At 71.3% G+C, this 50,994-nt stretch carries 64 protein-coding genes and 1 pseudogene (1 of these 65 cut by a window edge); 42 read left to right on the top strand and 23 right to left on the bottom strand.

Annotation, left to right across the window (positions count from 1 at the left end; all coding sequences use genetic code 11):
• From ACZ6AQ_RS07070 to ACZ6AQ_RS07035, 8 genes and pseudogenes are all read left to right on the top strand, one after another.
• A pseudogene (locus tag ACZ6AQ_RS07070) lies at positions 1-343 on the top strand (hypothetical protein); the annotation flags it as partial.
• Positions 340-531 carry a hypothetical protein gene (locus ACZ6AQ_RS07065; protein WP_468758112.1) on the top strand — a complete coding sequence of 64 codons (192 nt, stop codon included), beginning with the start codon at positions 340-342 and terminating at the stop codon, positions 529-531. The pseudogene ACZ6AQ_RS07070 and the gene ACZ6AQ_RS07065, both read left to right, overlap by 4 nt.
• Positions 532-617: 86 nt before the next feature.
• A complete protein-coding gene (locus ACZ6AQ_RS07060; RefSeq protein ID WP_468758110.1) occupies positions 618-854 on the top strand; it encodes a hypothetical protein in 237 nt (78 codons plus the stop codon).
• Positions 851-1,474, top strand: a complete 624-nt coding sequence (locus ACZ6AQ_RS07055; RefSeq protein WP_468758109.1) for a plasmid mobilization protein — start codon at positions 851-853, stop codon at positions 1,472-1,474. Before ACZ6AQ_RS07060 ends, ACZ6AQ_RS07055 begins: the two co-directional genes overlap by 4 nt.
• The gene (locus tag ACZ6AQ_RS07050) at positions 1,471-3,213 is read left to right on the top strand and encodes a relaxase/mobilization nuclease domain-containing protein (protein ID WP_468758107.1); all 1,743 of its coding nucleotides are present in this window, start codon (positions 1,471-1,473) and stop codon (positions 3,211-3,213) included. The genes ACZ6AQ_RS07055 and ACZ6AQ_RS07050 overlap by 4 nt, the downstream gene beginning before the upstream one ends.
• A 170-nt stretch (positions 3,214-3,383) precedes the next feature.
• Complete coding sequence (locus tag ACZ6AQ_RS07045; RefSeq protein WP_468758105.1) at positions 3,384-4,154, top strand: hypothetical protein; 771 nt, start codon at positions 3,384-3,386, stop codon at positions 4,152-4,154.
• Between the two features lie 299 nt (positions 4,155-4,453).
• On the top strand, positions 4,454-4,897 hold the full coding sequence (locus ACZ6AQ_RS07040) for a hypothetical protein (RefSeq protein WP_468758104.1): 444 nt from the start codon (positions 4,454-4,456) through the stop codon (positions 4,895-4,897).
• 79 nt (positions 4,898-4,976) lie between these two features.
• Complete coding sequence (locus ACZ6AQ_RS07035; RefSeq protein ID WP_468758103.1) at positions 4,977-5,675, top strand: hypothetical protein; 699 nt, start codon at positions 4,977-4,979, stop codon at positions 5,673-5,675.
• Between the two features lie 348 nt (positions 5,676-6,023).
• Here ACZ6AQ_RS07035 and ACZ6AQ_RS07030 read toward each other — a convergent pair whose 3' ends face one another.
• The 4 genes from ACZ6AQ_RS07030 to ACZ6AQ_RS07015 form a co-directional block, all read right to left on the bottom strand.
• Positions 6,024-7,403: an IS110 family RNA-guided transposase gene (locus tag ACZ6AQ_RS07030; RefSeq protein ID WP_468758101.1), complete on the bottom strand. Its 1,380-nt coding sequence runs from the start codon at positions 7,401-7,403 to the stop codon at positions 6,024-6,026.
• A gap of 45 nt (positions 7,404-7,448) precedes the next feature.
• On the bottom strand, positions 7,449-8,270 hold the full coding sequence (locus ACZ6AQ_RS07025) for an SPDY domain-containing protein (RefSeq protein WP_468758099.1): 822 nt from the start codon (positions 8,268-8,270) through the stop codon (positions 7,449-7,451).
• Between the two features lie 13 nt (positions 8,271-8,283).
• Positions 8,284-8,574, bottom strand: coding sequence for a hypothetical protein (locus tag ACZ6AQ_RS07020; RefSeq protein WP_468758098.1), 291 nt, complete (start codon positions 8,572-8,574; stop codon positions 8,284-8,286).
• Between the two features lie 86 nt (positions 8,575-8,660).
• On the bottom strand, positions 8,661-9,014 hold the full coding sequence (locus tag ACZ6AQ_RS07015; protein ID WP_468758097.1) for an SPDY domain-containing protein: 354 nt from the start codon (positions 9,012-9,014) through the stop codon (positions 8,661-8,663).
• Between the two features lie 475 nt (positions 9,015-9,489).
• Here ACZ6AQ_RS07015 and ACZ6AQ_RS07010 point away from each other — a divergent pair, with 475 nt between their 5' ends.
• Entirely contained in the window at positions 9,490-9,723 is a 234-nt protein-coding gene (locus tag ACZ6AQ_RS07010; RefSeq protein WP_468758096.1) for a hypothetical protein, read from the top strand.
• Here the strand turns inward: ACZ6AQ_RS07010 and ACZ6AQ_RS07005 are convergent.
• The 19 genes from ACZ6AQ_RS07005 to ACZ6AQ_RS06915 all read right to left on the bottom strand — a co-directional run bounded on the left by ACZ6AQ_RS07005 (position 9,696) and on the right by ACZ6AQ_RS06915 (position 23,468).
• Positions 9,696-9,956: a hypothetical protein gene (locus ACZ6AQ_RS07005; RefSeq protein WP_468758585.1), complete on the bottom strand. Its 261-nt coding sequence runs from the start codon at positions 9,954-9,956 to the stop codon at positions 9,696-9,698. The two genes, ACZ6AQ_RS07010 and ACZ6AQ_RS07005, sit on opposite strands and share 28 nt — an antisense overlap.
• A 352-nt stretch (positions 9,957-10,308) precedes the next feature.
• Entirely contained in the window at positions 10,309-11,340 is a 1,032-nt protein-coding gene (locus ACZ6AQ_RS07000) for an MSCRAMM family protein (RefSeq protein ID WP_468758094.1), read from the bottom strand.
• 53 nt (positions 11,341-11,393) lie between these two features.
• Positions 11,394-13,133: an MSCRAMM family protein gene (locus ACZ6AQ_RS06995; protein WP_468758092.1), complete on the bottom strand. Its 1,740-nt coding sequence runs from the start codon at positions 13,131-13,133 to the stop codon at positions 11,394-11,396.
• 102 nt (positions 13,134-13,235) lie between these two features.
• Complete coding sequence (locus ACZ6AQ_RS06990; protein WP_468758091.1) at positions 13,236-13,715, bottom strand: hypothetical protein; 480 nt, start codon at positions 13,713-13,715, stop codon at positions 13,236-13,238.
• 26 nt (positions 13,716-13,741) lie between these two features.
• The gene (locus ACZ6AQ_RS06985) at positions 13,742-14,572 is read right to left on the bottom strand and encodes an SPDY domain-containing protein (protein ID WP_468758089.1); all 831 of its coding nucleotides are present in this window, start codon (positions 14,570-14,572) and stop codon (positions 13,742-13,744) included.
• A 37-nt stretch (positions 14,573-14,609) separates the two neighbouring features.
• Positions 14,610-15,095: a hypothetical protein gene (locus ACZ6AQ_RS06980; RefSeq protein WP_468758088.1), complete on the bottom strand. Its 486-nt coding sequence runs from the start codon at positions 15,093-15,095 to the stop codon at positions 14,610-14,612.
• 43 nt (positions 15,096-15,138) lie between these two features.
• Positions 15,139-15,411, bottom strand: coding sequence for a hypothetical protein (locus tag ACZ6AQ_RS06975; RefSeq protein ID WP_468758086.1), 273 nt, complete (start codon positions 15,409-15,411; stop codon positions 15,139-15,141).
• A gap of 38 nt (positions 15,412-15,449) precedes the next feature.
• Positions 15,450-16,685, bottom strand: coding sequence for an MFS transporter (locus ACZ6AQ_RS06970; protein WP_468758085.1), 1,236 nt, complete (start codon positions 16,683-16,685; stop codon positions 15,450-15,452).
• Entirely contained in the window at positions 16,682-17,176 is a 495-nt protein-coding gene (locus ACZ6AQ_RS06965; protein ID WP_468758083.1) for a regulator, read from the bottom strand. The genes ACZ6AQ_RS06970 and ACZ6AQ_RS06965 overlap by 4 nt, the downstream gene beginning before the upstream one ends.
• Positions 17,173-18,018, bottom strand: coding sequence for a winged helix-turn-helix transcriptional regulator (locus ACZ6AQ_RS06960; protein WP_468758082.1), 846 nt, complete (start codon positions 18,016-18,018; stop codon positions 17,173-17,175). The genes ACZ6AQ_RS06965 and ACZ6AQ_RS06960 overlap by 4 nt, the downstream gene beginning before the upstream one ends.
• 36 nt (positions 18,019-18,054) lie before the next feature.
• Positions 18,055-18,468: a hypothetical protein gene (locus tag ACZ6AQ_RS06955; RefSeq protein WP_468758081.1), complete on the bottom strand. Its 414-nt coding sequence runs from the start codon at positions 18,466-18,468 to the stop codon at positions 18,055-18,057.
• Positions 18,469-18,478: 10 nt separating this feature from the next.
• Positions 18,479-18,895, bottom strand: coding sequence for a hypothetical protein (locus ACZ6AQ_RS06950; protein ID WP_468758563.1), 417 nt, complete (start codon positions 18,893-18,895; stop codon positions 18,479-18,481).
• A gap of 23 nt (positions 18,896-18,918) precedes the next feature.
• A complete protein-coding gene (locus tag ACZ6AQ_RS06945; RefSeq protein WP_468758080.1) occupies positions 18,919-19,401 on the bottom strand; it encodes a hypothetical protein in 483 nt (160 codons plus the stop codon).
• A gap of 103 nt (positions 19,402-19,504) precedes the next feature.
• Positions 19,505-19,852 carry an SH3 domain-containing protein gene (locus ACZ6AQ_RS06940; RefSeq protein WP_468758078.1) on the bottom strand — a complete coding sequence of 116 codons (348 nt, stop codon included), beginning with the start codon at positions 19,850-19,852 and terminating at the stop codon, positions 19,505-19,507.
• 148 nt (positions 19,853-20,000) lie between these two features.
• The gene (locus tag ACZ6AQ_RS06935) at positions 20,001-20,798 is read right to left on the bottom strand and encodes a hypothetical protein (RefSeq protein WP_468758077.1); all 798 of its coding nucleotides are present in this window, start codon (positions 20,796-20,798) and stop codon (positions 20,001-20,003) included.
• Complete coding sequence (locus tag ACZ6AQ_RS06930; protein WP_468758075.1) at positions 20,768-21,463, bottom strand: hypothetical protein; 696 nt, start codon at positions 21,461-21,463, stop codon at positions 20,768-20,770. The genes ACZ6AQ_RS06935 and ACZ6AQ_RS06930 overlap by 31 nt, the downstream gene beginning before the upstream one ends.
• An 18-nt stretch (positions 21,464-21,481) precedes the next feature.
• A complete protein-coding gene (locus ACZ6AQ_RS06925) occupies positions 21,482-21,967 on the bottom strand; it encodes a hypothetical protein (protein ID WP_468758562.1) in 486 nt (161 codons plus the stop codon).
• Positions 21,961-22,512 carry a DUF4913 domain-containing protein gene (locus ACZ6AQ_RS06920; protein ID WP_468758561.1) on the bottom strand — a complete coding sequence of 184 codons (552 nt, stop codon included), beginning with the start codon at positions 22,510-22,512 and terminating at the stop codon, positions 21,961-21,963. The genes ACZ6AQ_RS06925 and ACZ6AQ_RS06920 overlap by 7 nt, the downstream gene beginning before the upstream one ends.
• A 200-nt stretch (positions 22,513-22,712) precedes the next feature.
• Positions 22,713-23,468 carry a DNA-methyltransferase gene (locus tag ACZ6AQ_RS06915; protein ID WP_468758073.1) on the bottom strand — a complete coding sequence of 252 codons (756 nt, stop codon included), beginning with the start codon at positions 23,466-23,468 and terminating at the stop codon, positions 22,713-22,715.
• A 509-nt stretch (positions 23,469-23,977) separates the two neighbouring features.
• On the opposite strand from ACZ6AQ_RS06915, the gene ACZ6AQ_RS06910 reads away from it, so the two are divergent.
• The 33 genes from ACZ6AQ_RS06910 to ACZ6AQ_RS06750 all read left to right on the top strand — a co-directional run.
• Positions 23,978-25,105, top strand: a complete 1,128-nt coding sequence (locus ACZ6AQ_RS06910; protein ID WP_468758072.1) for a C40 family peptidase — start codon at positions 23,978-23,980, stop codon at positions 25,103-25,105.
• Positions 25,106-25,242: 137 nt separating this feature from the next.
• Positions 25,243-25,557 carry a DUF6112 family protein gene (locus ACZ6AQ_RS06905; protein ID WP_468758070.1) on the top strand — a complete coding sequence of 105 codons (315 nt, stop codon included), beginning with the start codon at positions 25,243-25,245 and terminating at the stop codon, positions 25,555-25,557.
• Positions 25,557-26,249 (top strand): hypothetical protein, encoded by a 693-nt coding sequence (locus tag ACZ6AQ_RS06900; protein ID WP_468758068.1) that lies wholly within the window; start codon positions 25,557-25,559, stop codon positions 26,247-26,249. Before ACZ6AQ_RS06905 ends, ACZ6AQ_RS06900 begins: the two co-directional genes overlap by 1 nt.
• 36 nt (positions 26,250-26,285) lie before the next feature.
• Positions 26,286-27,662, top strand: coding sequence for an SCO6881 family protein (locus ACZ6AQ_RS06895; protein WP_468758066.1), 1,377 nt, complete (start codon positions 26,286-26,288; stop codon positions 27,660-27,662).
• Positions 27,663-27,743: 81 nt separating this feature from the next.
• Positions 27,744-29,216: an SCO6880 family protein gene (locus ACZ6AQ_RS06890; RefSeq protein ID WP_468758065.1), complete on the top strand. Its 1,473-nt coding sequence runs from the start codon at positions 27,744-27,746 to the stop codon at positions 29,214-29,216.
• A gap of 97 nt (positions 29,217-29,313) precedes the next feature.
• Positions 29,314-29,775, top strand: coding sequence for a DUF6238 family protein (locus tag ACZ6AQ_RS06885; protein WP_468758063.1), 462 nt, complete (start codon positions 29,314-29,316; stop codon positions 29,773-29,775).
• A gap of 28 nt (positions 29,776-29,803) precedes the next feature.
• On the top strand, positions 29,804-31,318 hold the full coding sequence (locus ACZ6AQ_RS06880) for a VirB4 family type IV secretion system protein (protein WP_468758061.1): 1,515 nt from the start codon (positions 29,804-29,806) through the stop codon (positions 31,316-31,318).
• A gap of 75 nt (positions 31,319-31,393) precedes the next feature.
• The gene (locus tag ACZ6AQ_RS06875) at positions 31,394-31,762 is read left to right on the top strand and encodes a hypothetical protein (protein WP_468758059.1); all 369 of its coding nucleotides are present in this window, start codon (positions 31,394-31,396) and stop codon (positions 31,760-31,762) included.
• Positions 31,763-31,805: 43 nt separating this feature from the next.
• The gene (locus ACZ6AQ_RS06870; RefSeq protein WP_468758058.1) at positions 31,806-32,606 is read left to right on the top strand and encodes a hypothetical protein; all 801 of its coding nucleotides are present in this window, start codon (positions 31,806-31,808) and stop codon (positions 32,604-32,606) included.
• Positions 32,607-33,144: 538 nt separating this feature from the next.
• On the top strand, positions 33,145-33,651 hold the full coding sequence (locus tag ACZ6AQ_RS06865) for a hypothetical protein (RefSeq protein ID WP_468758056.1): 507 nt from the start codon (positions 33,145-33,147) through the stop codon (positions 33,649-33,651).
• A gap of 102 nt (positions 33,652-33,753) precedes the next feature.
• On the top strand, positions 33,754-34,230 hold the full coding sequence (locus ACZ6AQ_RS06860; RefSeq protein WP_468758054.1) for a hypothetical protein: 477 nt from the start codon (positions 33,754-33,756) through the stop codon (positions 34,228-34,230).
• Positions 34,231-34,280: 50 nt separating this feature from the next.
• Positions 34,281-35,018 (top strand): glycosyltransferase family 2 protein, encoded by a 738-nt coding sequence (locus ACZ6AQ_RS06855; protein ID WP_468758559.1) that lies wholly within the window; start codon positions 34,281-34,283, stop codon positions 35,016-35,018.
• A complete protein-coding gene (locus ACZ6AQ_RS06850) occupies positions 35,015-36,151 on the top strand; it encodes a hypothetical protein (RefSeq protein WP_468758052.1) in 1,137 nt (378 codons plus the stop codon). Before ACZ6AQ_RS06855 ends, ACZ6AQ_RS06850 begins: the two co-directional genes overlap by 4 nt.
• Before the next feature lie 33 nt (positions 36,152-36,184).
• Positions 36,185-36,631: a hypothetical protein gene (locus tag ACZ6AQ_RS06845; RefSeq protein WP_468758050.1), complete on the top strand. Its 447-nt coding sequence runs from the start codon at positions 36,185-36,187 to the stop codon at positions 36,629-36,631.
• The gene (locus ACZ6AQ_RS06840) at positions 36,628-36,963 is read left to right on the top strand and encodes a hypothetical protein (protein WP_468758049.1); all 336 of its coding nucleotides are present in this window, start codon (positions 36,628-36,630) and stop codon (positions 36,961-36,963) included. The genes ACZ6AQ_RS06845 and ACZ6AQ_RS06840 overlap by 4 nt, the downstream gene beginning before the upstream one ends.
• An 88-nt stretch (positions 36,964-37,051) precedes the next feature.
• Complete coding sequence (locus tag ACZ6AQ_RS06835) at positions 37,052-38,134, top strand: hypothetical protein (RefSeq protein WP_468758047.1); 1,083 nt, start codon at positions 37,052-37,054, stop codon at positions 38,132-38,134.
• Between the two features lie 155 nt (positions 38,135-38,289).
• Positions 38,290-39,147, top strand: a complete 858-nt coding sequence (locus ACZ6AQ_RS06830; protein ID WP_468758045.1) for a hypothetical protein — start codon at positions 38,290-38,292, stop codon at positions 39,145-39,147.
• A gap of 8 nt (positions 39,148-39,155) precedes the next feature.
• Positions 39,156-40,430, top strand: coding sequence for an MFS transporter (locus tag ACZ6AQ_RS06825; protein WP_468758044.1), 1,275 nt, complete (start codon positions 39,156-39,158; stop codon positions 40,428-40,430).
• Between the two features lie 45 nt (positions 40,431-40,475).
• The gene (locus tag ACZ6AQ_RS06820; RefSeq protein WP_468758043.1) at positions 40,476-40,973 is read left to right on the top strand and encodes a hypothetical protein; all 498 of its coding nucleotides are present in this window, start codon (positions 40,476-40,478) and stop codon (positions 40,971-40,973) included.
• Positions 40,974-41,071: 98 nt separating this feature from the next.
• On the top strand, positions 41,072-41,497 hold the full coding sequence (locus ACZ6AQ_RS06815) for a hypothetical protein (RefSeq protein ID WP_468758042.1): 426 nt from the start codon (positions 41,072-41,074) through the stop codon (positions 41,495-41,497).
• Positions 41,494-42,336, top strand: coding sequence for a relaxase/mobilization nuclease (locus tag ACZ6AQ_RS06810; protein ID WP_468758041.1), 843 nt, complete (start codon positions 41,494-41,496; stop codon positions 42,334-42,336). The genes ACZ6AQ_RS06815 and ACZ6AQ_RS06810 overlap by 4 nt, the downstream gene beginning before the upstream one ends.
• A 13-nt stretch (positions 42,337-42,349) precedes the next feature.
• Entirely contained in the window at positions 42,350-43,045 is a 696-nt protein-coding gene (locus ACZ6AQ_RS06805; protein ID WP_468758040.1) for a hypothetical protein, read from the top strand.
• A gap of 23 nt (positions 43,046-43,068) precedes the next feature.
• Positions 43,069-43,836, top strand: a complete 768-nt coding sequence (locus ACZ6AQ_RS06800) for a hypothetical protein (protein WP_468758039.1) — start codon at positions 43,069-43,071, stop codon at positions 43,834-43,836.
• Positions 43,833-44,474, top strand: a complete 642-nt coding sequence (locus ACZ6AQ_RS06795) for a hypothetical protein (RefSeq protein ID WP_468758037.1) — start codon at positions 43,833-43,835, stop codon at positions 44,472-44,474. The genes ACZ6AQ_RS06800 and ACZ6AQ_RS06795 overlap by 4 nt, the downstream gene beginning before the upstream one ends.
• A 16-nt stretch (positions 44,475-44,490) precedes the next feature.
• A complete protein-coding gene (locus tag ACZ6AQ_RS06790) occupies positions 44,491-44,898 on the top strand; it encodes a hypothetical protein (RefSeq protein ID WP_468758036.1) in 408 nt (135 codons plus the stop codon).
• Positions 44,899-45,175: 277 nt separating this feature from the next.
• The gene (locus tag ACZ6AQ_RS06785) at positions 45,176-45,559 is read left to right on the top strand and encodes a hypothetical protein (protein WP_468758034.1); all 384 of its coding nucleotides are present in this window, start codon (positions 45,176-45,178) and stop codon (positions 45,557-45,559) included.
• On the top strand, positions 45,556-46,356 hold the full coding sequence (locus ACZ6AQ_RS06780) for an SPDY domain-containing protein (RefSeq protein WP_468758032.1): 801 nt from the start codon (positions 45,556-45,558) through the stop codon (positions 46,354-46,356). The genes ACZ6AQ_RS06785 and ACZ6AQ_RS06780 overlap by 4 nt, the downstream gene beginning before the upstream one ends.
• A gap of 29 nt (positions 46,357-46,385) precedes the next feature.
• Complete coding sequence (locus ACZ6AQ_RS06775; RefSeq protein ID WP_468758031.1) at positions 46,386-46,742, top strand: hypothetical protein; 357 nt, start codon at positions 46,386-46,388, stop codon at positions 46,740-46,742.
• The gene (locus tag ACZ6AQ_RS06770) at positions 46,733-47,575 is read left to right on the top strand and encodes an SPDY domain-containing protein (protein ID WP_468758030.1); all 843 of its coding nucleotides are present in this window, start codon (positions 46,733-46,735) and stop codon (positions 47,573-47,575) included. Before ACZ6AQ_RS06775 ends, ACZ6AQ_RS06770 begins: the two co-directional genes overlap by 10 nt.
• 47 nt (positions 47,576-47,622) lie before the next feature.
• Positions 47,623-48,858 (top strand): ATP-grasp domain-containing protein, encoded by a 1,236-nt coding sequence (locus tag ACZ6AQ_RS06765; RefSeq protein WP_468758029.1) that lies wholly within the window; start codon positions 47,623-47,625, stop codon positions 48,856-48,858.
• A gap of 74 nt (positions 48,859-48,932) precedes the next feature.
• On the top strand, positions 48,933-49,637 hold the full coding sequence (locus tag ACZ6AQ_RS06760) for an SPDY domain-containing protein (protein ID WP_468758028.1): 705 nt from the start codon (positions 48,933-48,935) through the stop codon (positions 49,635-49,637).
• Positions 49,638-49,740: 103 nt separating this feature from the next.
• Complete coding sequence (locus ACZ6AQ_RS06755) at positions 49,741-50,268, top strand: hypothetical protein (RefSeq protein ID WP_468758026.1); 528 nt, start codon at positions 49,741-49,743, stop codon at positions 50,266-50,268.
• Positions 50,265-50,994, top strand: partial view of an SPDY domain-containing protein gene (locus tag ACZ6AQ_RS06750; protein ID WP_468758024.1) — the 5' portion only. The gene runs 26 nt beyond the window's last position; only the first 730 of its 756 coding nucleotides appear in the window; its start codon is at positions 50,265-50,267; its stop codon lies beyond the right edge, outside the window. The genes ACZ6AQ_RS06755 and ACZ6AQ_RS06750 overlap by 4 nt, the downstream gene beginning before the upstream one ends.

Below are 50,994 nucleotides of genomic sequence, written 5' to 3'. Positions count from 1 at the left end.
GACCGAACCCACCGGGGACCGGGGACACAAGGTCCCCCTCCGGCGGAAGACGACCACGAAGAACAGGTTCAAGAGCAAGGAGAAGTACAGCGGCCGAGCCCGCGCCTCGCAGACGCAGCGCCCGCCGCGCGAGCCGGAACAGTCGGTGGACCAGCTCGTCCAGCAGGTCCGGCCCCATGTCCCCGCCTTGCTCGAACGGGACGGCAACGAAGCGATCACCCGGGTCCAGCTACGGGAGATCCTCCGCCGCGAGGGACTGAAAGGCGGCCGGAACGACCGGCTGAGCCTCGTCCTCCAGGAGCTGCGGAACATCAACACCACGACGCCAAGGAGCACCAGGTGAAGACCTGCCACCAGTTCAACATCGTCCGTACGGAATACGAGCGGGAGATCGGCTTCATGATCGCCCACTCCAAGCGACACGAGGGCAGTCCGGCGGCGAAATCCAGCGCGAAGCAGGCCGCATCGACCAAGCAGCGGATGGCCCGTGCGCTCAACAGCCACGTCGGGCGCTGCCCCGAGTGCGGCTGAGCCGGAAAAACCCCAGTTCAACGCCCGTGTCCGCATGGGTGGCCCGGCTTCACGCCGGGCCACCGCCCCGTTTGAGGAGGTGCGCCGTGATTCCGCGTCCCCCACGCTCGTCCGCGCCCACGGCCGCCGAGGCCGGTGCCTGGGCGGACGTCCTGGTCCGCCGGCGGCTCCTGCACGCCGCCGTTCTCGCTCCGACCGGCCAGTGGCTCGTCCAGGGCTGCCCCGACGACCCTGTCCGTGTCCTGGCAGGACCAACCGATGTCGTCGAACTGGCCGCCGCCATCCAGCTCCGCATCCGTTCCACGAGGCCCGAATCCCGATGACGAACCCGACCCAGAACAGCATCGCCCCGGAACCTCACGCCGACATCAACTCGGTGTGCCGGGGAGCAAGTTGGGGCGGAAGTAGTACTTCCGCCAAGCCCGTCCCTGAAGGGGCGGGAGAGGACCTGCACCGGGGGGCGCAGGTCCGGGGGGCTTCGACCGAGGGCGGATCGAAGCCGGAGGAGGAACGCACGCCGAATCGTCGACCTCGTGAGCGTCCCGCCCGTCAGCGTCCGCGTCAGCCGCCCGAGAAGAAGCGCCGCCACCTGCGCACGACCCGCTTCAACGATGCCGAGTACGCCCTGATCGTTTCCGCCGCCGCCCAGTGCAACCTGACCGTCGGCGGCTTCCTCGCCCGTGCCGCGCTCGCCGCAGCCCGGGATCTCGACCGAACGAACGCCGAGATCGCCACCGAACGCGATGTCCTGACCGCCCTGTTCGACAGTCGGCGCAAGCTCGGCTGGGCCGGCAGCAACCTCAATCAGGTGACGAAGGCCCTCAACGCCGGTGCCGACGCCACCGCCCCTCAGCTGGAAGCAAGCCTCGCGGCCGTGCGGCGGGCCGCCGACGCGGTGCACGCCGCCGCGACCGCCGTCCTCGAACAGCGGCAGGCAGCATGATCCCGAGCGTCAACGACCCCGGCGACCGGACCATCGGCCTGCTCGCCTACCTCTACGGCCCCGGTAAGCGTGAGGAACACACCGACCCGCACCTCGTCGCCTCGTTCGACGGCATGGCCCCCGACCCCGGCCGCGACCCGGACGCCACGCTGAAGGCCCTCCAGCAGCTACTCGACCAGCCCGTACAGGCCCTCCCCAAGCACTCCCGGCCCGCCAAGCACGTATGGCACACCTCCGTCCGCACCGCCCCCGGCGACCGGACCCTGTCCGACGAGGAGTGGGCCGAGGTCGCCCGCCGGATCGTCGCCGCCACCGGCATCGACCCCGGCGACGGACAGCCCGGCTGCCGTTGGGCCGCCGTACGGCACGCGGACGACCACATCCACATCGTCGCCACGCTCGTCCGCGAGGACGGCCGACGCCCTGACGACTTCCGCTCGGGCGCCCGCGCCCAGGCCGAAGCCCGGCTCATCGAGAAGGAACTCGGGCTCCACGAGGTCGCGCCCGGCGATGGCACCGCCGCCCAGCGGCCCACCAGCGCCGAACGCCACAAGGCGGCGCGCCAGGGCCGCGAGCGCACCGCCCGCGAAGAACTGCGCGAGACGGTGCGCCGGGCGGTGGCCGGCGTGAGCAGCGAGGAGGAGTTCTTCGATCGGCTCGCCGGCGCCGGCCTTCTGATCCGCAAACGCGCCGCGCCCTCCGGTGACCTCCTCGGATACAAGGTCGCCCTGCCCGACGACCGGAACAAGGAAGGCGAACCAGTGTTCTACCCCGGCGCGCGCCTCGCCCCCGATCTCTCACTGCCCCGCATCCGGGAGCGCTGGTCCGGCGCCACCCAGGACGCCCCCGTTCCCCGGCCGGAGGATGCGACCCGTCCCGAAGCGAGCACCCCGGCCGCTGCCCGCCGCAGAACGGCATCGGCCGTGTGGCAGGCCATGCTCGTCATCGAGCACAGCGACGACGCGGTCGCCGCCGCACACATCGCCGCGGCCGGCGAGGTCCTGGACGCCCTCGCGAAGACGTCCGCCGCCCACACCCGCCGCGAACTTCGCGACGCAGCAACGGCCTTCGAACGGGCCTCTCGCTCCCACGTCCGCGCCGTACGCGGACACGACCGGGCTCTGCGCCAGGCCGCCCGCGACCTCGTCCACGGCGGCCCGGCTCTCGGCCGCGGCGAGGACGGCGCGAGCACCGCGATGGCCATCGACATGCTGTTCTTCCTGGTCACCGTCGCCGCGCACTGGCACGCGAAAAAGGGCCACGCGCAGCAGGCCGCCGCTGCCGCGCGGGCCGCCGAACACCTACGCTCCGCCTATCAGGAGGCCGCCGCCGGTCCTCTCGGCGTGCTTTACCAGCGGGGCCGGCGTCTGAGCCGACCCCTGCTCCAGCGGCAGACGGTCGTGCTGCGCGAGGCGCTGCCCGCTCTGGCCGAGCAGATCCTCGCCGAGCCCGGCTGGTACGCCCTGGCGGCGACCATCGCGGACGCCGAAGCCGCCGGCCACGATCCCGTCACCCTCCTGTCCGACGTGGTCAAGCGCCGTGAACTCGACACCGCGGACTCGGTCAGCGACGTGCTGGTGTGGCGGATGCGGAGGATGGCCGACCTGCCCGCTGACGCCTCGGAACTGCCCGTGAGCGGCACTGCCGGTGCCCCGTCCGCCATGCACAGAGCAACGACCCGGCCCTCTTCACCTGGCCGACGCCGCAACGGAGAAGGTGCGGTCGGCAAGTCCCGGTAGCCCTTTTCGAAGGACGGGCCGCAGCGTCGGCAACACCCCTCCCGCGGCGACACCACGCCTCGAAAAGCTCGACCCGGGCGAAAAGACGGACCGATGCTCGCGTAACGGGTCCGGCCCTCTTCTGGATCGCTACTCTTCGTCCACAGCAAGCTCACCACCAGGGGGCCACCATGCGCCACCGCGTCCTCGCGGCCGTCGCCATATCCGTCACCGCAACCGCGTGCGCCGTCCCGCCCGGGCCGAAGCCGAAGGCCGATGCGAAGCCTTCTGTCACCCAGGAGGTTCCCGCCCCCAGTTCCAGTCCGGCGCCGACCACTACTGCGCCCGCACCCAGGGCGACGACCTCCCCGAAGCCGATCACGCCCAAGCTCACTGCGGTCACGATCGACGACTGGCGTTACGGGTACGCCTGGCGAGGGTTCTCCACTGATGTCGACGGCGACGGCGGACAGTACGACAAGCCCGGCGAGGTACACGTCACACTGACCGTGCAGATGACGGTGACGGACGACCGGCGCCCGAAGATCCCCTCCCCGAACAGTCTGTGGGTGGGGCACAACTACGGCTTCACCTTCTTCGTGAAGCCGTCGAAGTTCCCCGACTGCCTGCCCTTGGAAAGTGTCGGCCTGTGCGAGCTGTCTTCCGGTCCGTTCTACGCCGGATGCGAGGAGCTGCAAAACGACAGTGAGGGGACCAACTTCCCGCGACGGGGATCGCTCATCATGAGCTGCCGCATCGACGCCGCGTTCCCCAAGGACGTGAAGGCGAGCGACTTCAAGGTAGGCGTCCGCTACGACGAGTGCTGCGAGACGGATAGGCAGCACCGGGTGTGGCTGCCCCTCCAGGGCCTGCCCCTCCCCTCCCCCGCACCCCGGGAACCCGAAGAAGAGAGGGCAGAACCGGAGACGGCGCAAGCACCACCGCCCATCCGCTACCTGTAACGCGGCGGGTGGAACCGGGGCCCTGGCTCTGTAGCACCGCAGGCCCCGACCGGATGCTCGTGCTCACCGTCTCCCGAGCGGAGGCTGTAGACCGCCCCGGCCGGCCCCGGTCTCAGCAGCACTTCTCCAGGGACCTCGGCGCGATGGGCGCCACGAAGTCGGACAAGGGACGAGGTAAGCCGGAGCTGTCGAGGCCCTCGTCCTCGTCAAAGGTGACTGTTGACTATGTGAATTGAAACCCCCGGGAGCGTGGGGGAGGATCATGACGCGAGCAGGACGAGGCAAGGGAGGACGTCAGGGTGTTTCACCGAATACGCCGCCGGGCGGCGGAGCTCAGCGAGGCGCAGCGCCGATTCGTCGAGATGTCGATGCGACTGCAGGACCAGGCCCCACCGATAATCGGGGGACCGACGTCCGAGCCGGAGTGCAACGAGCCGGCCGCCGCGGTGGACGACTTCCTGCCGCCGGACCTGCGGGTGCCCAGCCACGACCAGCTCGACGGTCGCATGATGCCCTGGGGGCAGCCGATCGTCCTCGACGGTGAGATGGTCGCCTGCGCCGAGTGCGGCGCGTACCGGGACTGGCTTGTCCTGTCCACCCGCGACCAAATCTGGCTGCGGTGCCGGGCCGGCCACCAGCAGCAGGAGACCCGTCTCGACACCGCCTGGTACAACCGGAGCGCCGGGCCGGCGGACGCGACGCACGCCACGTTCGAGGACTGCCTGCGCCACCTCGGCCACTGACCCCCACACCTACAACCCCACCGGGCCTACGGGCCCGCACTGACCACCCGTCGCCAAGCATCAAGGGGTCAGTTCCGTCATGCGCGTCCGCATCGCCACCACCGCCCTCGGCATCACCGCCGCTCTCCTCACCGTGCCCGCCTGCTCCAGCGGCACCACCCGCACGAAGCCCGACACCACCACCTCCTCCGTCGGCGCCGAAAGGCCGGCCCGGATCGGCCGGGACGCAGCTCCGCTGTCCTCGGCCATCTTGAAGACGCGCCTGCTCGACGAGCGCGACCTCGGCAGCGGTTACCTGCGCAAGCCGGAACGTCCCACCCGGCACGACGACGTCACCGTCATCGGCTGCCCAGCCTTGAACGAGCTGGGCGGCGACGCGGCCACCGGCGGCACGCTCGCCTTCCCGCGCAAGGCGAAGGCCACCTTCACCTACGCAGGCAACAGCTCGGAGGTCTCCGAGGAGCTGTACAGCGACAGCGCGAACAAGCTGTCCGACGGCATCGGCCGGATCTTCGACGCGATGACCGGCTGCCCGGCCTATCAGGTCGTCGCGGGTGGCACCCCGATCTCCATCACTTCGCAGAAGCTGAGCGCACCCCACGATCTCGGCGACGAGCAGTGGAGCCAGCTCCTGACCTTCTCCACCGGAACTCGGAGCACCGTGGTCAAGCAGACCGCGATCCGCGACGGCAGCCTGCTGCTGGTCCTCTCCGGCTCCCCAGCCCTCGTCGACCGCTACCTTGATGAGGCTCTCGTCAAGGCCGCGGCGACAGGCTGACCCCGAGGTCCGTCTGCCCCGGCCGCTCCGTGCGGCCGGGGCTCCGCCGTATCCGGGGCTCGTGCATGCGTGCCCCGTTTCGCAGACCCGTACATCCCGTGAGTCCGGGACGGCCATCGCCGAACACCAGCAGAGCCCGGCCTCCCTCGTACGGGAGGCCGGGCTCTGCTGGTGTTCGGCAAGGCGGGCGGGTCCGTGGGCGCCATTCCCACGTAGGGGCTCAGGGGCCCGGGGATACCTTCGGGCGTACCGCGGTCCGCCCGCCTCTCCCGCTCTGGCCGAGAACGGGGGCCTCCACCGCCGCGCGGTGAACGCCTCTGCTCTCGGATCGAGCGTGTGCTCGGGGCATCAGGCCCGATGCCGGCCGAGAACGTGCCGGTAGATCGTCTGGGTGCTGACTCCGAAGGCTCGCGCCGTGGCGGTGACGGTGGTGCCGGGAACGGCGAGCATGTCGCGGGCGTGCGCGACCTGCTCCTCGGTCAGTGGCCCGCGCCGCTGGCGTGCGAAAGTGCCATTGTCGGCAGGGTTGTAGCCGAAGGCGGTGGCGTCCTCGTACGGCAGGCCGGAGGCCATGCACCGATAGAGGCACAGGACGATCTTGCGTCCCAGCTTTCTCAACGCCGTGGCGTGCGTGTCGCCGGCGGAGCGGCGCATCTTGTAGTACGCCTGGGCGCCTGGTGAGTGGCTGACCATGGAGAAGGCCACCGTATGCAGGGTGCTCCTCAGGTGCGTGGAGGACGCCCGGCGGAAGGAGACCCTCACCGTCTGGCCGGAGGCCCAGGTGACGGGAGCGACACCCGCGTAGGCGGCGAGGGAGCGCCCGCTGCCGAAGCGCTCGACGGGCCGGTCCCCGATCTCCGCCAGGAGGTAGGCACCGAGGATGGTGCCGACCCCGGGAACGCCCTCCACCAACGGGTGGAACGGATGGGCGGTGTAGTGCTGAGCCACGTCCCGCTGTAGATCCTCGGCCCGCCGGACCGCCTGGTCGAGGGTCGCCAGGAGGTGCCCGATACGCAGGGCCTCGGCGGTTTCGACACGGGGGTCGAGCAGCATCACCGGGCGGGAGAAGAGCATGCGCAGGCGTTCGGCCTCGTCCTGGACCGTGCGTTTCCTGCCCGCTGCGGTCAGCAGCGCAGCCAGGCTCTTGCGATCCAGCCGGGCTGCGGCGCGGGGGCTGGGGGCAGCGGCGAGGACAGCTCGCGCCTGAGGGTTGCGCAGCCCTCCGACACTGGCCGGCCACGCCGATACGGCCGTCGGCCAGATCCGCATCAGCGCCGCTCGCAGGCAGTGCAGGGCTTCGACCCGGCTGGCCACGGCTGCCCTGTGGGTGTGTGCCACGACACGAAGTGCCTCCGCCGCCGGAGAATTCGCGACGAAGGGGCGGTACTCGCCCGCCAGGGTCATGGAGGCGATCAGCCTGGCATCGGCGCGGTCTGTCTTGGGGTGCCCCAGGGCCGCGCGGTAACGGGCAGCGCGGGTGGGATCCACATGAACGACGTTCATCCCGGAAGCTGCCAGCGAGCGGGCGAACAGGATGTTCACGTCCTCGATCCCGGTCACCGTCGCTCGCCACCTTCGTCCCAGCGGTGCGAGGAATTCCCGGTAGCGGGCGACGGGGTCCGGGTTGTCGGCATAGACGATCCGGGTCTCGTCGAGGACGGCTCCGGTCCGGTCGACCACGGCGACGTCGAGCCACTGGTCCGACCAGTCACATCCTGCGAAGAGCAAGTAACCACCTCCGAGTGGTAGAAAAAGACGGACGTGCTTGAAGCCCTAGTTGGCCGGCGCGCGAAGGAGCCGCTCCTGGGTGGCCTCGGGCAGGACCCGTCGCAGGACCGGTGCGGTCGAGCTGAGGGAGACGGCGAACGCGGCGACCAGGTCGTGCGGAACGCTGCTGCCGAACGACGCCACCCACAAGTACGGCGCACCGAACACGGGCTCGGCCCACGCCTGCCACCCTGCCGGCCCCGTCTCGTCGGCCTCGGCAGTCAGGGCGCGCGGGTCACCGTCCTGAATGAAGGGCGGTACCGCACCGAGGCTGAAGTGCGAGGTGAACATCGGGTCCGTCGCTGCCGTCTGGGGCTGGTCGACGTCGCGGAGCCAGCCATGTGCGGCGACGGCGTCGAGGACCAACTCGGGTCCGCCGAGCGGGACGGCGGGCTGGTCGCGGGCGTCGAGTGCGACGAGGAAGTCCGCGACGGCCTCGCCGGGGACATCGGGAGTGAAGTAGGCCGACCACCCTGCGAGCGGACTGCTCGTGTCCGCTCGGGCCGAGATCTGCCAGGCGATCGACAGATCCCCCAGGTAGAACGGCTCGTCGGCCAGGTTCCACTGGGCCCACCGACGGGCGTCGGGGCTGATGTGCAGGACGGTGCTGCGCAGGACCTGGCGGTCCTCTTCGGCTTCGTCCGGCTCGTGGCGACCGCGGACGATCGTCAGACTGGTCCAGCCCAGGCCGGCGAGCGTGTCGGCGACGGTGTCGTAGAGGCGCCCGTCGTCACCGGCCAGGTGCCGGGGGCCGACCCAGAACGCGGGCTGTCCCTCGGGCGGGGTGGACGGGAGGGGCGGAAAGTCGGGGTACAGGGGCGCCTCCAAAGGCTCGGTGAGGTTACTTGCCGCCGGCGCTGCGGCGAGGGCGGCGCGGGGGTGCCTGGACGGGTTCCTGCCAAGTCAGGGCGACGGCGACTTCGGGTGGCAGATGCCCGAACTGTGAGTTCTCGTCGCGTCCCTCGGCGAGGTAGACGACGGCCTGGCCGGTCTCGTCCACGGACTGCACGACCTGCGCCAGGCGGTGCGCCATCGGGGAGAAGGGATTCATGGCCTGGCGAACGGGAACGTCCCGGTCACAGGCGGACAGCAGGTCGATGAGATCGCCGACGGTCATCTCCGGGGACGTCACGAACAGCCTCCTGGGGGTGAGAAATGGGTGAGGGGCGCTGTCGGCCGGTCACACTCAAAGCGGGGCCGGCCGGGGTCCCTGGGCTGTCACACGCGGCGCGAGGTCTGCAGCACGCGTGCCACGGCGGCGGCCACGATCTCGGTCGGCGTCTCGGTGTCGAACGACAGGGAGTAGCCGCGCACCTCGGCCGTGCCGGTGACGGCGATCTTCCATCCCTCACCGTTGGTGCCGGGGCGGCCGAGCGGGAACCAGCCGAGGTAGAACCGGCCGTCTTTGCTGCTGACGTGCACGTCCGCGCGGTCATCCACGATGAGGTGGAAGTCGTCCGCACGGAACTGGTCCAGGACGAGCGTGGGCTGTCCGGAACCGAGCTGCCAATCGCGAGGCCGAAGGGCTTTTACGATCGTTGAGAAACCAGGGCTTACGGAAGCCACGGCCACGGGCAATCACCTCTCTGACCTGGGGTTTCTTGCAAGGTTGTCTACGTTGACATGCTCTCGCCCGCGTTGGCCAGTCTTTCTGGCCTCTTTCCTGTCTGCCTCCGGCGAACTACCTTTTCCAGAAAAGAATGGTCTTACCCGGGGCGGGCCGTGTTGCTCGTCTGGGTGGCTGGAAGCCTCGTGTCGGCAGCTGCCATGCGTGTCTGACCCTTCCAGCGAAATACGGCTCTTGCCGCCGGGCATCGGGTGCCGTGAAGCCCTGCCGGGCATGCCGAAGGCCCCGAGAACCACATGGTTCTCGGGGCCTTCGGGCTGGGCGGGGATGGGTCGGGCCTCAAAATAAGTCTCGGCGCGCTCCACCGGACCTTCATGTCGTATGCGGGGACGCCGGGAACGAGGTTCAGCCGGCCGGACTCCTTACCGAGCATCTGTCCTTTAAACCCGGGGCGCGGTACCGCAGGAACATCCGGTCGTCGTGGTCGTCGCCGGTCAGCCCGGCGCGGGGAAGACCACGTTCGCCGGTCTCGCCCAGGCGCGGTGGCACGGTGCGGTGGGGCCGTACGGATCTGCCGTGACCTCTACAAGAGCGCCCGCCCCCGCGCAGTGGCGGCAATACCGCTTCCAGGCGCAGCCACTGGTCAGTTCTCCACGAGGCATTCGGGAATCGTCTCACGAATTCAATCAACAACGATCGCTCCCTAGAATTTGATGGCGGTGCCCCCCAGCGGTCGCGCAGACGTTGGCGAAGCTCCGCAGTCCTTTATGGATGGCAAGCAGTTCCTCTTCGCTGAACCGAAGCAGTTCCGCCGGCAGGATCGGCCGGTTGACGAGTTCCATAAGGCCGACGACTTGCTTCAACGGCATCGGTTCAGCCGACCGGGCGCTCTGTGCCGTCTGCCTCAGGGCCGCATCGATCGGCAGCGATGGTTCGCTATCCGCCATCGGCGCTGCCCCCCGGCGCAACTTCGCTGACCGCTTCCGTGCCCTCTTACTCATCATCCCTGCCTGCATGTGTAGGTCTATTTTTCCAAAATAGACCTCATTTACCCAGGTATCGTGGAGTACGCGCGGGCCGGGACCGCAGGACGGACGGGACGTTCCAAACACGGCCTAGCAGGCCGAGGTCGAGGAGTACGTCCGGGCCCGCCGGTTCGACGAGTATCCGTGCCGCGGAGGGGTCTGTGCGGGGTTCTGGGTCAGCCGAGGGCCTGGCGGACCCACTCGCGGCTGCGGCCGGCGTAGCGGAAGCCCGTGAGCGTGAGGGCCTTTTGACCCGGTCACCGGTGGAGGTGGATCAGGTGACGTCAGTACGTCGGTGTCGGCCGGTGCCGGAGACGCTCTTCGCGCGACGACGGACGACGTAGACGGTGACGGCTCCGGCGGACAGCAGTAGCACGCCGCCGGCGAGCAGCAGGCGGGTGGCGGAGCCGGTGTTCGCCAAGGAGGCCGCCGGACTGAAGGCAGAGGTGGTCGGCGCCGCGGGAGCCATGGCGGTGCCGTCATCAGCAACGGATGGGAGCGACGAAGAAGGGCTCGGCCTTCCGGACGGGATGCCGACGGCCGGAGACCTGGTGGGCGTCGGTCGGCTGGTGGCTGTCAGGGTGGGCCGTGCGGTCGGCTTCTGGGTGGGAAGCATGATCACGGTGCTGGCGAGGGAGGTGGTGATGTGCGTGCCGGGAGCGGCGATGACCTTGACGGAGGTGACCTGCGGCCGGTAGCCGGAGGGCGCCTTGGTCTGGGTGACGGTGTAGGTGGTACCGGATTTCTTCCCGACGGGCAGGGATGCCGTGGCCGTGCCGTCCTTCCCGGTGGTCAGGGTGACGATGCCTCTCTCGCCCATGGGGGTGATGTTGACGGCCGCGCCGACCAGGCCCTTGCCGGTGGCCTTGTCGGTGACTTTGAGGGTGAGGCCGGCGGGCTTGTACGGGTCGGTGATCTGGAGGGTGGAGGGCTCGCCGGGGAGGATGACGACGTCCTGGTCGGGGACGGTGTCCAGCAGCGGGCTGCCCGAGGCGGTTTCCTTGAGGCGGGCGATGCCCGGGGCGAGGCCGGTGAAGGTCAGGACTCCGTCGGCGGCGGTCTTGCCGTCGGCGATCGTCTTTCCGGCCGAATCGACCAGCTGGAAGGAGGCGCCGGGCGCCGGGCGGCCTTCACGATCCCGTTTGACCAGACGCAGTCCGCCGGTGGGCGCCTCGTCGGTGGTGGCCTTCGATGCCTCCGCGGTCGGGACGGGCGAGGGGGCGGCGTAGGCGGCTGGGGTGGCGGCGAGCAGGGCCGTGGCGGTCAGCCCGAGGCCCAGGGTCGGGAGGAAGGGGTGATGCTTCATGGCGAGTGCTCCGAGTGGGAGGGGCGGTGGCAGGAGACGGCAACCCTCGTCGGTCAGCCGGTGGTGTCGCTCGTGCGTCGGCGACGGCTGAACAGGTAGAGGCCGGAACCGCCGGCGAGCAGAGCGGTCGCGCCGCCGATCAACCACAGCGTGGTGTCGGCCCCGGTGTGGGCGAGGGCGCCGGACGGCGGAGCGCTCGGCGGGGCCGGCGGAGTGCTCGGCGGTGCCGGGGGTGCGGTGGGCGGGGCGGGAGGCGTGGTCGGCGGAGTCGGGGGCGGGGTGCTCGGGCTCGGCGGCGTGGTCGAGACGGGCTGGTCGGCGAGGGTGACGGTGACGTCGGCGCCGGGCTTCGCGGTGAAGAGGACGGGGGTGGTGTCGAGCTGGTAGCCGTCGGGGGCGGTGGTTTCGGCGGCCCAGTACCGGGTGCCGGCCCGGAGAGTGACGTCAAGTTCGGCGTGGGCGGTGCCGTTCGTACCGGTGGTCAGCGTGGAGATGATCTTGCCCGGAGCGTGCTTGCCGGTCTTGTCCGTCTGGTCGGCCCGGATCGTGATGACCGCACCCGCGAGGGCCTGGCCGGTGTTCTTGTCGACCTTCTTCAGCAGCAAGTCGGCCTTCTTGAACGGGTCGACCAAGTCGAGGGGGTTGGCCTGGGCGGTGCGTCCGGCGGTGATGGTGATGGTCTGTTCGGGGACCAGGTCGTGCAGGGGGCTGCCGGAGGAGGTCTCGCGCAGCCGGTAGGTGCCGGCCCGCAGTCCGTCGATGACGAGGACGCCCTGCTCGTCGGTCGTGCCCTCGGCGGCCTGCTTGCCGTCCTTGTCCAGGAGCTGGAAGGCGGCGCCGGCCATACGGGTGCCCTCGGTGTCCTTCTTGCGGATGGTCAGGCCGCCGGGCGCTTCGTCCACGGCGACGGTCGCCGCGTCCTTGACGCTCGTGGTGCCGCCCGCCAGGAGCATGCGCTGGGCGGCGGGGTTCTTCGGGGTGAGAACCTGAAGGTCGGTGGCCGGCAGGCCGTCGGCACTCGCGGTGACGCTCGCGGTGCCCGCCGTCTTCGCGGTGAACTGCCACTGGGCGGTGCCGGTCGTGCCGGTGGTGACCTTCCCCGAGGCGGTCCCGGAGCCGGACTCGGCCAGCGCGACGCTCACCTTCGGTACCGGCGTGCCGGTGCTGGTGGTGACCTTCACCGCGACGGTGACCTTGGTCCCGGCGGTGGTGGTCTTCACCGAGGGCGTGATGGTGAGGGTGTAGGGGCCGGCGAGGCGTTCGGCCTCGGCGAGGTAGCCCTGGGCGAGGGTGCGAGCGGTCGGTGAGACCACCGGGTAGGCCAGGCGCTGCTTGCCGCGGACGCCGTTGATGCCGTAGGTGCCTCCGGCCAGGTACTCGTACACCACGGCGTCGACCGCCGCCGCCTGTGCGTTGTCCCGGGTCTGGCCGTACTTGCCGATGACGTACGCCGCCTGAGCGAGACGCTGCTTGGGCACGGCCTGCCCGGTCACCGACGACGTCCAGGACGTCACCGGCTTCGGGGCGCTGTAGCCGCCGGCGTCGGCCGGGCCCTTGCGCTCGGGATCGGCGCAGTAGGTCTCGGCCTGCCCGTGGACAGCCGGGCCGGGCGGCCCGTACGCGCCGATGTGGGAGGAGGCTGCGTTGCCGTCGGAGTCGGGGATCGTGTAGCCGGGCCCCAGTATCCCGACGCCGTCCGGGGCGGCCAGGGCCGGGGTGGTGGCGAGCGTGCCCGCCGCGCAGGCTGCGACGGCGACGGCCAGGTGGAGGGGACGGACGAGGCGGAGACGCATGAGGGTGGGGAAGTCCTGTCGGTGAGGAGGAGGAAGAGGTTGCGGGCGCCGAGGCGTCAGCGCGAGTGCGTAGTCGAGATGCTGGCGGGAGGGGTGTTTCCGTCACCGCCTGCGGGTGGTGCCGATCGAGGCGGGTGGCGTTGGCGTCGGGGCGACGGAAAGCCGTGCCGTTCTCACCGCCGGGGCGCCGGGGAACCAGACCTGCACGTACGTGCCGATCGCTTCTCGCAGTCGGGTGACGTCGATGCCCGTCCACGGCGGGGTGTCGGTGGAGTGCCAGTCGGTGAAGGAGCCGTACGTGCCGGATCCGGGCCTGCTGCCCAGCCGCTGGTCGCGGGCGCTGAACGCGCCGTGCTCGGCGAAGCTCAGGAACTGGGCATCGATACGGCCCCGTTCGAGGTGGACGATCTGGAGACGCAGTCCCTCATAGCGATGGTGAACGCGGCCTTCGGCGAAGCCGATGCGCAGCCGCAGAGGGAGGTCGGGCGTGGGGCGGGCGTAGTAGTCGTCACCGACGACGGCCGCCTCGGCGTACGGGAGCGCGAGGTGATGCTCGAAGAACTGCGCGGCGAACAGGGGCAACGTGGAGTCCGTCCTTGCGGGGAGAGTCAGCGCCGGGCGGCGGCCCGGGCGGGCAGCAGGGCGGAGGGAGTGCTGGTGCTCCAGCGCGGGACGCTGCCGATCGCGACGGGGCGGCCCGCGGCGATGCGGGGGCGGACATCGCGCGGGGTCGGAACCGCGGGGCGGGGCGGGGTGATCGGGGTGAGCTGGGCGCGGACGGCCAGCTCGGGATGGAGGGTCTCGCGCCGGCGGACGACCGGGGCCGGGTCGGTAAATGCCTTCGTCACGGCGAGGATCAGGTAGGAGGGGGTGCGGGCGGTGAAGGTAATCTCCGCCTGAGTCCCCCAACCCTCGGGACCGGCCCACAGGGTGAAGACCTCGTCATCGGCGCCGTGGCGGCGAAGATCGGCGACGGCTCCGGCCTGGCCGTCGGGCGCGAGGGCGCCGATCACTCCGGGACCCGCGTGACGAAGCTGCCATCCGGCGCCCGCCAGCCGGGTGAGGCTGTCGCCCCACCCGGCGGGCGCGGACAGGAAACGGTCCTGGTCCGGGGACCAGTCCTCGGCAAGCGCGGCCGTGAGGGCTCCGACGAGTTCGGGCGGAGTGTTCTGGTTGGCGGTGACGGTCCACCGGTGCGCGGACACCGCGTCCGGGGCGGCGGTGATCGTCCACAGGTAGTAATCATCCCCGGCCCACCCGATGCGGATGCGGTGATCGGGACTGGTGACGACGAGCTGGTGGGGGCCCTCGTCGAGGTCGTGGTGGGGCCAGTGGGCGACCGGCGCGAAGCCGGCGTCACCGACGCCGGAGGACCCGGCAAGGTACCGGGGGACGACGTAGACGTCGCCGTCGACGTCGGACAGGTCAGGGGCGGGCAAGGACAACTCCACGTGCTGAGGGGAACGATGCGGCTGGTCAGCGGGTGCGGGAACCGTTGCGGGTGACCGGTGGAGCAACCGCCTTGAGTGCGGTGCGGCCCGCCGTGCGGCTGGGTGACCGCGTGGCCCAGGCACCGGGGAACCAGACCGCGGTGTACTGCTCGATCGCCGCACGCAGCCCGGTGACATCGGCGCCCTTCCAGGGAGGGCCACCGTGGTAGTACGTGCTGAACGTGCCGTAGCCCATGTGGCCTGGGCGAAGCCCGCGGGCTTCGTCGCGGCGCCGGAAGGTCTCATGGTCCGCGAAGTCGAGGACAACAAAGTCGAGTTCGCCCTTGTCGGGGTGGGTGGTTGCGAGCCGGAGCCCGCTGTACTCGTCGGCGACTCGCGCTCGGGCGAAGTCGATCCGAAGCCGGACGGGGCCTTCGGCCATGGGGGTGGCGTAGTAGGTGTTCCCGACGACGGTGCTGTCGGGGAAGGGAAGCTCGAGTTCGGCGAAGAACGCGGGAGCCTGCAAAGACAAGAAGAGGTTCTCCGGATCCGGTGGATGGTTATGGTGAAGTGGGTCAGGCGGCGCGCCGGCGGCGAAGTTCGAACAAGGGAGCCCACTCGGGACGTTCGGCCACCAGCTTCCGTACGTAGAGGGCCGTGAAGTTGTTGTTCAGCCCCCCAAACCGAAGACGACGCAGGTCCTCGAAGAGGTCCTTCATGCCGATGCGGCTGGCACCGGCCGCGATCCGGCGGGCAGTCATGCGCTCCAGGGCGCGGTAGACGTCAGGGTTGCGGGAGTCGAAGGTGCGGAAGCGTTCGGTGATCGTGCTCTCGCGGACAGAGGGCATCGGAGAGTTCTCCACAGGCTGGGGAAAGGCAGAGTGATTCAGGCGCGCAGGGCGGGCTCGGTGCGCAGCCGGGCGAAGGCGAAGAAGAGGCCGAGGGCCTGCAGTACAGCGCAGGCTGTGATGACGTGGCCCAGTGCGTCGGGCGGGGTGAATGCGGTCAGTACGCCGGCGAGAGGGAAGGGCAGCAGGAGGATGAGGATGGTCGCCGACAGGGTGCTGCCGAACTGCTCCGGCGGGATCAGGCGGGAGCGCACGGTGCGCAGGACCACGCTCATGCCGCCTTCGGCCGCCATGAGCACCGCGACCAGGACCAGGTAGGACAGGTAGTTGGGGGCCTGGGCGGCGGCGAGGCAAGCGAGCGAGGCCAGGGCGGCGCAGGCGGCGCCGACCGGCCACAGGCCCAGGCGGTCGACCGCGAACCGGCAGATGGTGACGGTCAGGAGCGTTGCGGCGGCAGCGGCGGACCAGACCAGACCGACGGCGGTGGTGGTCTGGCCGTAGTGCTCGACGACGATCACCGGACCGGCCACCTGAAGGAGGCCGGTGGCCAGGTTGGACAGGGTCAGGCCGGTGACGAGCCAGCCGAGCGCGGGCAGGGAGCGGATGGTCCGCCAGCCGGTAATCAGCCCCGTACCCGTGCTGCTCTTCGACGCACGGGCCGGGGCGACCGGCGAGGGCGGTGTGCGCAGGGCGAGCAGCGCGGCGAGCAGCGAGAGTCCGGTGATCACCGCGAGCATCGGTGGCGGGCCGGTGAGCAGGAGCAGTCCGGCGAGCGCCGGGCCGGCCAAGGCCGCGGTCTGGTCGATTCCGAGCAGGACGGCCTGGACCCGGTGGGCTCGTTCACCGGCTCGGCGGCCGGCGGCGGTGCCCGCGGTCTCGGAGGCGATGTAACTGATCTCGGTGAGCAGGCCGGTGGTCGCCGCGAGCACCATCACGGTCACGCTCGCCACGGTGCCGGACGGGTAAAGGTGGAGCAGGGCCGCGCCGGCGGCCAGGGCCAGCGCGCGTCCCAGGGAAGCGAGGTGGAAGACGATCGCAGGCCCGCGCCGGTCGACGACCGAGCCGGCCCAGCCGAACGCCGCCAGCCTAGGGACCCATTCCAGGGCGAACGCGGCGCCCGTCAGCGCGGCGGAGCGTGTGGTGGCCAGGACCAGGAGCGGGATGCCGTAGGTGGACATCGCGGAGGCGAGGGCGTCTGCCGTGCGGGGCAGGTAGATGCCGCCCATCGGTCCGGCGGTGTGGCGCGCGTGCCGGGGTGTGACTGCTGCGCTCACGCGACCGGCTCGGGCGGAGCGGTGACTTGCGGGTTACGGGTCAGCCACTGGAGCAGCAGAGTGCGGGGATGGGCGAGGTCCGTCTCGGCCTGGGGGTCCTGGTGGCACACGCCGTCGGTGTGCCCGGTGACGAGCGAGGGCGCCAGGAGACCGAAGGTGTGCCGGATGCGGGTGCTGAAGTCGCAGGCCGGTGCCGGGTAGGCGTGGTGCCGGGCCCAGCGGGCGGTCGCGTCGTAGAGGTCGGCCAGCTCCGAGCCGGACGGGGTGAGTTCCAGGGTGGTGCCGGATGTGGCGCGGACGAGGCCGTGGGTGCGGGCCACTTCGGTCGCGCGGCGCAGGTGGTGCCGGGAGAGGTCGGGGAAGAAGCCGGCCAGTCGTCGCTGCGGTATCGCCCCGTTGTCGTCGATCTCGGTGATGAGCCGGACCAGCGGCGTTGAGGCCAGCAGCTCGATGGCGTGGTGCAGGACAGCGGAGGTGAACAGGGCAGTCATCGGCGCGGACCTCCTGCCGGAAGTGCCGCCATCGGGCGGGCAGGGGTGGCGTGGGAGAAGAGATCACGGTGGTGCCATGTCGGCCGGGAGGCCCCGCCGGGCTGGGCCGACGGAAGGGCTGCGGGAGCGGGCCGGGCCTGGTTGCTGACCCACGGTTTCGGTGTGGGTGCCGCCCGCGGGTGCCCCCAGACCGGGTGCTGGTCGGCATGGGTGAGGGGCTGCCCGGCGGACCAGGCGGACAGGGCGCCGAGAACGGGCCCGAGAGCGTCGCCCGCTGCGGACAGCCGGTAGGGCCGGCCGATCCCGTCGGTGTCGACCAGGCCGTCGGCCACCAGCTGGCGCAGTGGGGGGTAGACGTTGGTCCAGTCGCTGCTGGGCATGGCGATGCTCGCCAGGGCCCGGCCGCTGACTTCTCCGCGCTGCTTGAGCGCCCACAGCAGGGCGGCGGCGTGCCGCCGGGTGAGCAGGGTGAGGCTGTCCTCGACCTGTTCGATCGCGGGCAGCGGGCGGTCCGGCTTCTCCAGGTGCTTCTCGGCCCAGGCGACGATCAGCGGAAGCACCGGCAGCAGGGCGGCACCGCGGTCGGTGTGTCCGTAGGTGACGTGCCGCGTGGTGTGCTCGGTGCGCTCGACAAGCCCGGCGTCACACAGGGAAGTGAGCTTGGGGTGGAGCTGGCCGTTCTGCAGCCAGGGCACTCGGGTCGCCAGCTCGCTGTAGCGCAGGGGGGGACCGGAGAGTGCCAACATGATCCTCACGTTCCAGCGTGGGGTGATCATGGCGAGGGCCTCGGTGACCCGGGCAATGTCGGCGTCGGTGTCGGGAGGCAGAGCGGTGGTGGCCAAGGGGGAACTCCTGGAAGGTGAAGGGGATCGCCTGGGTCAGCGGCTTCGCGCCGTGCTCTGGGCCGGGCGGGGCGGGGCCGGTAGGGGCGGCGAAGGTGCCGGCGGGGGCGGTGCCGGGATCGGGACGCGAGCCAGGCTCCGCAGGACGGCGGAGACCGACGTGGCCTGGGTGTCGCGGACGGCGACGGCTTCGGCGATCCGACGGGCGCCGTCGAGAAGGTGGGAGACCTCGTGCCGACCGATCTGCCGGTCCGGGTGGAGGAGCCGGGCGAGATGATCACGGTGGACGTCGATGCTGCGCTCGGCGCGGGCGAAGGCGGTGTGCATGCCGAGCAGGGCGGCGAGCATGCCGGGCGGCTGGTCCTGGGCGCAGGCTTCGAGGTCGGCGAGCGGCGCGCCGTACAGGTCCTCGATCCGCCCGGCTATCTCGGTGGACGTGAGGTGGGGCAAGCGGGGGCTTTCACGGTCGGCGGGCCCGGGCCGCCCCGGCACTCGATGGTGCCGGGGCGGCGGACGGAGGAAGGACGGCAGCGACCTTGGACTGGACGAACTGGACGGGCCGGGGCTGCTCGGAGGACGGCAGGGCGCTCAGCAACTTGCCCAGGGCGGCGCGGTAGCCGGTGCGCGCATCGAGTGCCGCATCCAGCCAGTACACGTCCATGCGCAGTGTGTCGACGGACAGGTCGTTCATGTCCCGGCCGGGGTCCATCGCAACGTGGACACGGTCGCGGACACGGGCGACCTGCTCCTCGGTCAGAGCGAGGAAGGAGCGCAGTTCCATGGCCCGGGCGAGCGCGGGAGAGGCATCGGGACCGGCAGCCGTCTCGTACAGCTCTGAGACCGGGGCGCCGAAGGTTTCCTGCAGCTCGCCGTCCATGGTGCTGGTCTTGAATCGCACGCTCACCGGACGCCCCTTCCCGCCTGGGACACCGACGCCGCCGCGGGTACTCCTGCGGGACGGCGCGCGGGACTGGTCTGCACCGCCGGCCCCGTACGAGAGCGAAGCTGGACCAGGCGTTCGACGGCGGGGTTCTTCTTCCCCGGAGCGTCCGGGTCGAGGAGCCACCGCACGACCAGGGCCCGGCCGTCGCGTGCGGTGACGGCCGCGTTCACGCGGTGGGCGAGGTCCAGGGTCGGGTCGTCGACCTCGCTGGGCTGGGTTTCCAGCGCGGCGAGGAGGTCGTCCTCCGCACGGTCGAGCACCACCTGGGCGTCGAGCAGCAGACCGTGCCACTTGATGACGTCGGTGACGTAGGGGTTCGCGGCCGGGTCGCCGGTAACGGCGGCCTTCAAGTGGCCGATGCCTATTCCGAAGTGGGATTCGATCCGTTCGGTGAGCACGCCCACGACGTCTTCGCTGCCGTCGGGTATGTCGTCAGACAAGGGAAGATTTCCTTTCCGGAGGGCGATACCGGAGGGGAAGGCGGGGAATTTACCGCCGGTCCGGTGACTCAGCCGGTGGAACGGGCAGGGTGCGGGGCGGTTCTCAGCTGAGGCACATGCGGACATCGCGGTAGACGTACGTGCCGGAGACCCATCCCTTGACGCCCGTGGTCCTGTCCGTGATGTAGAGCCAGTTGCCGCTCTTGCTGTGCACGGTGAACTTGTGGCTGCGGTAGAGGATGCCGAGCGCGGTGGAGTTCGTGGTGGCCTTCGACCGGATGGTGACGGCCGCGGTGTGCACCTCGTACGGCAGCGGCGGCAGGTCGTGGCAACTGGTCGCGAGGGCCGCGGGCACGGTGGCGGGCGCCGCGCCGGCAGTGGTGGCGGACAGCACCGGCAGGGTGAGTGCGCCGATCACCGCCGCGGTGATGGCAATCCGGGTGGAACGCATGCGGAAGAGACCTCCGTAAAGGCATAGGGATTTCATGGGTGGTCGCCGCGGGTGTCGTCCCGGCGGCTGTATAAGAGTCCGGAGAATCGCCGGTTTGGCTAACCGGCGTTCATCGGCTATGTTCCGCCGCTCTCGTAGGCGATGGCGTTCAGCGCGAACGGCCGGTCGGGCGTGCAGCGGGGCCCTTCGGCAGGCCGGTCAGGTGTATGCCCGCAGTTGCCGACCGGACCGGTGGCAGGGGGCCAGCCTCGCCAGCAAGCCGATCGTTGCACCAGTTCAGGGCCTCGGCCTTGGTCTCGAAGCCGCCCTCGCGCAGGGTGTGGGTCCATGCGTTGGTGTCGACCTCATCGACCAGGACGCGGAACGGACGGGGAGCCTGCTTGTCCAGGGCGCGCAGTGCCACGACGGTGACCATGTCGTCCGGGTCGTCGCAGGTGTAGGAGTAACCCATGGCGTAGTGGTCGCCGTCGCCTGCGAGACGGCGTTCCAGGGCGCGCGTCGCCTCGTCCGCCGGCGGTGGCCCCAGCTCGGGGTCGAGGCCGATGCCGTCGGGCGGGCAGCCGCGGTGGATAAGCCAGGACTGTGCCATCGCAGGCAGCGGCAGCCGGGCCATACCGAAGGTGAACGACTGCTCCTGCTGGTTCCGTTGGAGGTGGACGGCCATCAGCTGCGGCATGCCGGGGACCCCCCAGGTGGCAGAACCGTCGAACAGGACGTAGTAGCTGTGCACGCCATCGACCGTGTGATGCTCGGCGAGGGGCATGAGCATGTGCTGGCTGACGGCGACCTGATGGTAGAAGTCGTGGCAGACCTCGTCGTCGGCGTCGAAGCCATCGAGACCGAAGTCGACTTCGGGGCGGGACTTCCCGGCGAGTGCCGGTTCAGTGGAGGACAAAAAGGGCCTTTCGTTGAGCATCACAGTCGCTGGGCTGGAGTGGATGGCCATGCGCCGGGGCGTGCAGGGGGCTTCGTCACCTGGGTGGCGGGCGTTCGGCGAGCGGCGAATAGGGCGGCACGACCGGCATCGGTCAGAACGACCGGCTGGCCGGCGTGCACGGGGCGGCTGGCGTCCCGGACGACCAGGCCGGCACGCTCCAGCGCCTGAACCTGGGGGTAGGGGATGCGGGTTCCGGAGGAGGCGGTCACGGATGCCCGGCTGGTCAGCAGGTGTTCGTGGAGCTTGGCGCCGCCGGCGATGGCGAGCAGCGCCGCCTGGTCCTCGGCCGAGAGCGGTCGTCCGTCGGATGCCGGTGCCGTGGCGGCCTCGACGGGCTCCAAGGCGGCGAGCACCTTCTGAGCGGCGATGTCGCGCGCGTCGGCGGCTTCCGCCAGCTGGTCCACGGTGCGGTCGATGCGCGCGAAGAGGGCGCCGTCGACGGGGAACTCGCCACTGGTCAGCCGGTTGAGCAGTTTGAGGTAGAAGGTGACGCCGGTCTGGGCGTCTGCCAGCACGCGGTGGCGGTCGACCAGCTGGGCGTGTGGTTCGTCGAGGACGCCGCGGTCGCGGTAGGACCACAGGGTGTCGATATCGTGGCCGGTGACGGCCTCGATGCGGTGGTCGAGCGGGGAGACCGCACGCCGGGCTGATGCCGGGGCGGGATCAGGGGGCATAGGCGACGCTCCATTGGTTCAGCGGGTGTGATGGGGCACGAGGCTCTGCGCAGGGCGGGGCAGGCCCGGCATCGCGGAGGACGGCGGACCGGGCCGGGGTACAGGGGCACGGCTGGTCAGCTGCGGGGAGCGGGAGCGGGCCGCGTGGGTGCGGGCGCTCAGCGGCCGGCGGGCCATACCCAACCGCTTGCCGACGGTGTCGTAGACGTCGTTGCCCGCGCGCTGCCGGACCGCGACGACGTGGATCTCCCGCTGATGTACGGATTCCGCAGGCGCGGGGCGGACCCCGTAGACGACGCGCCAGTCCTTGCGGGCGTCCACGAACAGCTTGCGGTAGCCCTCCAGGTCGCCGTCGAGACGCTGCCCGAAGCGGCGTGCGTTCACGACTTCCTGCAGGTAGGCCAGGGTGAGATCGCGGATGTCGCCGGGTGCCTGGAGGAGATCGGTCAACGCGCGGGGGTCGAAGCTCAGGCCGAAAGCCGACTGCTGTCCCCCGCTCACGATGTCGACTCGTCCGGCTCCGCGGAACCGGCGGGCTGCGCCGCGCTCGCCGTGTCCGTACGCACGGACGGCGGCGGGCCGGGCAACAGGCGGTGCGCGGGACGGTCGGGGGACGTCATACAGGCCGACAGCGGGCCGCCGGGCGCGCGGATCGCCGCGACGGCGTGGGTGAGGAAGTCCCGGTGCCACACGAGCATCCCGGCCAGACCGGCTTCGGGCTCCTTGTGCTGCTGGTAGGAGAGCCACAGGGCATGCAGCCAGGCCACGACGTCGTCGTGTTCCTGCCACTGCAGACACCAGGGCGTCGCGGTGGTGACCTCCGCCCCGTAGACCGGGAGGAAGAAGTCGTCCACCCAGTCGCTGAGCGCGTCGAGTTCGTCCTCGCGCTCCTCCCCGTCCAGTTCCATGATCGGGCGGGGCTCCGGCGGTGCGGCAGGAGGCCGTCCGCCGAATCCGGACATGCCGAACGCGGCGAACGGTGACTGGTCCGGGGCCGGAGCGGAGGCAAGGTGGTCGAGCTGCCGGGCCTGCTGCGCCGACTGCTCCATGAGCCGCCGGACGCTCGCCTCGATTCCCTCCAGTTCCGGATCCGGGATACGAACCGGCTCCAGTTCGCCGTCGTCTGCGGGTTCTGTGGGCTTGGGCATGGAAAGTACGGCCTCCTACGAGACACGGATGGCGGCACACGAACTGACCGCCGGATGGGAAATGGGCTCCTATTACCGCTGCGATTGGCGCGGTTGGTGCCCTAGGCGGTGAGAACGACGCCGTCCTGCGTGAGGGTCTCGCGGACCGTCTCGGTGAGCCGGTCGGCCGCGATCGACGCATAGTGCGCGGTCTTCTCCACACCGATGAAGTCGCGGCCTTCCAGCAGGGCGGCGACGCCCGTGGAGCCGGAGCCGGCGCAGAAGTCGAGCACCGTGCCGCCCGGCGGTGCGATCTTGACGAGTTCGCGCATCACCTCGACGGGCTTTTGCGTGATGTGCTGGCGCTTCGCTCCCGAGGGCTGCGAGGCGCTGTACAGGCCAGGCAGGTAGACGGGATTCCGGGAGCCGTCGATCGCGCCCTTCGACGCCCAGACGATGAACTCGCAGTTCTGGGTGAACCGACCCTTCTGGGGCCTGGCCTGCGGCTTGTGCCAGGCCAGCACCCCGCGCCACAGCCAGCCGGCCGCCTGGATCGCGTCCGTGGTGATGGGGAGCTGCCGCCAGTCGGTGAACAGCAGCGCGGTGCCGCCGTCCTTCGTCAGGCGGTGGGCTTCGGTCATGATCTGCGTCAGCCAGAAGCCGTACGACCGCTGGTCCATGTTCTCGCCGGTGAAGTCGGCGAGATCGTTCTTGGCGTCGGCGGAGGTGTACTTCGCCTTGGCGGAGCGGGTGGTGCGTTCCTTCGCGGTCCGGCCGCCGGAGTTGTACGGCGGGTCGGTGACGACGGAGTCGACGCAGTCGTCCGGCAGGCCGGCGAGAACGCTAAGAGCGTCGCCCTGGTGCAGGGAAAAAGGCAAGAGGTACCCCGATTCGGGTGTGAAGGCGCAAAGGGAGCTGCTCGTCTCGCGAAAGGAGTCCTCGCGGGCCGAAGTTGGGCATGCAGAAGCCCAGGGCCACAGTCCGAGGAGGGCGAGGGGAGTCCAAAAACTGTAGAGCCGAAAGCGCCGACAGCCAAGAAGCGCATTTCCGATGTGCCGGATTCCGGCACATCGGATCGGCTTTTTGGTCAGCCGCCAATCCGGGCCTACTGTTTTTGAACCGCCCGGCGCACACCGCCGCTGGCCGCTTCCCCGCCTTTTCCCACGGAGGTTTCCCTGCCCCGGCACTTTTAGTTCACGGCCCGGCTGCGTGGTGCGAGCGGCAACTCGCCCATGCCGAACCGCCCCGATCGCCCACCCCGGCCGCCGCATCCTTCCGATACGCCTCGCGCGCGGCGCGCCGGACACCGCACCCCGAAGGACACGTCCATGACGTCTCGTTACCCATCCCTGCCCGAAACCGCTGACCCGCGAGCCATCAGCACCGGTTGAAGGCGCTCGCCGCCGGTATCGGCGCCGTCTTCCTCTCCCCGCTCCTGATCGCCGGCGCCGGCATGACGCTGGCCGCCTCCGCCGAAGCCGCGCAGAGCGCCGGCTCCTTCAGTAACTGCCTGACGGACATCGACGCCGGCAAGGTCGCCGACCAGGTCACCAAGATCCTCGACGGGGCGTCCGGCAAGAATGTCCACGTCGAGGGCCTGGATCTGCCGACCGAGCAGGTCCCCCACGCCCAGACGATCGTGGCCACCGGCATCAGCCTCGACGTCCCGAAGAAGGGGCAGATCATCGCCCTCGCTACGGCGATGCAGGAGTCGCGGCTGCGCAACCTCAACTACGGGGACCGCGACTCGCTCGGCCTGTTCCAACAGCGCCCTTCGCAGGGCTGGGGCACCGCCCAGCAGATCCGTGACCCGGTCTACGCGAGCGAGCGCTTCTACAAGGCTCTTCTTGCGGTGAACGGCTGGCAGCAGATGACCGTCACCCAGGCCGCCCAAGCCGTCCAGAAGTCCGGATTCCCGGACGCGTACGCGCAGTGGGAGACCCTGGCCACCGCCCTCCAGACGGCCATCGCCAAGACCTTCCCGGGCACCGATACCGACAAGGACGACCAGGACGAAGGCAGGCCGCCCACATCCGATAAGGCCGGCTGCGCTCCGGCCACGGACGGCTCCGCCTTCGGTCCGATCCCCGAGGGAAGCGTCCCGAAGGGCTACAAGATCCCCAAGGACGCCGACCCCAGGGCGCGCGAGGCCATTGAATGGGCCATGCACCAGCTCGGCACGCTTTACCAGTGGGGCGGGGACTGCACCAACGCCCATGGACGCGACCCGATGGGCCGCTGCGACTGCTCCAGCCTGATGCAGCAGGCGTACGCCCAGGTGGGAATCCCACTGACCCGGACCACATATACGCAGGTCAACGAGGGAAAGGCGGTCTCCTCCGCCCAACTCCAGCCCGGTGACCTGGTCTTCAGCCGCGGCACTGCTGCCGTACCCGAGCATGTCGGGATGTACATGGGCGAGGGCCTCGTGATCGAGGCTCCCCGCACCTCGAAACCGGTCCGGATCACTCCGATCAAGGACTGGGACATCCTCGCCGTACGCCGCGTCCTCTGACGCTCCGTCCGGACATCGCTTCGGGGTCCTCCCGCCGTCACGGCCACCGCCCGCGCCCGGACGCCCGCCCCCCTTCCTCTTTCCTCTTCTCCGCCGGCCCCCTCTGACCTGCGCACGCAAGGAGCTTCGCCACACCTATGTCCCTTCCTCTCGCAGACCGCGTCTTCCAGCTCGCCTTCGACCCGGGGATCTCGCCCAAGGGTGGTGGTCTTCCCGGCCTCTCCGTGCTGAAGAACGTCGTCGCCTCGATCAACATGTTCGGGATCATCGCCGTCGTCGGTGCCCTCGCCGTCTCGCTCGGCGTATGGGCCTGGGGCCACCACACTGGTGGACACCAGGCCGAGGCGAACGGCAAGAAGGGCGCGGTCGTTGCGGCCGGCGCCGCCCTCGGCCTCGGCGCCGCGAACGGGATCGTGAGCTTCTTCTCGGCTCTCGGGTCGCAGGTCCAGTGATGCAGAAACGATTCTCCTCCCTTTCGCTGTCCTCGTACGGCGTCGGCTGGTCGGCCAACCGGCGCATCGCGATCGTCGCTTCCGTCGTCGCCGTCCTGCTCGCCATCGCAGCGGCCGTCGCCTGGTTGTCCGGCAGCGACAATGGCCACCAGGCCCCGGACACCGCCGCTCCGGCCCCGGCGTCGAGCACGTCCTCCTCCGAGGCCGCCCCGAAGCCTGCGGCCGGATCCGGGTCCGTTCCCCATCCTCCGCGGATCGCCGAGCCGGTCGCCTACGCCAAGGCCGCGGCCCAGATGCTGTGGTCCTACGACACCCGCACCACCAGCCGCGACCAGCAACTCGTCGGCATGCGTGCCTGGATGACCACCGAGGCCACGTACGCCGACTGGACCTCCGTCGTCGGGCAGGTGCCCGATCCGGTGCTGTGGTCGCGGATGGCCGACCAGGACCAGCATGCCACCGGCACGGTCCTCGAAGGCCACTACCCCGGCGCGTTCAAGCAGGCCCTCACCGAGGACCCCTCCGCGATCACGAAGGCGTACATCTACGTCGTCACCGTCAACGGCAAGCAGCAGATCGCCTGGAAGAAGGGCGGCGCCGGAGCCGAGGAACGCGCCGTGACCCTCGCCGTGCAGTGCCGCCCCGGCCACGACTGCTCCCTTGCCGCCATCGCCCCGAGCGTCACACAGTGATCCGCGCCCGTCATACGAAAGGAGGAGTAACTCCTCGTGGGCTTCTGTGACTTCCCCCTGGCAGACAAGCTGTGTGCCGTCGGCGACGCGGTCGACTTCGCCTCCAACCCCGGCCAGGCCATCGGTGACTGGATGGCGAAATCCGCAGGCGAACTCGCCGCCGCTGCCGCCGACCTGGCCGCCGAGGCCGTCGACACCACCACCAAGGTCGACCTGAACGCCAGCTGGTTCGTCGACAACTACGAGACGCTGCTGCCCCTGGGTTTGGTCCTGATCGTCGCGACGTTCTGCGCGCAGCTGGTCCGGGCCGCCATCCGGCGCGACGGACAGGCCCTGACCCAGGCGTTTACCGGTACCGCGTCCGGTGTCCTGTTCGCCTTCTGCGCCATCGCCTTCACCACGGTCGCCGTCGAAGTGGTCGACGCGATCTCCGACGGGTTGTTCAAGGCCGCGAAGCTGGACATCGAATCGGCCGTGCGCCGCATCGTGAAGGTCAACCAGATCGGCGCCCTCGCCGGCCTGGGCTGGCTGGTGCCGGTCGTCGCCGGCCTCGGTGCCGCGATCGGCGCGATTCTCTACTGGTGCGTGATGATGGTCCGCAAGGTGGGCATCCTGGTCATGGTCACTCTGGCGATCTTCGCGTCCGCCGGCGGTGGCTGGGAGGTCGCGCGACGCTGGCGCAAGGGCTGGATCGAAGCCACCGCCACCCTCGTGGTCAGCAAGCTCTTGATGACCGTGATCTTCGTTCTCGGCATCGCCGCCATGGGCAGGACCGAGGCCAAGGACGGTGTGGCCGCCCTCGCCGACGTCATGGCCGGCATCGTCATCATGGTTCTCGTCCTGCTGTGCCCGTACGCCGTTTTCAAATTCGTGCACTGGGCGGCCGACGGCACCGACGGCGAGTCCATCCACCGGGCCGGCGGCGCCGGAGCCCAGATCGCCAAGGCGCACGCCGAGAAGGCCGCCCGCAAGGCCGCCGCCGCTGCGGCCACCGCCGGAACCGGCGGCGCGGCGGCCGGAGCGGGCGCCGCCCCGCAGGGCCCCGACGCAACCGGCGGCGGCTTCCCCGGCGACATCGCCTCCCACCCGACCGGCGCAGGTGGAGAAGGCAAGGAAGGCTCGCCGAGCGGCGGAACGGGGATCTCACCGGGCGGCGATGCTCTCAAGGGCGGCCTGGAGAAGGCCGTGCAGCCCGCGCCGACGAGCGTGTCCGACGACACCAGCGGCCAGATGGGCGGCAGCCCGGGGCCGGGTAGCTCCGGACCGAACCCCGCATCCGGCCAGAGCGGCGGGTGGCAATCCACTCCGCCGGCCACGACTCCGCCGCCGCAGGGCGCGCCCCCGTCCTCCAGCTCCCAGAACGCCACGTCCAGCGGACCGGTCTCACCGCCACCGCCTGCGACCGGCCTCTGATCCCCTGCCCCACTCCCGGGAGCGGGAGGTGCACACCGCCTCCCGCCCCCGGGTTCCACCCGCGCCCCCAGGACCCGTCCCTTGACTGATCTTTCCGTCGTCCCGGTTACGGTGAAGTTCCCGCACCGGTCCCGCCGCGGCATCCTCCTCGGCCTCTCCTGGCCCCAGCTCGCGCTCGTGTCCAGCACGCTGGCGCTGCTGCTGATGACGGTGATCTCCACCGGGCTGCTCGGCGCCGTCGCCCTGGTCCCGCTGTGGGCAGCCGCTGGTGCGCTCGTCGCGATCCGCCGGCACGGCCGCTCCCTGATCGACTGGACGCCGGTCGTCGCCCGCTACGCGCACCGCCGGCGCACCGGCCAGACGCTCTGGCTCGCCCGTCCCGTCACCCGGCCCCGGCAGGACGGCGTCCTGCACCTGCCCGGCAGCGCCGCCTCCCTGACGGTGGTCACGCCCGGCGACTCCGCCAACGACGCCTCGGCCGTGCACGACCCGCACCGACAGACCCTGACCGCCATCGCCCGCGTCTCCTCGCGCGCCTTCGCGCTGCTCGACCCGGCCACCCAGAACCACAACGTGGCCAGCTGGGGGCGCGCGCTGGCCAGCATCGCCCGCAGCGGGCACATCGCCACCGTGCAGGTCCTGGAACGCACCGTCCCCGACAGCGGCGACACCCTCACCCGCCACTGGACCCAGAACGGGCAGCCCCAGGCTCCGGTGGCCGGACAGATCTACTCCGAACTCGTCGCCTCCGCCGGCCCCGCCGCCGCCCCGCACGAGACCTACCTCGCCATCTCCCTCGATCTGAAGGCCGCCCGGCGCCTGATCGGCCAGGCGGGCGGAGGGCTGCCGGGTGCGTTCACCGTCATGGAGCAAACCACCGCGTCCATCGCCCAGGCCGCCCGCACCGCCGGCCTCCAGGTCACCGGATGGCTGAGCGCGCGCGAGATCGCCGCCGTCATCCGTACCGCCTACGACCCGAAGGCCCTCGGCGCACTCCAGCAGTGGTCCGAGACCGGCCGCGCCGAAGCCGACCCCGCCGCCGCCGGCCCCGTCGTCCAGGTCGAGGAGTACGACCGCCTCGCCACCGACAGCGCACGGCACGCCACCTACTGGGTGGAGAACTGGCCGAGGACCGAGATCGGGGCCGGATTCCTGCACGGGCTGATGTTCACGGCCGGCGTGCGGCGCAGCCTCTCCCTCGTCTACGTGCCGCAGGGGCTCGAGTCCGCGCTGCGGGACGTCCAGCGGAAGAAGGCCGCGATCATCGCCGACGCCAACGAACGCGCCCGCCGCGGCCAAGTCGACAGTGAGGAAGACTCCGTCGAGTACGCCGACGTCAAAACCCGCGAACGCCAGCTCATCGCCGGGCACGCCGACGTCGCCCTGACCGGCCTGATCACCGTTACCGCCGAGACCGACGCCCTCCTGGACGCCGCCTGCGCCCAGGTCGAGACCCACGCCGTCACCTCGGGCGTCGACCTGCGACGGCTCAACTACCAGCAGCCGGACGCCTTCATCCTCGCCGCGCTCCCCCTCGCCCGTACCGCCCTGTGAAACCCCTCGGGCCGGCATCCCGGCCCGCCGGGCTGCGATCACCCGCGACGAACCGTCCGCGGCCACCCCTGCCTCCCGGCAGGAAGGACCACCACCCTTGACCTCTCCCACACCCCCGGACGACATGCACCCCTACCTCCGCGCCGCGAGCGCTGGAGTCCGCCACCACACCCGGACCCTCGCCCCGCCGGGTGCCACCCCGCCCCGGCCGGCGAACCGGCTCCACCTCGACGTGCTCCACACCCATCTCGCTTCCCTGCTCCACCTCCTGGACCGGCTCGCCGAGACCACCCGGCCGACGCACCCCGCCGCCGGCCGTCACCTGGCCACCGCACACACCCGTCTGTGGCAGGCCGCCAGCGAAGTCCACGCCGCCTTCCACCTGCTGCCCAGCAGCACCGAAGCAGAAGCCGAGGCAAGCACCTGCCGTCCGGAGCGGCTGCCCGAGGGGCCGCCCGTGCTGACGATCTGCCAGCGCCACCTCGCCGCCGGACACACCGTCCGGCGCAAGACCACCCCCAGCGATCTCCGCCCGTCCATCACGGCCTGCACACGATGAGCACCACCCGCAGAAACGAGGGCCTTCGATGAGTCACCGGCCCGCCCGGCGCGCCCGCCGCGCCTCCGCCAGCCCGCTGTTCACCCCCCACAACGCCGACCGGGCCAGCCGGAAAGCCGCCCGCCGCCGACTCGCCGAGGCCGCCGCCAAGGCCCGTGCCGAGGCCGGCACCCACCCGACGAAGAACATCTCCGCCGAGCACCAGATGCCCGTCGCGCTCTACCCCCCGGGCGGGCGTCCCGGGCCTGCCTCCGCGCGGGAAACCCGGCTGAAGCTGCCCACCCACCGCATGACGACCGCGGTGGCCGCCGGCGCGTACCCGTTCCTGGCCGAGGGCGGCCTCGGCGCGGAAGGCATCTACATCGGACGGGACGTCCACGCCGAAGCGTCCTTCGTCTTCGATCCGTTCGCGCTGTACGGCAAGGTCGAGGGTTTCACCAACCCCAACATTCTGCTCGCCGGCGTGATCGGCCAGGGCAAGAGCGCGCTGGCCAAGTCCTTCGCGCTGCGCTCGATCGCCTTCGGGTACCGCGTCTACGTCCCGTGTGACCCGAAGGGCGAGTGGACGCCGGTGGCCGAAGCCCTCGGCGGACGGTCCGTGGCCCTCGGTCCCGGACTGCCCGGCCGGCTGAACCCGCTCGACGCGGCCCCTCGCCCCGTGGGCGTCTCGGAGGCCGACTGGGTCGGCGAGATCCGCAAACGGCGCCTGCTCCTGCTCGGCTCCCTCGCCCGGACCGTCCTGGGCCGGGACCTGATGCCCATGGAGCACACCGCCCTGGACATCGCCCTGGACGCCGTCGTCACCCGCGCCGCCGCCACCGGCCGCACCCCGCTGCTCGGCGACGTCGCCGCCGTCCTCAACAATCCGAGCGCTCTCGACGAAGCCGCCGGGATGATGTCCGGACAGCTCGGTGACGCCGCCCGCGACCTGGCCCACGCGATGAGGCGCCTGGTCCACGGTGACCTGGCCGGCATGTTCGACGCCCCCTCCACCGTCGCCTTCGACCCGAACGCGCCGATGCTCACCATCGACCTCTCCCGGCTCGGCGGCTCCGGAGACGACACCGCCCTCGTCCTGGCGATGACGTGTGCCTCCGCCTGGATGGAGTCCGCCCTCTCCGACCCGAGCGGTGGCCGGCGGTGGATCGTCTACGACGAGGCATGGCGCCTGATGCGGCACGTCGGCCTGCTGCAGCGCATGCAGGCCCAGTGGAAGCTCAGCCGCGGCCTCGGCATCGCCAACCTCCTGGTGATCCACCGCCTGTCCGACCTTCTCACCGCCGGCGACGCCGGATCACAGGGCCGCGCCCTCGCCGAGGGCCTCCTCGCCGACTGCTCCACCCGCATCATCTACCGCCAGGAGAACGACCAGCTCCACGCCGCTGCCTCCCTGCTCGGCCTCACCTCCGTCGAGATGAACGCCATCGCGCACCTGAACCGCGGCCGGGGCCTGTGGAAGGTCGCGGGTCGGAGCTTCATCGTCCAGCACCTCCTGCACAGCCACGAACTGGCGCTCTTCGACACCGATGCCCGCATGCACTGAAATCCTCGCGCTCCGCAAACCCTTGACGTCGTGAGCCCAGCTGAACACCTCGAACAACGCAGGTAAGCGAGGAACATGGCCTACTACATAGATCACCGCGATTTGACTTCGGCGGACATCACCGCCTTCGAGGAACTACTCGCCACCCACCGGGAACACGACGGCTATCCCCCGTACCGCGAGCCTGCCCCAGACGAGTGGCGGATGCTCGTCCTCTCGACCTTCACCGGTCCCGACGGGAAGTGGCGGGAAACCGAAGCCCTGTTTAAGCGCGATGCCCCCGCACCGTCCACCTCCACCGGCAGCGCCCGCGCCGAATGCGCGCGGATGCAGTTCACCGAAGAGGGGCGAGCCCTCCCAAGCCGCTGGTACTCCCGCCAGACTGCTGAAATTCACCGGCCGGCTCCTTCGCCGCCGACACCACCGCCGGGACACGGGCGATAGACCGGACCCCGATCCCCGCCACCCACATCGAGTACCCCCATCGGTGACCCACGTCGGAGCACCTGGACCGACGGCATCCCACCAAGGAGTCCTTCTGACCCGCCCCTCCCATGTCATCGCCGCCGCCCCGGCCGAAAACCTGCACCTGTTCGACGTCGTCCAGGACGGCACCCTGCACTTCACCCTCCCTGCCCGGGATCTCGACCACGCCTATGCGAAGGTCGCCGACCTGGCCTCCACCGAAGCTGGTGTTGACGGCGTCCTGGCCGGTGGCGCCCGCCTCACCCACATCACGTACGGCATCGTCGACGACTGCGACATCGAACCGGCAGACCACCACGCTCCCGGACGGTCCGTCCATATACCCCCGGAGATACTTCACGGGTACGCACGCCGGGACGCGGCGCCCTTCCTCGCCGAGCATCCGCTCCCACAGGAACCACTGCCCCTGCCGGCCCCGGCACCCTTCCTCTCCGCCCTGGCGGCGGCCGAGACGCCCGCCGAGGTCAGCATGATCACTCACCACCTGGTTAGGGTCACCGCGCCCCTGCTCGACCACATCGCCCAGCACGTTCTCGGCGTGGCCCTCTGGGCCGGCCGCGAGCACCAGCACACCCCCCAGGCCCGGCGCCTCCTGCGCGACGCGGCGCAGGACATCCGCACCGCTCTGGTCAAGGTGGCCGAGGCCGATCTGGAAAATCTGTACGCCCACTACGCCCCGAGCGAGACCGAGATGCGCACGAACGACGGCCAGCCGGTGCAGCGCCTACGAGCCGCAGCACTCGGGGAGGGGACCAGCCCTGTCCCGCCGAGTCCTCCTGCCCGGCGGGGCACTTCCCGATAGACCGGAGAACACACCATTTCCTCGTCCGACACCACCGGCACGTTCGTCGGTGAGCCCGAAGCCAAGTACGTCTACGGCTGTGCTGTCTCCGACTTCGTCGACCACTTCAACGCCCTCGACGACGCAGGAGCGTTCGCGGCGGGCTCGGCGGTCCTGGACCAGATTCTCCACATCGAGCACGGCGTTCTGGAGAAGCTCGCTGATCTCTTCGAAGCCGCCGCCGAACGGGTCCGGGATTCACCCAGCGACGACGGCTGGGATCTCTCCTCCGACTTCCAGCACGCCGCCGAGCAGACGCGGGACCTCGTCAGGGCTTTCCACGACGACCGGCTCGTCGACCGCATCCGCGGACTGCGTGCCGCCGATCCGGTATCTCCTCCCCACGCTCCCGCCGTCGTTCCCCAGATGCCGGCCGCTCCGCAGCGACGCTCCCGCTGAAGCATCCGGGAGCCCTGCGTCCTCCTCTGCCCGCAGGTTCGAAACGGCCGGCCCCAACATCACCGTCTAGGAGACGATCCTGCAATACCCCGATTTCGAGATGTACGACAACGTCGGTCGCACCTCTGAGCAGATCACCGCTGCGCACTCCCTCACCGCCACGGACAACGACCTGCTGCGCTGGGCGAAACGAGATGCCGCCCGTTTCCTCGCCGAGCACCCGCTGCCCGGTCAGCCGCTGCCGGCACCCGATCCGGCCCCGTACCTCGCCGCCCTCGCCGCCGCGAAGACGCCCGCCGAGGTCAGCGCGGTCACCCAGAACCTGCTGGATGCCGTGGAACCCGTGATGGAGACGGTGAGCAACCTCCTCCAGGCGATTGCCCAGTGGGAGAAACGCCACCGAAATGCGGCGCCGGACACACCACCGAAGATGCTGATGTCCGCCGCGAGCCAGGTCCTAGTGCCGCTGTCCCTCGCCCACAGGGCTGACCTGGCTGCCCTGCGCGCCGAGTACGACCCTCCGCCGACGCCGTCCCCGAAGGACGCGCCGTGTCTTCCTCCGGCTCCGCCCGCACCGCCGTCCGCCGGCCCGAAGCCCGGTCGCTGATCCCTGGAGACTCTTCTGTCGACCCCCTCTTTCGTCGCCCGCCCCACCCCGACCGGCTTCACCGGCGTATACATCCACTTCGACGGCACGCCCAACTCGAAGATGCCGCTCCTGCTCGCCGCCTTCCAGTACCGCTTCGGCCGGGACCTGGAAGCCATGACACGGCACCTCGTGGACGACGTCGCCATCGGCTGGCAGGACCTGGGCAGCGACCTCCTCGACAGAGCGCCGTCCGAGATCGCCGGCCCTCTGACCGGGGGCACTTCGTGGCCCAGCACCACCCTGGACGACCTGGTCACCCCGGACGGCTCACCCCCCACCCGCATGTCGGTCACCGAGGCGACCCTGCACGACATGGGCGTGGAGTGGGGCTACGTCCTACGTCCCGAGGGCATCGAGGTGATCCACGTACTCTCCGCCGCCTCCGGCCCCATCGTGAGCTGGGACACCCACCCCTTCGTCGACTTCGACGCCCCGGGCGTCTGGGCCGCCGTCGCGCCGGCCCGGACCGCCACACCGTCCACGCTCTCTCCCTCCGCCGCCGCACCGGGCTCGTTCCGTACGGCCACCCGTCTCTGACCGCCCCGCCCCGTCTCGACCGCAGGAGCCCTTCGCTGTCCGCCCCGCAGATCACCGTCGTCATCGCCACCCAGCTCCGTTCCGAACGTCTGCCCTACCTGCAGGAGATGCACGCGAGCCTCACCCGGCAGACCGTGCCGTGGGAAGCGGTGCTCGTCCTCGACGGCGCCGACCCCGAAGACCTCCCCGCGCCGATCGCCGCCGACCCGCGCGTCCGGGTCCTGGCCCTGCCCCGTCCGGTCGGCGCCGCCTGCGCCCGCAACCTCGGCCTGACCCAGGTGACCACCGAGTTCGTGAACTGGGCGGACGACGACGATGTCCTGCCCGACTGGAGCCTGGGCGTACGGCTGGAAACCTTCTCCGACCGGCTCGGATGGGTCGCGGGATACAGCGAGGACTGGCTGCCCGACGGTTCGACCCGCCTGTGGGAATGCCCGGTGCCGCCGGGTTACCACGAGGCCGGTGACGTGGTCACCTACTGGCCGCGCCCCGAGGACACCATCCCGATCGGGCCGACCACGATCCTGGCCCGTACCCGCCTCGTGCGCGCGGCCGGCGGCATGGGCGGGCTCGTCCAGGGCGAGGACTACTGCGCCGCCGTCGGCGTCACCGCCCTCGCCCCGGGCGTTCTGCTGCCGGTCCCGGTGTACCGGTACCGGAAGTGGGACGGGCAGATGACGCAAGGGGCGGAGTACGGCGAGCTGGAACTCGCCGCCCGGCGCCACGCCCACGCCTTCGGCCACGGCCTGCGCCGCTCCTTCCTCGCCGCCCGGACGGCGTGGGCGTGAACGACCGGTCACGCCAGCGTCCAGGGCCCGAAGCCCAGATCATCCTGTACGCGAGCCCGGCCGTCGGCCTGGTCGCCGTCCCCGGCGGTGAGCAGTACCAGTGGGCCGAGAGCGCCCTGCACCTCACCGCAGGTTTCGAGCGGCAGGAGAACGGCACATTCGTCCTGCGCGATGCGGAGTCGATGCCGCGGGTGATGCCCGTTCTCGCCCAAAGGGCGGCGCGGTACCGCGCCGCCCTGGCCGTCAGCTCCCGCCCTTACCTCGGCGACTACGCGAGCGACCTGGCCGCCCGCCTGCCCGGCGCATGGAGTACGCAGGTGGAGGTCTACTCGCATCCGGTGTGGCAGGGGGACCGGGTCCCCTTCCTGTGGGACTCCGGCGAACTGGCCGAGGCGATGCGGCACCACCGGGTCCCGTACGCCGTCGTCCTCGACGACGGCGCCGGCAGGGAGCTGCTGCTGATCGAGCGCCCGGGAAACGCCGCGGAGTTCCTGCTCGGCGCCGGCACGTGCGACGGCTTCGACGACGCCTACGAGATCGCGTACGCCCCGGCCGCGGTGGTCCTGCCCGGCGATCCGCGGCGCGCCGCCGCCCGGGTGGGGCGCGAGTTCCTGCCGGCGTACGAGCGGGCTCTGCACCAGCTGCTCTTGGCCGCCGTGGAAGACGGGCAGGCGCGGCTCGACGAGCTGGGCGAGACCTGGGCCGCGATCGAACTCTCCGGCCGCGACTCGGACGGCACGCCGCTGGACCGCTTCGGTCTGACCGCGCGAGCGGAGCAGTACCGCACCGAGCTGGTCTCGGAGTTCCGCCGGCTGAGCCCCCACGCCGCCCGTCTCCTGGACCGTGTGCGTCCGGCCGCCGCCGACACCCCGCAGGCCGCCGCCCTGGACCGGCTCCACCAGCTGCTCCACCCGGCCCGCCCGGACCCGCCCCGGCCCGCCCCGCTGGCCGTCCCGCGTCTCCTGTCGGCCTCGGTGGACCAGGTACTGCGATGGCGCGCCGACGCACCCGTCCTGCTGCACCTCGCCCGAGCCGGCCGACCACCGGCACCGGCACCGGCACCGGCTTCGAAGATCGCATCGAAGCCTCGCCCGGCTCTTTCCCCACCGCAGTCCCCCGGCCCTCGCCGCTGACCAACGCTCCTAACGGAAGGAGACCCTTTCTCGTTGTCCTCCGACACCCGCTTCGTCCTCGGAACACACTCGCGGTACGGCTACGTCGCCGCCGCCCCCACCCTCCCCACGCATCTCGTCGACTGGTACCTCGCCCACCTGCAGTTCGAGCCCGTAGCAGGTGAGCCGGGCCTCTACCGGCTCACCGAACCGGACCGGGACGGCCCGCGCCGGATGCGCCAGACCGCCCAGGCCCTGCGGCGTCAGGGGTACGGCGTCCACGTCGACGCCGACGTCGACCACGCGCCGGACGCCTCGCCGCCCGTGCTCCGGTCGGCCGGGCTCACCGAGCGCCGCAGCCGCGTCGCCCGGGCCGCCGCCGCCCGATCCCCCCAGTACGGCGCGGCACCGACAACCACCCTCTCCTCCACGCGGCCGGTTCCGCCCCGGCCCGCCTACGCGCCCACCGTGCACCTGTCCGCCGCCGGACGTGGCCGATGACCCCCGTACCGGACCCGATCCGCATCGCCAGACGGCCGGGGGGCGAGGTCGACGTCGAAGGCTCCTTCGACGCCTTCGCCAGTCAGATCCTGCGGCGGGCCGGCTTCCTCTTCGAGCCGGGTCTGCGCGAGTGCTGGGTCCGGCTGCCGTTCGACATGGGCCCGGCCTGGGAGAACGAACACGCCACCTGGGCAGCGGAGATGCTCCTCGCCGCCCGCTACACGGTGGACCTCGCCCCCGGCCTCAACGCCCGCACCACCACGTCCTCGGGCGTAGCCCGTCCGCCCGCGATGACCGCGCAGGCGCCCGCGACCCGAGCGTCCCGCCGCTGACCTACACCAGCAGGAGCACCCGATCACCACACCCGACCCGCTCGACGCCCACGACCTCGGCATCAAGGCCAGCACCTACCGCTGGCGGATGGCGTCATTGGAACGCGAAACCGAAGAAGCGCTCGACACCGTCCGCGACCGGTACGGCCGCATCGTCCGGCCTGAGGAAGCCGCCGCGTTCCGGGCCCACCTCACCGAAGCGGCCCTCAAGGGGTACCGGACCGACCTGGCCGGCGCCGCGCTGCCACTGCTGGACGTAGCCCGCCGCGCCCTCGACGCGATGCCGGCCGCCGCCCACGTCCGGGCGTGGCGCAAAGCGCTTAGCTCCCTCGCCTTCTCGCACACGGAGATCCTGCGTCTCGCGGACCTGCCCGTCGAGACCGGACGGCAGGACCTATGGCCTCACCTCGCCCGCTGGGCGCAGTACGGGACGATCGCCGTCTACCTCGCTGATCAGCACCACCACCAGCCCGGCCCCGAGTTCACCGCCGACGAATCCCGGAAGTGGACGCAGCGAGCCCGGGCGGCGCAGGGCCGGGGCGAGCTGGATCTGATCGAGTCCTGGTACGCGGCCGACGGCCGCCGCATCACCCTGGCCTACCTGGTCGAGGACGACACCTCCGAGGTGATCGCCCTGACCGGAGATCCCGACACCCCCCTGTGGTCCGTGATCGGCCGGTACGACAACGAACTCGCCGCCGGCCGGACACTGCCCCGGCCGGTACCGCCCGGCGTCCTTCACCCCGAAGGCCCCGGACAGTTCACTCACCCCGAACTCGCGCCCGAGGTCCCTGTTCAAGTGCTGCTCCGTGATGTCGCCGAGGCGCACTGCGCGGGGGATGTCTCCGAGGCCCTGCTCACAGCCACCGACCAAGGCACCCGCGTCGGACCGATGACGTACCTGCGGCAACTCGTGGCCGACGCAGCCGAGTTCTCCCACGCCCTGGAGTCCGAGCAGGGCCGGCGCCTCGGCGCCCGGCTCGAAGTCCTCGGCCGGCAGTTCGGCCTCCTGGCCGACGAGATCCGCGACACGGCGGAAGAACTGGGCAAGACCGTCGCCGTCCTGCCCCCGCGCCGCGTCCCGAAGCTGCCCTACCACCGTCCCGTCCTGGAGACGTCCCTCCCCGCCGCAGCACCCCCGATCCCGTCGTCCTCCCGGAGAAACCGCTGACTTCCTCCACCCAGCAGATCACCCTGTACATCAGTGCCGAGAGCGGGATCATCGCCGTCCCCCACGGCCCCGGCGGTGACTGGGCCAGTACCGCCCTCGACCTCGCCCGGTTCCAGCCGGTCGCCGAGGGACTCCACGTCCTGTACCTCGACAACGTGGACGTGGTGCAGAACTCGTTGAGGGTGCTGTACGAGAACGCCGCCCGTTTCGGAATCACGGTGGAAACGGCTTGGCGGCCCTTCATCGGTGACCTCGGCCTGAGCATCGCCCGTGCTCTTCCCGGGAAGTGGATGGTGGAGAGCGGCAACCTCCACACCTCGCCGTCGAACGCGAAGACCCGCCTGGACTGGGCGTGGATCTCGCCCGGCAGCCCTCTGTCGGACAAGGTGCTGGGGGCCTACCGCTCACAGATCCGGGTCGCGACGTTCCTCTCGGACAACACCGGCCGGGAACTGGTGATGACCGAGCGCCCCTGGGACAAGAAGCTCATCATCAGCGCCCTTCCTCCGAGTATCGACTTCCTTTCCCTGACGGAGGTCTGTCCCCCGGTGACGATCATCGCTACCAGCGCGTCCGAGGCGAGTGCGCGGATCACCGAGATCCTGCTGCCCTCCTATGAGCGGTCCCGGGCCGAGGCCCATGTCCGCCTGTTGGAGCGGGACCTGGAGCTGGTGCGGAACGCGCACCGCGATACGGCCGCGTCCGGTCTCCCCGCGCCTCCGAAGGACCTGCGGTGGCACGCACACTCCGTGATCCGGTACCTGCGCGACTCCACGCCCGCCGCCTCGACCACGGTCCTCGATCAGGCGACAGAAGCACTCGGCAAGGAGATCCCGAAGGACGGGCAGGCGGCGTCGGCGCTGGTGGAGCAGTGGGTGGAGCACGGCACCCGCCTGGCGGAGCTTGCCCGCTCGGCTCTCGGGATCCCGGTCCGGCAGGCTGTCCGCGGGAAGGCCGGTCCGGTCGCACTGCCGCTGCGGCCCGAGCTTCCCGGTCCGCGACGGGGCCGGTGACGGTGACCATGACTGTTCGCACGGCGGCCGGCCCGAAGAGCGCGGGGTCGGTCCTGCGTCGGCCCTTCGTCGCCCGGTTGCTGATCGGCACCATGATCGGGCGCCTGCCCACCGGCATGGTGCCGGTCGCTCTCCTGCTGTTGGTCGCCGAGCAGGGCGGGTCTCTCGCGACGGCCGGGGTCCTGTGTGCCGCCTACGGGTTGGCCTCCGCTCTCGGGCAGCCCGCTCTCGGGCGTCTGGTGGACCGGCGCGGGCAGACGGGCGTGACCTGGGCGGCCACCGCCGCCACCAGCCTGGCCCTCCTGGTGCTGCCCTTCGTCGACTCGACGACGCGGACGCCGCTCTTCGCCGCCCTGGTCCTGCTCGCCGGGGCGACGACGCCGCCGATGGAGGCGAACCTGCGGGCGCTGTGGTCGGACGTGCTGCCCGATCCGGCGCAGCGCCGCGCCGCGCTCGCGCTGGACACCGGATCACAGGGGCTGATCTTCATCGCGGGTCCGCCGGCGGTCGCCGCGGCCACCGCCCTCGCCGGCCCGGGCAACGCGGTGATCGCGGCAGCCGTTCTCGGCCCGGCCGGCGCGGCACTCGTCCTGAGCGCCCGGCCCTCCCGGCACTGGCGCCCGGGCAGCGCCGCGCCGTCCGGGCTCCTCGGACCTCTGCGCTCACCCGGGCTGGTCGCTCTCCTCCTCGCCCTGGCCGGAACCGGTATCGCGCTCGGTGCGCACACCGTGTGGGCGATCTCGCTCGCCGACCGCAGCCGGAGCACCGTGCTGGTGGGGCTCCTGCCCGCAGCGCTGTCCGTCGGCAGCCTCCTCGGCGGTGCCGTCTACGGGCGACGGTCCTGGCCCGGGAGCCTCACCGCCCAACTCGTGGTGGCCGCCAGCGCCTTCGCCGCGTGCTGGCTGCCCCTGGTCACCAGCCCCGGTCCGACGGCGGCCGTCGCCGTCTCCGCCCTGCCGGGACTGGCCCTGGCCGTCCTGGTCACGAGCGCGTTCCTCACCGTGGACGCGCTCGCCCCTCCCGGCACTGTGACCGAGGCGTACGCGTGGTTGGTCGCGGCCATCGGCGTCGGTCAGGCCGCCGGTACCGCCGTGGCGGGCCCTCTCGCCGCGCATCCGCGGCTCGGCGCCGCGCTCCCCGCCGCCGGTGCGGCGTTCACCGTCCTCGTGCTCACTGCGGCCCGCCGCCAGATGCACGCCCCCGGCACCCCGATACGGCGCGGCCGGCACCGCCGCGCGCCTGCCTCTGTCGGCCGTCGCCGCGCCGCGACTCAGGCCGCCTGACCTCCCTTTCTTCCCGTTCACGCCACCTGACGCAAGGAAACCTTTATGGCCATACCCACATCCTTCGAGATCGTCCACGCCTGTGGGCACACCTCCACCCGCGACTTGTCCGACCGGCCCGCCGACCGGCGGGCCGGGTTCGCCCGCTGGCTCGCCGGCCGGGACTGCACCGACTGCTGGAAGGCAGCCCGCGACGCCGATACGCAGTCCAAGGAGGAGTGGCTCGCGGCCAAGCGCGCCGCGGAGCAGGAGGCCGCCACCGCGTGGGCGAAGCAGTTCGACATGCCCCAGCTGGAGGGCCCGGAGAAGGCACTGGACTGGGGTGAGCGGTCCCGTCACCAGCTGATGATCTCAGCGCACGCCGCCCTGGTCGTCGAAGGGTCCTGGGACGAGGCGGACTGGGGCGAGCTGGAGGAAAAGGCCCGCGCGGTCACCCGTGCCGGATGGTGGATCGACCAGCGCGATGCCGAGGGCACGGATCTGCTCGAACTGCTCGACGCCGCCAGTGAGGACGACCGCGGGACGGAGAACCCGTTCCGCTGAGGGGGCGGAACATAGCCGAGGAACGCCGGTTAGCCAAACCGGCGATCCTCCGGAGCATTGTTCCTCCCACCGCATCCGCCCCGCGTGGAAGGAACCGCATGTCCCAACTCCCGCCCGACCCCGTGGTCGCGCTCACGCCCGACCCGCTCACCCCACAGCGGGACGTCACTCACCAGCACTTCCAGGCCGGTGACACGGTCGTCGTCCTGAAGGGGGTGGCCGGTGGAGAGCTATGGGGAGACGCGATGCGTGTGGTCGCCCCGTCCTGGCACACCCCGACCGACGAGGACGGCTGGCGGCTGCGCGACGCGACCGGCGGGCAGCAGTCCTACGTCACCGCCCACCCCCGCTACCTCGTGCACCTCTCGCGCCGCTGCCCGGACTGCCTGATCCACCTGCGGGCCATGGAAGATGTCCTCCTCCCGAAGCACACCGACGACAACGCCCTGATCGACTGCGGCTGGTACACCACCACCGCGCTGGGCCAGCTGGTGCACATCGCCGACGTCCGGGCCGGCCGGTGATCCCCCGCCTCCACGAGCAGACCACCAATCCGTACGAACCGCTCGCCGAAGCGCTGGGGCGGGCGGTCTCGCCGAACGAGCGGCTGCCGGAACGCAGCGTCGTAGCTCATTGGCCGGGCCTGGATGACTACGCCCTGGAGCAGAAGAAGACCTGGCCACTCGCCCGGTGGGCCGATCACCTCAGCGAGGCGCTCTTGGAGCATCCGTTCGCCGCCGGCCCGGACGGCGAACGACGGGCAACCCTTCACCTCGATGTCCGGCTCCATCCCGACGACCGACCCCTGACCGGCCCGGAATGGGGTGAGGTCGCCCACCGGTTCGTCCGCGCCGTCGGCGTCGAGATCCCGGGCAAGGAACACGGCTGTCGGTGGATCGCCGTCCAGGCCCAGCCCGGGCGCCTCGACCTGATCGCCAACCTGATCCACCTCGACGGCGCGTGGCACGCTCCGCCCGTCGACGCCCTGCGGCGGCTCTCGGGCGAAGCCCGTCGCGTCGAGGAGGACCTGGGTCTGATCCCGGTGCGCACCTCGCCTACTGCTCGGAGCGCCTCCCGGCCGGTACCGACGGTGTCGTCCCAGCTCGCGCGCGTGCTCACGCAGCTCGCGGACGAGCAGGTCGGCCCGCTGGCCACGGTCCGCGCACTCGTCGAACACACCGCACATCGCATCGCCCGCCTTCGCGGCGCCGCCGTCGCCGATGCCGCACACCGCCTGGAGCTGATCGCCCACCGCCTCCACGACATCCAGCAGGACCTGAACACCACTGCCGCTGACCTGGCCCGGCCCCGGGACGTCACCGCGCCGTCCGCCGCCCGGCACCCGGTCCATCGAGCCCTGTAGAAGGAACGTCTCTTTGCCCCTTGCCGACCGCTTCCTGGACATCCGCCGCGACCCGCACTCCGGCGAACTCCTCGCGCGCGGCGGGGACCCCGAGGCGCACAGCATCCTCCAACGCGCCGGGTTTGTCGCCGTCGTCCGTCTCCACGAGACCTACCACCGCGCCCCCACCGGACTGACCGAGCCAGACGAGGACCGCCTCGCCACCGAAGCCGTCGCACGGCTTCGCGCCGCCGGGTACCACGTCGACTGCCACGGTGCCTTTGACACCAACTCCCGTCCGGCCAGTTACCTGCCACTGGGCTCCTCCGTCGCTCACCTCGCCGAGCGGATCCGCGAGGCCGTTACCACTGACGAGGCGGCCGACGCTCTGACCGAGCTGACCGCCGCCCACGACGGCATCCTCGCCGCCCTGCACGAAGTCCTCACCGCCACCGCCGACTTCCACGACGGGCTCGGTGAAGAGGCCGACCCGCATATCGCCCGGCGGCTGCGCTACCTCGCCGACGAACCCCTCCGCGCCCTCCGCAGCGACCTCGACGCCACCCGCAACGTGCTCGCCGACCGGCACGCCCCCCATCCCGGTCGCAGCACCTGCACCGAAGAGGTCCCCGCCACCGAACGCGAACGCTCCGCCGTGTGCGCCTGCCCGCCCCCGCCGCGCATCCTGCCGGCCCCACCTCCCCCGGTCGCCGCCGGACTGCGGCGCTGACCCTCACCTCGCCCAAGGACACCATGCACGACCACGACACCTCCGAGCGCCTCGCCTCGTATGCCGACGTCCTCGCCGGCGAACTCCCCGGCACCTGGACCAGCTCCTACCTCCCGCCGGACGCCAAGGACGACCTGGCCGAACTCGCCGACCGGATCTGGGACCTGGACCTGGTCGCCGCCTCCCTCGCCGAGCACCCGCTGCGGCAGGCGGCCCTCCTGAGCCGCCCGGACGGCGCCCAGCTCGTCGTCCTGGAGCGGCACGACGAGCGCGACGGCTTCCTCGTCGCCGCCGTCGCGCCCCGTGACCTGCCCGACGAGGCGTACCGCGCCGTCCCCGAGCCCAATGGCATCGCTCTGGCGGACGACCCCTTCCTGAGCGCCGAGCAGGTCGCCGGCGACCTGCTCGCCCGCTACGACCATGCTCTCGCCCAGGCCCGGTACAACGCCCTGGGCGGCATCCAGCCTTCCCAGCCCGACCGTCTCGTTCTGACCTGGCAGCCGGACGGCAGCGTCGCCACCGCCCCCGTCGGCGACAGGGCCGGCACCGTCCTGAAGGAGAACGGCTTCGTTCAGGACCCACAGAGCGGTATATACCGCCTCGGCTCGGACGACACTCAAGCGCAGGCCCGTGTCCTGCGCGCGATCGGGCCGCAGCTCGAAGCCCTCGGTATCGACACGGCGCTCCAGCATCCGGCCAGCCGGATCGTGCCCGTCTCGGCTCCGGCGTCCGTGCCGTCCGTGCCATCCGTTCCGGCCGGCACCCGAGCCCCGGCCACCCGGGCTCGATGAGCCAGAAGGAACCCGATTTCTGGGTGCTGGAGTACGTCACCATCACCCAGGACCCCCGCACCGGTCTGGTCGTCGCCATCGGCGGGACCGAACGGGCGGCGGACATCCTTCAGCGAACCGGCTTCCTCTCCGCCCCCGGGCCCCGCGGTGACTTCCACCGGCTCCCCCATGCCCTCCCCGTCGAACAACAGCGTTTGAAGGCAACCACCGCCGCGCACGCCCTGCTCACCGCAGGCCACAGTGTCCACCTCGATCCCGCCCTGAATACGCTGGCGACACCGGACGGCGAACGGGACGCGGCCCTGCGCTACCTCTCCCAGCTCGCCGAACGGACCTTCGCCGCCAAGACCAGCAGTGAGGTGGCCGAGATCCTGACCGAGATCGCCGCCCCGGTCCACGGGCTGCTTCCCCTCGTCCGGGAAGTCGTGGTCGGGGCCTGGAACGCCGCGATCCGCCAAGAGGCCCATGGCGAAGAAGCCGGCCCCGTCGAACGGCTCGGGGACACCACGGACTCGCTGTCCCACGCCGCGTACCTCATCCGCCTCGCCCGCGACCACATCGCCGGTACTCCGCGAAAGCCGGCCGCCCCGTCACTGCCGCCGGACCCCGCCCAGTCCCCGGCCGCCCGGCACCGTTGATCCAGAAAGGAGATCCGTGGCCAATCTGGCCGACGAATACGGCACGGACGTGAAGTTCTACGTCAAGCCGTTGACCACCACCATCCACGCCGACACCCCCACTGGTGCTCCCGCCGCGCTCCACGACCTGCTGGAACAGCTCGGTCTCAAGCGTCACGAGTACCCCGTCGGCGCGCCTCTCTACATCTGGCACACCGCGCCCGATCACCTCGATGCCGATGAGCAGAGGCGCCTGGCGACCCGCGCCATCCCGGCCCTGCGTCTGGCCGGGTACAAGGTCGACTGCACGCCCGACGTCTTCGACGAAGCCACCTACCGGCAAGCCGTACGCGACGCCCGTGCCCGCGCGGGCCGTCCCACCGAGCAGAACCCGGCGCCGACCCGCTCCCCCTCTCGCCCCGTACCGGCCCGGCGCACCCCGTAAGACCGTTCGGGCGGCCCCGCACCCGGCCGGGGCCGCCCGGCCCGCCTCACTCGATTCCCGGAGACACCCGTAGCACCCCGTACGCCCCCACCGATCACCTCCCTGCTCAAGCCCCGGCTCGCGACGGTCCTGTTCCGCCGCTACCTGCGTGCCTGCATCACGACCGGTCCCGACCAGGTCTCCCTACTGGCAGGGGCCCGTCCGGAAGCCGTCCTTGCCGAGAGGCAGCGCACCGGCTTCCGCTCTCACCACTGACCATCCACCGACCCGGAGGAGCATGTCCCACCCCGCCCCCTACCCGGTGAGGCTGACCAACGAGATCACCCGCCAGCTCGGCCAGCTCGCCGACCACCTCGTCCAACTCCCTGCGCCCCAGGCCGCGCAGGTCATCGCCCGCATCCTGGACCCGGATGCCGGCATCCTCGGCGGTATCACCCACCTCGTGGCCACCGGCAGCCACTTCGCTAAGAACCAGGCCGAACGCGGTGCCCTCCCGGCAGAGGTATGGCTCGCACTGGGCCGTGCCTCCAACGAACTGCACGACATCACCCTTGATCTGGACGCACATCAAGATGCCCTCCAGCGTGTCGGCGCCCAGCCCGTCACCAGCACGGCGAAGGCGCCGGCACCGGCCCCGCTCGTCGTCCGGCGGCACCGATGAAGAAGACGTGGCAGGGCTGGGGGGCGAATGAGCAGGCCGAGCAGCACTACCTCGTCCATCCCCGTGGCCTCGCCGGCGGCGGCGACGTCCGGCACGTCTTCGAGTTCCTGCGCGCCTCGGGATGGCGGGACCATTCCAGGACCGGTGGACCCCTGGCCATGCAGAGCCCCGACCGCACCGTCCGCATCGTCTACGACCCGTACGCCCTTCCCGGTGGATGGACCATCCACGGCAGAGCGGACGGCCTGAACGCAGAATGGTCGGCGCACCTGGGCCGGCAGACGCCGGTGGAGATCGTCGCCGGCCTGACCGACGCCCTCACCCGTCCGCGCTCCGCGCACGCCCCCAACGTCTGGGCGCCGCTTCAGGAGCAGAACTGGCGCACGGGTTTCGAAGGTAAGCACTACACCGCGACCAGCCCCGACGGCACCGCGTGGATGCAGTACCGCCAGAGCCCGGACGGCGAAGCACGGTGGTGGACCGGCGCGAAGGACGGCCAAGGCAACGGCTGGACCGCGAACTTCTCGCCGAGCACGCCGATGCACCTAGTGCAAGCCTTCTCGGCCGAACTCGCCAACCCTGAACCGGTGATGCGTCCGCGCGGACACGTTCCGCCGAGCCCGAAGATCCGCACCTGGTCGGTCTCCGTCAAACCGTCTCAGCTCAGCGCGTGGCAGCAGGCCCGGATCACGGCCGCACGCGCCGCCACCTGGGCCTACAACAGCGCCCGCAGCTCCCGGCCGCGCACCACCGCCCGTCCCCACACCCCCGCCGACGGAGCCCGGGCCCGCCGCTGACCCCGATGCCTACCCTCCCTAGGAGCCTGATGCCCGCACTCACCCCGGACACCATCCGCACCGCGACCGAGACCCTGTCCCGCCTCACCGACTACCTGCGCGAGAACCCCGCCCCGGAAGAGGCGTTCGCCCTCGTCGAGCCCCTCCTGGACGAGTACACCGGTCTACCCGTCCAGCTCGCCGACACCCTTCGCGCTCTTGCCCGCGCCCTCCAGGACCACCCGAACGTCCCGCGCACCCTGACCGGCGACCTGCTGATCAGCGAGCTGCGCACCGCCGCGTGGGAGCAGGCCGACCAGCACTCCCTCCACGGCGTACTCGACGGCCTTCGTGAGCTGTACGGCAGTGCCGCCGGAGGCGGGCAGGGGTGCGGCCGGTGCCGCTGAGCGAACGGCAGCTCGCCGCGTTCGCCGACAAGCACGCCTGGCAGATCCCGTATGACACCAGCCCGCGCCACCTCGCCGGTCCCGGGGATGCCCGCCACGTCACACACGGCCTGTCCGCCGCCGGGTGGATCCACACGTCCGATCCGCTGAGTGCCGAGATCGCCCTGCGCAGCCCCGATCACCGCCACCGTCTCCAGTTCGACCCGCAGTCCGTCACCTCCGCGTGGTGGCGGCTGCGGAGCGAACCCACCGGCGCCGAACCCGATGGCTGGTACGCCGAGTTCGGCGCGTTCATCCCCGCCGAGGTGCTCGCCGGCCTCACCGATGCCCTCGTCGTCCCCGCGCCCGCCGAACCGGCCAGCCCCCTGTCCGTCCTGGAGGCCGCGGGATGGCTCATCGACGGCCGCGGTGCCGCTGACTCCGACCCACCGGGGTGCCGGGTGGAGCGCCGCCCCGAGGAAGACCAGGGTGTCGTGCCCTGGCGCGAACCGGGTCGGGTGGCCTGGCACATTGAGGTTCACGACCAGCCGGACGTTTCCGTCCGTGGCCCTCGCCTGTGGCACGCCTTCCTCAGCAGCCGTACGCCCGAGCACCTGGTGACCGCCTTTGTGGCCGCGCTCACCGATGCCATGCCGCTGCAGCGCGGCATGTTCGATCGCACCGCCCACCGCAGTGTCGTGCAGGAACCCAGTGCGCTCACCCCGCAGCAGACGGTCGACGCGCACCGCGCCCGCATCAAGGCCCTGCGCGGACAGGCACGTGCCGCCCGCCGGCCGCAATCCGCGACGCCTCCGGCAAAGACCGGCACCACCCAGTCGGCCGCTCGCCGCTGACCCACCCCCCTTCGCCTTCCCCCCCTCTCTACTGCCTGGAGTCCTTCTTGTCCCTGCGCCCGCTCGTCCTGGTCGTCGCCCCCGGTGACGAGGTATACCGCGGTTACTGCCTGCGCCAGGTCGCCGATGTCTACGACGTCGCCGTCCTCACCACCGGCCCGCTCACCTGGGAACGGCCCTACGTCGTCGACCACGAGATCGTGGACGACTTCGACGACGTGGACGGCCTGCTCACCGCTGCCGGGTTCATCGCCGCGCGCCGGCCGATCGCCGGCGTGCTCACCTGGAACGAGTCTCACCTGACCCCGGTCGCCCGCCTGGCCGAGGACCTCGGTCTGGCCGTCACGAGCACACGGTCGGTCCTCACCTGCCGGGACAAGGCCGCCAGCCGTGCCGCGTTCGCCCGCCACGGTGTGCCCTCCGCCCGCTCGGTCGCGGCGGCCAGCCTCGACGAGGCCCTCGCGGTCGCGGAGGAGATCGGCTTCCCGGTCGTGGTCAAGCCGGCCGCGGTGGGCGGCAGCATCGGCGTCATCAAGGCCGAGACCCGTAACGACCTCGCCGAGGCGTACGCGTTCGCGACCCGCGGAGTCCAGCTCCACGGCGGCGACAACCGCGTCGTCCTGGTGGAGGAGTACCTGTCGGGCCAGGAGGTGAGCGTCGAGTGCGTCACGTACGAAGGCGTGACCACGGCGGTGGCCCTCACCCGCAAGGAACTCGGCAGCGAGCCGTTGTTCGAGGAGGTCGGCCACACCCTCACCGCGGACGACCCGCTGCTGGAGAGTGTCGCTCCCATCGCCGTCGCGGCCGTGCGGGCGACCGGAATCACCGGTGGTATCCAGCACGTCGAGCTGCGCCTCACTCCCACCGGGCCGCGCGTGATCGAGGTCAACGGCCGGGTCGGCGGTGACTGGATCGGCTGGGCGTTCTGGCGGGCCACCGGCCTGTCCCTGCCCCGCATCGCCGCCGACATCGCCGTCGGCACCGCCCCCGACCTGACCCCCACCCGCCGGGAGTCCGTCGCCATCAAGGTCCTCTACGCTCCCGCCTCCGGCACGCTCACCGATCGGAGCATCGCGTCCGGCTTCGCCGAGACCGCCGGGTGGGTGCACGGCCCGGCCTGGCTGATGCGCGAGGGCGACCGGGTCCTCCTGCCGCCGGAAGGCGACCTCGACTCCGCCCGCGTCGGTCTGCTCGCCACCCACGCCGACACCCTCGACCTGGCCGTCGCCCGCCGCACGGCCGCCACCGGCCACATCAACCTCGCCGTCGCCGAGGGCCGATGATCTCGTCCGGGCCCCAGGCTCCGCTCTCCCAGGTCTCTCCCCGCTACCTGGCCGGCGGCGGGGATCCGCGCTGGGTGACCGTGCCCCTGCAGCGCGTATACCGCTGGAAGGTCGGCTACCAGCCACTCAGCCCAGCCGTTCAGCTCACCCGCCGCGACCAGCAGGCCGAGCTGCTTCTGGCTCCCGACCCGGACCGCCCGTGGTGGACGCTGCAGCACCGGCCCGACGGCGGCGCCCCGGCATGGAGGATCACCTTCGGGGCCCGCACTCCGGCTGAGATCGTCGCCGCCGCCACCGACGCCCTCACCGCCGGGCCGGCCACCGATACCGCCGCCGACCCGGCCGGAATCCTCGAACAGGCCGGCTGGCGGACCTCCGAGTCCAAGACCCGCTTCGTCTCGCCCGACCGGCACGTCACCGTCACCCGCCTGCGACCGGGCACCTGGAGCATCGAGGTCGCCGCACCCGACGTGCCCTGGAACGGCCAGATCATGGTCGTTCCGGTGTGGGAGGCCCTGGTCACCGAAGACACCCCGACGCACATCGTGGCCGCCGTCTTCCGCGACCTCGTCTCGCCCGACCCGGTCCTGCGCGACGAGAAGACCATGTTCCGTCCCCTGCGGCACAGCGCCACCATCAGGCGCGCGTGGATCCCCGCGCAAGCGGCCGAGGACGCCCTGGAGGACCGGGTCGACCGCCTCGCGGCCATGCGACGCGGCGCACCTCCGCCGCCCCCGCCTCCCCAGCCCGGCGGGCTGTCTCCCCGGCGCCCCCGCTGACCCCCGTACGAGCGCACCACCGGCACAAGGACCCATCCTGCGACAGAAGTTCCCCTCCCCCCAGCAGCACGCTGCCGCTCTGAACGCGCTGCGGACCTACCTGGTGCAGAGCGAGATGATCCTCGCCGCCTGGGACGCCTACTCCGACGAGCACACCGATGCCGACGGCTGGCCCTACGACGAGGTGTCCTACGGCTGGCGCATGGTCCAGCGCGACTCCGAGACGTGGCGGGCCTTCGAACCCGTCCGGCGCACGGCCCGCGAGATGCTCGCCACGGCCTCCTTCCAGCTCCAGCACATCCCTGCCGGGGACATCGTCCGCCGATGGCCGTGGCAGCTGCACGAACTCTCCCGGGCCCTGGAGAAACTGGAGATGCTCCGCGGTGAGCGGGCGAAGGACCGCGAGGCCGAACGCGGCTCGCCGCCACACCCGAAGGTGCTCGCCGACTCCCTCGCCAAACGCAACGAGGAGGCGTGGGACGCCCTGGACACCTGGTCCGCCCAGGGCCACGCCATCCTCGACATCCACGCCGTCGCCCTCAAGACGCCGCCCCGCCACCTCTACACCGCCCCGGTCCCCGCCCCGGTCCTCACGACAGCGGCCACCCCGAGCACGGGCAGGCGCGGATGAGGGTCGCGAAGGTCGACCAGGCGCTCGTCTCCCCCGTCCATCTCGCCGGGCCGGGCGATCCGGCGTGGGTGACCGCCGCTCTGCACGCCGGCGCCGGGTGGGCGCACGGCCACGATCCGCTGATGGCCCGAGTCGTCCTGACCAGCCCGGACCAGAAGGCCATGCTCCGTCTGGCCCCGGTGCTGAACGGGCCGTGGTGGCACCTGTCCTACCGCGACGGCCGCACCGGGTCGCAGTGGGAGGCATCGTTCGACGGTGCCACGCCCGTCGAGCTGATCGCCGCGGTCACCGACGCGCTCACCCACCCCGACTACGACGCCCGCGCGGTGGCCGATCCGTACGGGCTGCTGATCCGGGCGGGGTGGGACGTCGCGTCCGACAGCGGCTTCCGTTCACCGGACCGCCGGGTGCGGGGCGAGCGCCACACCTTCTCCGGCAGCACCGCCTGGCGCATCACGGCAAGTCATTACGAGGACGAGCCCGTCTGGAAGGCCCGGTTCTCCGGTTCGACGCCCCGAGTTCTCGTGGCCGCGTTCCTCGCCGCGCTCGCCGACCCGGAGCCGGTGCTCCGCTCCCCCGAGCAGACTCAAGGTCTCTCCCTCCACCAGGTCACCATGCGGTGGCAGGAACGGCCGGCGAAGGACGTGGCCCGGGCGCTGCCGGAGCGGATCGAGCGCCTCGCCGCCCGCCGCGCGAGCCCTCCACCGCCCGCGGCCCCGACACCGC

Source organism: Streptomyces sp. NPDC041191, assembly GCF_055591945.1.
This window is presented reverse-complemented; position numbering and strand designations above follow the sequence as displayed.

Excerpts from the sequence above, each read along its gene's own strand:
- ACZ6AQ_RS06820 (WP_468758043.1), top strand. The coding sequence starts at position 40,476 with ATGGCCATACCCACATCCTTCGAGATCGTCCACGCCTGTGGGCACACC.
- ACZ6AQ_RS06780 (WP_468758032.1), top strand. The coding sequence starts at position 45,556 with ATGAAGAAGACGTGGCAGGGCTGGGGGGCGAATGAGCAGGCCGAGCAG.
- ACZ6AQ_RS06800 (WP_468758039.1), top strand. The coding sequence starts at position 43,069 with ATGCACGACCACGACACCTCCGAGCGCCTCGCCTCGTATGCCGACGTC.
- ACZ6AQ_RS07000 (WP_468758094.1), bottom strand. The coding sequence starts at position 11,340 with ATGAAGCATCACCCCTTCCTCCCGACCCTGGGCCTCGGGCTGACCGCC.
- ACZ6AQ_RS06950 (WP_468758563.1), bottom strand. The coding sequence starts at position 18,895 with ATGGACGGCGAGCTGCAGGAAACCTTCGGCGCCCCGGTCTCAGAGCTG.
- ACZ6AQ_RS06775 (WP_468758031.1), top strand. The coding sequence starts at position 46,386 with ATGCCCGCACTCACCCCGGACACCATCCGCACCGCGACCGAGACCCTG.
- ACZ6AQ_RS06835 (WP_468758047.1), top strand. The coding sequence starts at position 37,052 with ATGGCGTCATTGGAACGCGAAACCGAAGAAGCGCTCGACACCGTCCGC.
- ACZ6AQ_RS06840 (WP_468758049.1), top strand. The coding sequence starts at position 36,628 with ATGACCCCCGTACCGGACCCGATCCGCATCGCCAGACGGCCGGGGGGC.
- ACZ6AQ_RS06880 (WP_468758061.1), top strand. The coding sequence starts at position 29,804 with ATGAGTCACCGGCCCGCCCGGCGCGCCCGCCGCGCCTCCGCCAGCCCG.
- ACZ6AQ_RS06825 (WP_468758044.1), top strand. The coding sequence starts at position 39,156 with ATGACTGTTCGCACGGCGGCCGGCCCGAAGAGCGCGGGGTCGGTCCTG.
- ACZ6AQ_RS06900 (WP_468758068.1), top strand. The coding sequence starts at position 25,557 with ATGCAGAAACGATTCTCCTCCCTTTCGCTGTCCTCGTACGGCGTCGGC.
- ACZ6AQ_RS06975 (WP_468758086.1), bottom strand. The coding sequence starts at position 15,411 with ATGCCCTCTGTCCGCGAGAGCACGATCACCGAACGCTTCCGCACCTTC.
- ACZ6AQ_RS06865 (WP_468758056.1), top strand. The coding sequence starts at position 33,145 with ATGTACGACAACGTCGGTCGCACCTCTGAGCAGATCACCGCTGCGCAC.
- ACZ6AQ_RS07045 (WP_468758105.1), top strand. The coding sequence starts at position 3,384 with ATGCGCCACCGCGTCCTCGCGGCCGTCGCCATATCCGTCACCGCAACC.
- ACZ6AQ_RS06875 (WP_468758059.1), top strand. The coding sequence starts at position 31,394 with ATGGCCTACTACATAGATCACCGCGATTTGACTTCGGCGGACATCACC.
- ACZ6AQ_RS06965 (WP_468758083.1), bottom strand. The coding sequence starts at position 17,176 with ATGACTGCCCTGTTCACCTCCGCTGTCCTGCACCACGCCATCGAGCTG.
- ACZ6AQ_RS07005 (WP_468758585.1), bottom strand. The coding sequence starts at position 9,956 with ATGGCGGATAGCGAACCATCGCTGCCGATCGATGCGGCCCTGAGGCAG.
- ACZ6AQ_RS06905 (WP_468758070.1), top strand. The coding sequence starts at position 25,243 with ATGTCCCTTCCTCTCGCAGACCGCGTCTTCCAGCTCGCCTTCGACCCG.
- ACZ6AQ_RS06920 (WP_468758561.1), bottom strand. The coding sequence starts at position 22,512 with ATGGAGCAGTCGGCGCAGCAGGCCCGGCAGCTCGACCACCTTGCCTCC.
- ACZ6AQ_RS06995 (WP_468758092.1), bottom strand. The coding sequence starts at position 13,133 with ATGCGTCTCCGCCTCGTCCGTCCCCTCCACCTGGCCGTCGCCGTCGCA.
- ACZ6AQ_RS06935 (WP_468758077.1), bottom strand. The coding sequence starts at position 20,798 with ATGGCCATCCACTCCAGCCCAGCGACTGTGATGCTCAACGAAAGGCCC.
- ACZ6AQ_RS06815 (WP_468758042.1), top strand. The coding sequence starts at position 41,072 with ATGTCCCAACTCCCGCCCGACCCCGTGGTCGCGCTCACGCCCGACCCG.
- ACZ6AQ_RS06940 (WP_468758078.1), bottom strand. The coding sequence starts at position 19,852 with ATGCGTTCCACCCGGATTGCCATCACCGCGGCGGTGATCGGCGCACTC.
- ACZ6AQ_RS07055 (WP_468758109.1), top strand. The coding sequence starts at position 851 with ATGACGAACCCGACCCAGAACAGCATCGCCCCGGAACCTCACGCCGAC.
- ACZ6AQ_RS06860 (WP_468758054.1), top strand. The coding sequence starts at position 33,754 with ATGCCGCTCCTGCTCGCCGCCTTCCAGTACCGCTTCGGCCGGGACCTG.
- ACZ6AQ_RS07035 (WP_468758103.1), top strand. The coding sequence starts at position 4,977 with ATGCGCGTCCGCATCGCCACCACCGCCCTCGGCATCACCGCCGCTCTC.
- ACZ6AQ_RS06795 (WP_468758037.1), top strand. The coding sequence starts at position 43,833 with ATGAGCCAGAAGGAACCCGATTTCTGGGTGCTGGAGTACGTCACCATC.
- ACZ6AQ_RS06930 (WP_468758075.1), bottom strand. The coding sequence starts at position 21,463 with ATGCCCCCTGATCCCGCCCCGGCATCAGCCCGGCGTGCGGTCTCCCCG.
- ACZ6AQ_RS06785 (WP_468758034.1), top strand. The coding sequence starts at position 45,176 with ATGTCCCACCCCGCCCCCTACCCGGTGAGGCTGACCAACGAGATCACC.
- ACZ6AQ_RS07050 (WP_468758107.1), top strand. The coding sequence starts at position 1,471 with ATGATCCCGAGCGTCAACGACCCCGGCGACCGGACCATCGGCCTGCTC.